We start from the raw sequence: 47,694 nt of genomic DNA, 5'->3' as shown, positions 1-47,694 counted from the left end.
CTCGTTCTGTGACCTGTTTGACTGCTTCAATCTTGAATTCTTCTGTATATCGCTTTGCACTCATAACACCTCCGTTAACCTATAAATTTATAGGCTCAGATGTGTCTAGTAAAGCCGGGGCGATTCAGCTTTAGTGGAATTCAATTGTTGACCGGAATACGCGATCACGACGAATGCGCTTCATGTTTTCGCGGTTCTGATCGTGGCCGGGATTGTTGCCCGCCCTGCTTGGTGGAGGTGCTCTTGGGTATCTCCCCGCTCATGCTGTCCAGGATTGGGCAGGAAGGCCGGTGGTTCCCCGCACAATGTCGCATCAGGTCTGTCAACGTATCGCGCATGACGACAAGTCCCGCGATCCGTTCATTCAGGTCTTCGATATGTTTTGCACTAATCGATTTGACCTGGGCACTGGTACGTCTCCTGTCTTGCCATAGCGCGAGCAGTTCACGGATTTGTTCAATTTGAAAGCCAAGTATCCTCGCCTGTCGTATAAAGCGCAGCGTGTGGATGTCGTTTTCGCCATAGGTCCGATAGTTGCCTTCGCTTCGAACGGCAGACTCCGCCAAGCCAATACTTTCATAATAGCGAATCATTTTGGCTGAAACCCCTGAAGTTCTGGCTGCTTGTCCGATATTCATGACGTCCTCTCTCTTTTCTGTGCCCACCGACGGTCCTCATCATTCCAATCTGCTACACACGTTGTCGTAACTTCACAATAGACCTTTCCTCTGTGGGAAGATCAAGCAGCGGAATCGTTTTTTTTCAACACAGACAATTCGATCAAAAATCATCGTCAAGACCATTGCGACAACATTACGAATTGTGTCTCGCTCACCCGATTCAGGCACTGGCCAGGTGGTCGCTAGCATTTAACGGTGCCCCTCCCAAAAAATGTGAGGCCACTTCAAATACATCTTGACCTTCCCACGTGGGAAGGCTAACAATGTGCTATCGGGGTTGCTTTTCCGATTCGCCTCTAAAAATTTATCATTGCTTGACAACAAATATCGTTTCTGCTGAGTACAAATTAAGCAAAAACTTGATAATGAAACTCGCCCGCCCATCCCGTCTATTTGCGGCACTCATCGTGCTGGTCAGCATGCTGTTCATGCAGCTTGCCGTAGCGGGATACACATGCCCTAGTTTTAATGTCGGGCAGGTCAATGAGTCGGCGTCGATGGCCATGGATAGTAATCAGGCGATGGCCTGGTGCGCCGGCTCGGATAAAGCACAACCCAGCCTCTGTCACGCGAACGACCAAGCAGGCAACCAGTCTCTGGACAAACCGCCGATGCCACATGTGATGCCCTTTATGGCTGCCGCACTGACGCTGGTATTTCGCAATATTGAGATCGTCGACCATTCCACTGACCCTCAACCGAACTCTCTTCTTCTGGCACGACCTACAGCGCCGCCGCTGTCCATTCGCAACTGCTGTTTCCGCATTTAATCCCCCTGATCGCCTAGCCGCCATCGCCGTGCCTTGCGCACGCCCGATGTTGTCACTTGTTATCTGGAGGTTTCATGTCATCCCCGTTCACCGCGCGCCATCCGGTTCTTCGGTTTTCCCTAAGAATCAGCCTCGCCGCGCTGGCAGGATCGCTTAAGTTCGTTGCCAACGTCTACGCAGTCGAGGCGCCATTGACGCTGGCGGGGGCTCAACGTCGCGCCATGGATCTGTTACCTGATCCGATATTGAAGGTCGGCATCGACAACCTGCCGGCTATCGCTAAATTTGTTTCTGATATTTCAGTGATTCCAGCGGTTGCGCTGCGGCTTTTGTATTGTCGGTGGTTGAATTAACCATCGTGACGATGAAGACGATTAAAAGTCTTGCTGACGCATAAATCAAACCAATTTACCGAGGAATCTATCATGAAAAAATTACTACTTACGCTGCTCTGCATAAGCAGCCTTAGTGCAGCATTTCCGGCCTTCGCAGGCCCTGATTGGCAACTGATTGAACAAGGGCGCAAGGCCAAACAGACGCAAATGATGCAAGCGGCCAATAAAGCTTCTCAATCCGGAATGGACCACCAGATGGATCCAAAAATGCACGAAAAAATGGATCAAATGATGAAGGATTGTCAGGAAATGATGAAAAAGCATTAACGCATTTTTAATGGCTCGATGCGATTTTTTTTGGCGGCTCATGCCGTCAGGAGACATCGTCACAGTCTAGGCAGTGATCAATCTTTTTTTGTTGTACCAACCCACCCTAAGTAATGAAGGAAATTACTATGAAATTTGCCGCAACCGTATCTCTGATTCTTGCTTTGTCCGCATCCAGTCTGGCAATGGCGCAGTCTGGCGGCGCAAAAAATATGGATATGAAAGACATGGACATGAAGAACATGCCGATGGAAAAAATGAGTTCCGATTCCTCTGCCAAAACCACCACCCACAAGGCGACAGGTATGGTGAAGGCAGTCGATGCGCTGAAGGGCACGGTGACGCTGGCCCATGGCCCCGTCAAAACATTGAATTGGCCGGCAATGACGATGACATTCGTTGTGAAGGACAAGATGTTCTTCGACAAACTCGCCGTCGACAAGAAAGTGTCGATCGATTTCACTAAGCAGGATAAAGATTATGTCGTTACCGCAGTGAAGTAACTGGCGCAATGGGCGGGTTGGCTTCCGTGCTCTCAATGGCACGCTGCCAAAGAGCGTGGAGATAGCCCGCCCATTAGCCAGTAGTTTGTAAATATAAAGGAGACACAATCATGTGCAGCTTCAAGACAATGATAAAGATGGCGGTGGGAATAGGCCTGTTGCTCATCGTTGGGTATGTGGCTTTTCCTGCATTCCAGACACAGATTACGGCAATCGCGCCGTACTTACTGCTTTTGGTATGCCCGATCGTGATGGTTTTTATGATGAAGGGAATGAATAATCCCCAAAAAGAAAAGGACAAGAAGCCAGATCAAGAGGACAAATAATCGATCTCGAGGCATAAGTCGTTCGATTCCATCAGCGACGTCGGTAAGCCGCAAGGAGGTAGATCATGCATGATACAAGTGGTTTTGCCGGGCATTACGGACATTGGGGATGGGTCGCGATGATCATCGTGATCGTGTCCTGGATACTGTATCGCTACGCGGCGCCCAAGGGCTGGCGCGAATGGAGCGGTGCCGGATTGATTCAAGCCTTCATTATTGCGCTCTACGCCGAAATGTACTGCTTTCCGCTAACGATCTATCTGCTGACGGGATTTCTCGGTATCGACCTGCCGATATATACCCAGACCGGCCATCTATGGGCGTCCCTCCTTGGTTACGGTCAAGGGGCGCGATGACCGAAATGCTGATCGGCGGCACGTTCGTCATGTTGGGCGTCGTGCTGTTAATCACCGGCTGGAGCCAGGTTTACCAAGCGCATCGCGAAGGCCGTTTTGTGAAGGACGGGCTATGGCGTGATCCGTCATCCTCAGTACCTCGGCATCATGCTTGCCGTATTCGGCCAAATCGTGCACTGGCCGACACTCCTCACTTTAATACTCTTTCCCGTGATTGTGCTTGTCTATGTTCGACTCGCGCGCAAGGAAGAACGAGAAATGGTCGGGCGTTTCGGTACGGTTTATCAGGATTACATGCAGCAAGTACCAAGGTTTTTCCCGCGACAGGGCAACTGGGGCCGGTTGTTCGACAGCTTGCGGCTGTGATAGGCGGGAGTGAGTGATTGGGGATGGCAGGAGCATCCATTCAAGAAAGGAACGCATCATGGACAATCGTGAAACAGACACCCGCCGCAGAAAATTCCTGACAGCGGCGACGACGGGAGTGGGAGGCGTCGGCCTCGTTGCGGCATCGATTCCGTTTGTGCAAAGCATGTCGCCCAGCGAAGCCGCCAAGGCTGCCGGCGCACCGGTGGAAGTGGATCTCGGTCGAGTGAAACCGGGCACGCTGTTGACGGTGGAGTGGTGCGGCAAACCGGTGTGGATCGTGCATCGCACCGACCGGATGCCCGATTTGCTCGGCAGGCACGGCAACCAGCTGGTCGATCCGCAATCGAAGGAAGCGCAGCAGCCCGAATATGCGAAGAATGCCACCCGTTCGATCAGGTCGCCGTATCTAGTGGTGATTGGCATCTGTACCCATCTGGGCTGCATACCGATCTACCGTCCCGAGATGGCACCGGCCGATCTGGGGCCTGATTGGCCAGGCGGCTTCTACTGTCCGTGTCATGGCTCGAAGTTCGATCTGGCCGGGCGCGTGTTCAAGAATGTGCCGGCGCCACGCAACTTGGAGGTTCCACCGTATACCTATGTAAGCGACACGCGCCTGCTGATCGGCAAGGATGACAAGACAGTCTAAGAGAACCTATGTAAAAAAATTACGGGCACCATTTCGGTCATCCGATTCACAAGGAGAAATGAACGTGAAATATGTGATTGCCATTATTCGGCCGGACGTTTTGACGGAGCTGGAAACTAAACTCAACACTATTTCTTCTCTGAACGATGTGAAAGGCTTGAAACGAACCGGGTGACGCGACCCAGGCACACACAAACTTTCGACAGGGTGAAACGGGGCGCTGTTCATAAATGCGACAGCCCACATCACTTACGAAATGGCATGGTTTTCCAGGGTACATTTCATGTCCTTGAATGGATGCCTTTAGCCAACCATCACGTTAGGCTGGGGTGGCAACTTTGGAGTGCGAATGAGTGGCAACTTTGAAATGCGAACAGGTGGCAACTTTAGGGTGCGAATGGGTGGCAATATCCATGCGAATACTCATATGGACGTCATCCAACTCAAAACTCGAACGATTGAGTTTCGAAATAATTGAGAAATTAGCGAAGTGTTCGAACTGATTGGCTTCGTCTTTTTTTTCTATATCGTTTTGCGCAGAAAAAGTTTCGAGAAGCGATTTAGTAATTTTATCCATGTTCCCCCCTTACCAACATTGTCGCCGCAAATGCTCAAATGGACAATGCAGTAAGTGTGCGCGGGTTATAACACCATATAAAACCCTATAGCCCATATTTCTCTAACCCCTGATGTTGCGTCGCGCCTTACGTAAGGCATCAATGGCTGCCCCGACTCTCTCTTTACGAACACCTCACGGCCAAACGCTTTGATATAAACGTATGCGCCACTTGCTTCGATTCTGGCGTTACCGATTTGAATCTGCATATTTTCTCCCCAAGCTATCTTTAAGTCCGCCCGAATAGACGAATGAGAGGCAGCTTAGATTCAAACAAGCGCTGTGTAAAACCGGAGATTTTTTAGGGCACAGGAAATGTAGCGAGGAGAAGACACAATGTAAAAAAGCCCCATCGCTGGAGCTTTATTTTCACAAAAACGTGTGTGGTTTTTGTGTGTGGTTTGATGCGATTTTGAATTCGTTAACTCATTGATTCAAAATGCTTTTGTGTCTATGGCGGAGAGAGGGGGATTCGCCTACGTTCCGCAGGCCGCGGTTGCGCTTGCAAGCGCAACCCTTCGAATCCCCCGCGTAAGCCGCGCAGGCGGCTTACTTCTCTCGGCCAAAACAAAAAAGCCCGCTTGCGCGGGCTTTTGTATTTTGGCGGAGAGAGGGGGATTCGAACCCCCGGTAGGCTATGAACCTACACACGCTTTCCAGGCGTGCGACTTAAACCACTCATCCATCTCTCCTGAATCTGGTCTTCGCGGACTGCTTTTTAGCGAAGCCGCTGATTATAGCAAAATTTTCCTGAAAAATGCCCGTTTTCCTGCTTTCCCATCCCTTCCCCCATAAAAAAACCGCCGCAGCGGCTAGCTGCGACGGCTTTTTTGGCGACTACCGGTAGTCTTTTTTACCGCTGTTTTTACTGTGCCTGCTTGAGTTGCTCAAGGATGGCCGGGTTTTCCAGAGTGGAGATGTCCTGCGTGATGACTTCGTCCTTGGCCAGTACGCGCAAGAGGCGGCGCATGATTTTGCCTGAGCGGGTTTTCGGCAAGTTATCACCAAAACGGATTTCCTTGGGCTTGGCGATAGGGCCGATTTCTTTGGCTACCCAGTCACGCAATTCCTTGGCGATTTGCTTGGCTTCGTCGCCGCTAGGACGTGAGCGCTTGAGAACCACGAAAGCACAGATCGATTCACCTGTGGTTTCATCCGGTTTGCCGACCACTGCAGCTTCGGCCACGATAGGATTCGCAACCAGCGCTGATTCGATTTCCATCGTACCCATGCGGTGACCGGAGATGTTGAGCACGTCGTCGATACGACCGGTGATGGTGAAGTAACCGGTTTCTTCGTTACGAATCGCGCCGTCGCCTGCCAGGTAAGTACCGCCACCCAACTCATGCGGGAAGTAGCTTTTCTGGAAGCGTTCAGGATCGTTCCAGATGTTACGGATCATCGATGGCCATGGGCGTTTGATGACCAGCAGGCCGCCTTTGCCATTCGCCAGGTCGTGCCCTGCTTCATCCACTACTGCCGCTGCGATACCTGGCAACGGTAAGGTGCAGGAACCCGGCACCATCGGTGTTGCACCCGGCATAGGCGAGATGACGTGGCCGCCGGTTTCTGTTTGCCAGAAGGTGTCGGCGATCGGGCAGCGCTCACCACCGATGTTTTTGTAGTACCACATCCATGCTTCCGGATTGATAGGCTCACCGACCGAACCCAGCAAACGCAGGCTGGAGAGATCGTATTTGCTCGGATGCACGGCCGCATCTGCATCAGCCGCTTTGATCAGCGAACGGATGGCGGTAGGCGCGGTGTAGAAGATGGTGACTTTGTGCTTTTGCACCATGTCCCAAAAACGACCAGCGTTCGGGAACATCGGTACGCCTTCGAATACGATTTGCGTCGCGCCGCACGCTAATGGCCCATAAGTGACGTAAGTGTGGCCCGTGATCCAGCCGATGTCGGCGGTACACCAGTAGACATCGTCCGGCTTGATGTCGAAACTCCACTTCATGGTCAGCATCGCCCACAGCAGGTAACCACCGGACGAGTGCTGCACGCCTTTTGGTTTGCCGGTGGAGCCGGAGGTGTAGAGGATGAATAAGGGATGCTCGGCACCGACTGCTACCGGTGCGCATTCTGCCGCTTGCTTCTCTACCAGCTCGTGCAGCCAGATGTCGCGGCCTGCGACGAAGTTGATGTCACCGCCGGTGCGTTTGTAGACCACCACTTTACGGATGGTGTCGCAACCACCGAGCGCGAGCGCTTCGTCGACGATGGCTTTGAGTGGCAGGTTTTTACCGCCACGTACCTGGTAATCAGATGTCAGCACAGCGACTGCACCCGCATCAATGATGCGTTCCTGCAGCGATTTGGCCGAGAAGCCGCCGAATACGACCGAGTGCGTTGCGCCTATGCGGGCGCAGGCCTGCATCGCGGCGATGCCTTCGACCGACATCGGCATGTAGATAATGACGCGATCGCCCTTTTGTATGCCCAGCTCTTTCAGACCATTGGCGAATTTGCAGACGCGTTCGTACAGTTCTTTATAGGTGACACGTGTCACTTTGCCGTCGTCCGATTCAAAGATCAGCGCGACTTTGTCAGCGTTACCGTTGGTCAGGTGACGATCCAGGCAGTTGTAGGAGACGTTGAGTTCGCCGTCTTCGAACCATTTATAGAAAGGCGCATTCGACTCGTCGAGTCGTTTGGTGAAAGGTTTGCTCCAGATGACGTTCTGCTGCGCCAGGCGCGCCCAGAATCCTTCGTAGTCTTCCGCGGCTTCAGCACATAGGGCGTTATACGCATCCATGCCGCTGATAGCGGCATTGTTTACGAAATCTGCAGGCGGATTGAATACCCGCTCCTCTTGTTTGAAGCTCTCGATGCTGGACATTGTCCCCTCCAATATGGATTTTATTTGTTACTCACAATATGCTTTTACACTTACTGAAGCCTTACACGATTCTGACCTCGTGGCCAGGCTCCGACAAGCTGAAATCGGCGACCCGTACTGCACAGGAAAACGGCCTGCACGTGTAAAATGCAGACTTCCGTTTTATCCCTAGTTACTCCACCGCATCTCATGAAACCATCTGTACCTACTGACGAATTATCAACAAAACAGCCTATACCGCCGCTGGCGAGACTTATTTTCATGACGCGCTGGCTACAGTTACCATTGTATCTGGGTCTGATTTTGGCGCAATGCGTCTATGTTTTTCATTTCTGGGTTGAATTATCCGATTTGATCGGTGCGGTACTCGGCAACCCTGATTCGCTGCAGCATATCCTGGATGCAGTTGCGATCCCGGGCGCAGCCAAACCGAGCAAATTGAATGAAACGACTATCATGCTGGTGGTGCTGGGCCTGATCGACGTAGTGATGATTTCCAACCTGCTGATCATGGTCATCATCGGTGGTTACGAAACCTTTGTTTCACGCATGAACCTGGAAAGCCATCCGGATCAGCCTGAATGGTTGTCACATGTAAATGCATCCGTACTGAAAGTAAAACTGGCAACTGCGATCATCGGTATTTCATCCATCCACCTGCTGAAAACCTTTATCAACGCTGCTGCTTACGATACCAAGACCTTGCTGGCGCAAACCGGCATACATATAGTGTTCCTGTTGTCCGCCATGGCGATTGCCTACAGCGACCGCATCATGGCCCAGACTGCCGCCATCAGCGACTCCCATTAATCCTCTTTCTCTAGCCGACACTGCCATGACCATCATTAAACAAGACGATTTAATCGAATCCGTTGCAGCAGCCTTGCAGTACATCAGCTACTACCATCCGCAGGATTACATCCAGCATTTGGCACGCGCATATGAATCGGAGCAAAGCCCGGCAGCGAAGGATGCAATTGCACAGATCCTGACCAATTCGCGCATGTGCGCCGAAGGCAAGCGCCCGCTGTGCCAGGATACCGGCATCGTCAATGTGTTCCTGAAAGTGGGCATGGGCGTGCGCTTTGAAGGCTTCTCCGGCTCGGTGACCGACGCCGTCAACGAAGGCGTACGCCAGGCCTATAACCACCCGGATAACACGCTGCGTGCATCCATCGTCGCCGATCCGCATTTCGAACGTAAAAACACCAAGGACAACACCCCTGCCGTGGTGCACGTGGAGTTGGTACCGGGCAATACGGTCGATGTACAAGTCGCAGCCAAAGGCGGCGGCTCGGAAAACAAAACCAAATTCGTCATGCTGAATCCATCCGACTCGCTGGTCGACTGGGTCATGCAAACCGTGCCGCTGATGGGCGCCGGCTGGTGCCCGCCAGGCATGCTGGGTATAGGTATCGGCGGTACCGCAGAACGCGCGATGCTGATGGCGAAACAGGTGTTGATGGAAGACATCGACATGTACGAACTGAAAAAACGCGGCCCGCAAAACAAGACAGAAGAATTGCGTATCGAGTTGTGCGACAAGATCAATTCGCTCGGCATAGGCGCACAAGGCCTGGGCGGCCTGACCACCGTGCTCGACGTGAAGATCATGATGCACCCTACGCATGCAGCGTCGAAGCCAGTCGCCATGATCCCGAACTGCGCAGCGACCCGCCATGCGCATTTCGTACTCGATGGCTCCGGCCCGGTTTATCTGGATCCGCCTGCGCTGTCCGACTGGCCTAAAGTCAACTGGATGCCAGATACCGAGCAATCGAAACGCGTAGATCTGAACACCCTGACCAAGGAAGAAGTCGCGTCGTGGAAACCAGGCCAAACCCTGCTGCTGAACGGCAAGATGCTGACCGGTCGCGATGCCGCACACAAACGCATCCAGGACATGTTGGCCAAAGGCGAAAAACTGCCAGTCGACTTCACTAACCGTATCATCTACTACGTCGGCCCGGTTGATCCGGTGCGTGACGAAGTCGTTGGTCCGGCCGGTCCGACTACTGCGACCCGCATGGATAAATTCACTGAAATGATGCTGGCGCAAACCGGCCTGATCTCGATGGTCGGCAAGGCCGAACGTGGCCCGACCGCGATTGAAGCAATCAAGAAGCACAAATCGGCTTACCTGATGGCGGTCGGCGGTGCCGCTTACCTGGTATCGAAGGCAATTAAAAACGCCAAGGTACTCGGCTTCGAGGATCTGGGCATGGAAGCGATTTACGAGTTCGATGTGCAGGACATGCCTGTCACGGTCGCAGTCGATTCGACCGGTACTTCGGTGCACAACACCGGGCCTAAGGAATGGAAAGAAAAAATCGAGAAGATCCGATTGAACGAGATTCCTGTTTCTGCAGTCTGATCCGGCACATTCACATAGAGAGCAAAACGATACTGTGAGCTTTTCCGCTTATCCTGACCCAGTTGCAGCCGACGCGCCGATAGGAATCTTCGATTCGGGCGTCGGTGCCTTATCAGTATTGCGCCACATCCAGGCGCGTTTGCCATCCGAGCATTTGCTGTGTTTTGCTGATTCCGGCCATGCGCCGTACGGCGGCAAATCAGATGCCGCGATCATAGAGCGCACGCTGGATATCGCTGCCTTCCTCTCGACCAAAAACATCAAGGCGATTGTCGTCGCCTGCAACACCGCGACGGCAGCGGCGATAGAAGCACTGCGCCAACATTATCCAAAACTGATCATCGTCGGTGTCGAACCCGGCCTGAAGCCGGCCGCCGTGTTCAGCAAAAGCGGCAAAGCTGGCGTACTGGCAACCGCCAGCACCCTCGCCAGCAGCCGCTTCATCGCGCTGCGTGACCAGATCAGCACCACTACCGGTATCAGTTTCCTGACGCAAGCCTGCGTCGGCCTGGTCGAACAAATCGAAAAAGGCGAGCTGGATACGCCGGAAACTGTCGCCATGCTGGAGCGCTATGTCACGCCGCTGCTACGCGGTGGTGCCGATACACTGGCGCTGGGCTGCACACACTACCCTTTCGTCCAGCCGACTATAGAAGCCATTGCGCAGCGCGAGAGCGCTGTACCGGTCACCATCATCGATACCGGTGAAGCCGTGTCACGTCAGCTTGAGCGTCTGCTGCAACAACGTGGCCTGCAACGCTTTGAAACCGCGCCTGGCTCACTGCAAGCCTTTACCACCGGTAGCCGCGAAGCTTTGGTAAATGCCTTCGCAAATCTGCTGAACCAGCACCCGACCGTGACGGAAATGCCCGCCAAAACAGCGGCTTAAGAAAAATTCAGCTGATTTCTTGAATTGATTTGCCAGCTGCGTATGAATTTTGTATAATGCGCAGCTGTCCTGCAGAACATTGCAAGGCAGATCGTTGTAAATCAGTGGTGGCTGTAGCTCAGTTGGTAGAGTCCAGGATTGTGATTCCTGTTGTCGTGGGTTCGAGCCCCATCAGCCACCCCACTGAACCCCATACATCAGCATGTAGTTCCTCGCTGAAAACACGCTTTCCCCCAAATTCGTAAAGTAATGCACAAGGACAATGGTCTTTGTTGGATATTTCTTGCGCAAAAATCTACATCCGATCATTTGCGCAAGATGCCATCCATACACTTTTAAAAGACCCAGCGATAACTGGCCGCCAGCCAGTAAGTCGACATTTCACCTTCTGTACTCGCATTTAACATCACATTCGCGATACCGCCACCGACTTTGGCTTCCAATCCGAGCCCGGCGCGCAGCCAGTTCCGTTTCAAATCATGTCCGCGGAAAGCAAACGAGCCTCCACCCGCCCCAAGCAGCACACCACTGACTGTCGTCGCCTGGCTTTCAAAGCGATGCGCCGCTTCCAAACGGCCGAGCACGGTGACAGTGTTACTAATTGGGCGTACCACATCCATACCTATATGCGCAGTAGTCGCATTTTCAGTACGCTTGTTCCACAACACAGGGAAGCCATTACCCTGCTCCGTATAACCGTCCATCCGCGTCTTCATATACGTCAGGCTGGTGTACGGCGTCAGGCTAGTCTTGCCCACACTGATCAAATCCTTCCAGTCCAGCCGCAGTCGTATGCCTGCTGTTTCCGTATCCGGATTACCGTATGCATGTGTCAACACACCGGCATTCCGATACGCACGATCTATTCGCAAATCACCCTGACCATAGTAGGCACTGACAGTAGCCAGCATTGTGCTATTCGGCACCCACAAGATCATCTCGGGCAATAGATAAGTACTACGCGCCGTGGTATCACCACCAAATCCGGTGTTTGCACTGCTATAGGTACGACCCAATGCAATATTGAACTGCATCGCTTGTGTCGGACGATAGCCATAACCGACTTCAGCCAGACCTTGTTTGCTGCTGTAAGCATCGTGCTCCTGCCGTCCGACATCGCCGGCGGTCCATATATTGGCACGCCCTACCGGCAACAAGGAGCGCATGGGACTGCCATGGGCACCATGCAAGACATCGGCATCCCTTGCACCGAGCAAGGCTGAGTTGGCAACACTCTGCAAGCCTGCGTTGAACTCCGGCACATCGATCAGGCCGGAGGTGGCACGGGCGATAAAAGCATGGCCGTTATCAAGCTGTCCGACCACTACATCACCTGCCGCGTTAACATCGGTCGCGACACGGGTATTGAAGTGCACGACCTTGACGCCATTGGCTATCAGCCAATCCTCAATGGTCTGCATACCACCGCCCTCGGTCCAGCGAAAAGCGCGGACAGCGCCGCTGCTGATCTCGGATTCACCGACCACCACGTCGCCAATGTCATTAATGCCTCTGGCCGTGGAGTTATTGCCACCCAGCGTACCGAGATCCTGCATCTTGCCGCTGCCTTCTGTCCATAGAAAAGCATGGCGAAATCCATTGTTGACGCCCGGAACACCATTGATGCTCTCCACATAATCGGCATAACCAACAACGACATCGCCGGCAGCATTGACAGCTATCCCTTCCGAATTGCTACCACCCAAAGTGCCGAGGTCATCCATTGTTCCGCTGGCGAGCGTCCAGCGAAAAGCACGATAAGCGGCATCACCACTGAGATTCGAAGTACCGACCACCACATCGCCGACTTTGTTGACGGCAAAGGCATTGGCTTCTGTCCCACCCAATGTGCCCAGATCAGTCATTTTTTGATCGGCTGCCGTCCACCGGAAAACGTGACGCTCTTCGCTACTTGTGTTGGCACCACCGACCACCACATCGCCGGCCGCATTGACTGCATAGGCAGCAGATAAGCTGCCACCCAAAGTACCGAGATCAGTCATCTTTTGATCGGCTGCTGTCCAGCGGAAGGCACGCGTCACACCAGCACTGGTATCCGATTCTCCTACCACCACATCACCCGCGGCATTGACACCGTTAGCCAAGGAAAACACCCCGCCCAAAGTCCCGATATCATCAATCGTGCCGCTCGACGCATTCCAGCGGAAGGCGCGATAATAAGCGCCCCTGCGGACAAAACCCACTACGACATTACCGTCGGTATTGACACCGCTGACAACCGACGAACCAGCACCTATGCCCTGGTCCGCCAGATCAATCAAATCCGTTGCCGCTGCCTGCTGAGATGTGGCCAGAGCCACTAAAAACAGGCATATAACTGTCGCGAAAGGCATAACTTTAAGCCCGCTCTGCGCACCGCCACTAAAACTCATATCACTCTCTCCTATGCTCGAATGTGAAATCACCCTGATTTCATGTGCAACGATTCAACGTTGGCGCGAGCATAGAAAATGAACAAACAAAAATACTGTACGAATCTCCTAATTTTGGATAATCGTCCCAACAAAAAGCAAACAAATGCTAACAGCCGGCAGGAAGTTTGATTGCGCGCTACATAGTGTAAAAAACAGCTTTTTATAGCCCTGCATGTGCTTATTAGACCAAGGTAAGACAAATCTTGTTTTGATATAAGTCTGATGCCAGGAAGTCGAGTCTCAATGGTGCAGAATCTGCCCTTGCTTCAACAAACAAATAAAGCAAGATCACACCATCCCAAGCCTACCCCGCCACAATCAAGATTCAACTTCCCGGACACTCGCGAAAAAATCATATTGCATGGATCAAGCAGCCGTTTTCAAGGCACTACTGTAAATGGCTTGAAGACCTCTGCCCCGCTGGCACCGCGATATGCAATGGTGTAACTCGTCGCACCGGATAGTTCGAGGCGACCGCTGCCAACGTTAGCCGTTACACCCTCTTGCACCGGCAAGGACGTGAGTGTGAAATTACCGGGCGGTAAAGTCGCCATCAATTGAAACGTCTCGCGGTCACCATTACTGCCCGTGATTTGTACCGGTACCGACGCTTGTCCGGCGCGGCCACACTACCCTTATGACGGCATTGGTACACAGGTGTAATCAGACCAAGCGAACTACTGCCGACTTCGGTAGACGCGCTATGCTCTCGGAGAAAGCATAGGCAAAGAAATGCTGGAAATATTGGAAGTTGTATTATTTTTGAACCATCATCCCGATAATCTTCAGGAAGATACGAATACATGAAAAATTGAGCGCGGACATAAGAAACACGCGAGTATGCTTCATTGATCAATGAAGCACACTTGCGCAAAGCACTGTTGGATACTTACAGGCGCAAAGAAATCATGCGTAGTTGTACGCTACGATTTTCCAGCTCGAGAAAAATATAATTAAAAAATTTTGTCGCTATGCAGGTAATCGACTGCAATCGCATTGATGGCCGCGAGGCGCACTTCTGCGTTACCACCCTGTGCCGCGACGATGCGGTGCAGGTAATCCAGCATCGCGATCTTGGCTTTACGGGCGACTTCTACCGTCACTGCTTCTTCTTCGTACAGCATGACGTAGGAACGGGCGAAGTTCGCGATCAGGAAATAAGCGGCGGCGTTAGCGGAATCTTTTTCTATCAATGGCAGGCATTGCGCGCGCAACTCAACATACGCATCGGTACCGGCTTCGCCTGATTCGAACTGGCTGACTATCTCTGCTAAATTCATTTTCACTTCCAAAAAGGTCGGTTAAATTCACTTTTCAAAGCAGCAGTCGCGGAGGACTTTTTCTTTCGCCTTGAGGACATATTGTACCTAAGCTGTCAGGCTATGCACGCCCGGCGTGAATTCACGTGTTAATCGGCAGCGCGCATAAAAAAACCGTCGCAAGCGACGGCTTTTTCTTTACACGATCTGATACAGATCAGTGACCGGACAATGCAGCTTCAGCAGCAGCGTTTTGTTTGCGGATTTTTTCTTTTTCAGCTTCTTCAGCGCTCAGTGGAGCTGCTGGATCTGCGCTTGTTGTTTCTGCTGCTGGTGCTGCAGGCGCTGCAGGTGTGTGGCTTTCTGCGCCACAACCAGCCAACATCATAGCCAATGCGAATGCTGCGAATAATGCTTTAGTCATTGCTCTTCCTTCTGGATAAATGATTCTATGTATTTGCAAACGCACGCTAACACCCGCGTCTGCCACGCGTACTTACACGACGAACATTGCATACGCCACTGAAGCCTCTGATGCGAATATATGAGATGTTAAGAAAATGGTAAATTGTGGAATCCACTTAGCCTCACCTCCGCGCTACGCTAATACGGCTGCGGTTTCTACGTATATGCGTGTTGTCATATGATGTGTGTGCTGCAACAAAAAACATGTGCACTCTGGTGAACGAATCAGGAAAGAAACAAAGATGAAACCTTGCTTGCGCAAGTTATTAAAACTATCTGTACTCATCGTCAGCGTCGTACTTATCACCGTACTCGCAGTACGTGCCTATGACGTACATGGCGGACCATCACTGCAACTCTGGCATACGCATGTGCCACATGAGATGTCGCGCAAGGAGATAGCACAAGCAGATTGGGCTGCGTATATCGCTGCTGAAAACGCAGTGTTTGATGAAGTTAAAAGAGAAGTCACCGACAAGCTGGAAGCAGATGTACGCGTACCCGGCAATCGCTACTACACCGATAGTCCGATCTACCCGGGACATTTCAAGCAAGACTGGAATCGCTCCTTCCTGCTCGAACCACAAGGTGGTCCGCGCGGTGCGGTCGTGCTCTTGCATGGTTTGACCGATGCACCATACAGCCTGCGCCATATCGCCAGCTTGTATCAGCGGCGTGGCTATGTCGTCGTTGCGATACGTATGCCCGGGCACGGCACTGTGCCTGCAGGATTGACAGATGTTGAATGGCAAGACTGGCTGGCGGCGACCCATCTGGCAGTGCAGGAAGCACGACGCCGCGTGCCTGCGCCCCTGCCTTTGCAGATAGTCGGTTACTCCAATGGTGGCGCACTGGCACTCAAGTACACGCTGGAAACACTGGACGATGCAAAGTTGGCGCGCCCGGATAGAGTAGTTTTGATCGCACCCATGATAGGTGTGACGGAACTGGCACGTTTTGCGGGTGTATTCGGCTGGCCGAAGATTTTTCCGGCCTTTGCCAAAGCTGCGTGGCTGGATATCGTGCCCGAGTTCAATCCATTCAAATATAACTCTTTCCCCGTGAACGCCGCGAGCCAGTCCTCTTTGCTGACGCGCAATCTGCAAGCGCATATCGTGCGTGAAGAAGGACGCCTGCAACAACTGCCGCCGATACTCACCTTTCAATCCATCGTCGACTACACCGTCAGTACACGTTCAGTCGTCAATAGCTTGTACGCACGCTTGCCGGACAATGGCAGCGAGCTGGTGCTGTTCGATTTGAATCGCTATGCCAAGTTTGGCCCCTTGCTGCGTTCCGGTAATCATTTGCAGGCAGATCGCTTGTTGCCACCGGCACCGCGCAATTTCACATCTACCGTGATTACGAATGCAGGCAGCGATACGCGTGATGTGAAGGAACTGAGCACAGCAGCAAAGAGCAGCAATGAACAACGGCGCGCATTGGGTCTGGCATTCCCGGCCGATGTGTTTTCACTGTCGCACTTGGCCCTGCCGTTTCCGCTCAGCGATCCCTTGTATGGCACGCAACCGGATAATAGCGATGACTTCGGCGTGAATCTGGGTGCAATGGCGATACGTGGCGAGCGCGGCGCCCTTATCGTCAGTCAGGATGCGCTGACGCGCCTGATGTCGAATCCCTTCTTTCCCTACATGATGGGGCGCATAGACGAAGGTTTAAGTCTGCCGGATAAGCACTGATTGAGGACTAGCCCGGCCATTAGGCTATCATTGCGTATTGGTCCACACTGAGGATCTTCACCGAGCTGCATTATCATGACGCAAACCCTGATCGACACCAAGGCACTGGAACAGGTGCTGGAAGAATTTGCCGAAGCGCGTAACTGGCGCCAACATCATTCACCGAAGAACCTGGCGATGGCGCTGACAGGTGAAGTCGGCGAGCTGGTTGAAATTTTCCAGTGGCGCAGTGAAGAAGACTCCTGGCACGTCGCGCAAGCGCCGGAAACCGCCGAGCACGTGCGACAGGAGCTGGCCGACGTCGCCTTGTACCTGATACGCCTGGCTTCGGTATTGAAGGTAGACCTGAACGCTGCGATCCAGGACAAGCTGGTAATGAACGCACAAAAATATCCGCCGCTGTAACAGCCGTCACCTACGTTTTGAATCATCCTGATATTTCCCATGACAGATACACCTTTCAACTCCAGAAAAAATCCCGCTACGACTTTTACCGAATGGTTGCGTGAACAAAACCAGGACAACTGGGATGCCGCCATCAATCACCGTTTCATCGATGAACTGTTTGCAGGCAGTGTCGCTACCGATGTACTGCAACACTATCTGGTACAGGACTATCAATTCATTGATCGCTTTGTCGCCTTGCTGGGTGCAGCGATTGCCAGCGCTGATCGCTTTGAATCACGCGTACGACTGGCACGCTTTACCGCCATGATTACCAGCGACGAAAACACTTACTTCCTGCGCGCATTCGATGAACTCGGCCTCCCGGCTAAACATCGCAATACACCTCAACTGACGCCGCAAACCAAGGCTTTCCAGGATTTGATGACGGAAGCAGCGCAGAGTCAAATCTATCCACTGTGCTTGTCGGTGCTGGTGGTTGCCGAGTGGCTGTACCTGAGCTGGGCTGATCGTCCGGATGCCCCATTGCCACCGCGCTTCATTCACGCCGAGTGGATTACGCTGCACAACAATCCGGCTTTCGCTGACTTCATAGGCTGGTTGCGCTCCGAGCTGGATCGTACCGGCGCAGCGCTGGATGCCGACGGACAGGCACGCAGCGCCGACATGTTTGGTCGCGCCGTCAAACTGGAACGTGACTTCTTCGATCACGTCTACAGCCCACTCCAATATTCTTGAACCACCGCCCGCTGATGCGTTGCGGGCAACCCCGTTATAAGGAAGACCATGTCTTTTACTGCTGAAATCTGGAAAAAGAATGCGGCCTTGTTTGAAACAATCCGCACCATGCCATTCAATCAGGAACTCGCTGACGGCACCCTGAGCCAAGAACGTTTCCGTCATTACATGATCCAGGATGCGCACTACCTGGTCGCTTTTGGTCGCGCACTGGCGGTCGCCGCCGCCAAGGCTGACAATGCCGACGAAGTGGTGCAGTTCGCCAGCGCCGCCCACGGTGCGGTCGTGGTGGAGCGCAGCCTGCATGAGGATTTCATGGAGCAATTCGGCGTCAGCGCGGAGACCTTCGCTGCCACACCATTGTCGCCAGCCACCCACCACTACAGCAGCTTCCTGCTGGCCAATGCATGGAGCAAATCCTATCCGGTAGCGTTGGCTGGTTTGTTGCCATGCTTCTGGATTTACGCCGAAGTCGGTCGCGACATCATTGGTCGTGCCGCCAAGAACAATCCCTACGACTCCTGGATTGCCACCTACGCTGGCGATGAATTCCATACGCTGGTACGTGAAGTAATCGCCACCGTGGATCGCGTTGCTGCTGTCGCCAGCGAAGAAACACGTGAGGAAATGCATATTGCCTATACGCATGCCGCCAAGCTGGAATGGATATTCTGGGATTCGGCTTACCGTCTGGAGCAATGGCCGGTCTGAATTAGTGTAGTCTGATACTTAGCTAGTACTTAGTTTCCCATCACCTGACAGGAGATCGCCATGGACGAAGAAAATTTCAACCTCAGCATGCGCAAGTTTTTGAAAATGGTGGGCGTCAGCTCACAGCATGAAATCGAGAAGGCAGTCGCTGCCGCGATCGCTGATGGCAGCATTAAAGGCACGGAATCCTTTCCTGCCAAGGTGACGCTGGACGTTGCAGGCATCAAGCTCAACGTCAGCTTTGATGGCGAGATACGCCTGCAATAAGAGTTAGTAAGCAGCCACCATACAAAAACGGATGTGCATCACTGCACATCCGTTTTTTAATTTCTGCCTACCCTGCTGTGATACTTACCACTTGTACGGCGGGATCGCGATACTGACCAATTCATTGATTTGTGTCTGCTCTGCAAAATGCCCAGGATTGCTCTCAGCTGCGGCCTGTCGTGCATGCGTGATCATAAATAAGCCACCGATAACGGTGATTGCGCATACCAACAGCGTGTAGTGAAGTTTTCTCATAGTGGGTTCTCGATTCAAAAAATGGGTGTCACAGAATCACGGCAAGGTGCTGATAATCTGATCGCTACCTACGGTAATCTGCGGCCCGAAAGCCAAAATATTGGCATGTGCATGCCATGTCTTTTCACTACTGTCTCGGCTCATCTTTTGCTTCTTTCCCAACCATGGATTACGTTTATTCCTCTGCAGGGAATTTTCCTCACCCAATGCGTGCACGAACTCAGGCGTAAAGATGCTGGGTTCTGTTTTGTTGTATGCATAGCCTTCGTTCTGGATTTTATTTCCCAGGTAACGCAGTGCTTCCATTCGTTTTCGTTTCAGGATTTTTTCAGTGCGTTCAGCTTGATGTTCAACGATTTCATGGCGCATATTCACGTAGCCTGGCCATTCGATATCGCCCAGACGTTCGGCGATAATTTGCTTGAACATTGTCGATGTGTCGTCTGCTGTGCTTGGAAGAATGGACATGATCGCCTCTGATCTGATTTATTTAATATCTAAATCCTTATGTCATATTCAGAACACCCACATGCTGCACCGTCCCTGCCCCGCCGTTGACTTAGGTTTACAGAATCTGCAGCAGGGTATGACTATCGTAGCTGTGGGCAAGGTCAGCTCATATAGGACAGAAGCGCAAGTTCGTGTAGGAAAAGATGAAGAAATGCAAACTTCCTGCCATAAATGCGATATGTCAGATGCCATCTAAAGACAGCTGTCAACCCTGCTGTTGTCTTTTGGTAATTTCACACTCATCAAACAAATACGCGCGCAATTTCCTGTAGGCTTGTGAGTCAGGACTAACTCAACATCGCACCATGCCTAACGACGAAACAGCTGTTAAGACCACTGCGCCCATCCCCAAACTCGCTATTCCCGCCCTTTCACTGGCCGCCTTCGGCAGCGCGATTTCATTGCGTGTCACCGATCCGCTGCTGCCGCGGCTGTCGCAGGAATTTGGCATTTCACTCGGGAATGTTTCCTACGTCATTACCGCGTTTTCCATCGCCTACGGTATTTCACAACTATTCTTTGGCCCGGTCGGCGACCGCTTCGGCAAGTATTTCGTGGTCGCATGTGCCTGCGTCGCCTGCGCACTGACTTCATTGTTGTGTGCGCTGGCGCCCAACTATCCGCTGCTGCTGGTCGCGCGCTTCCTGGCTGGTGCGACGGCGGCAGCCATCATTCCGCTGTCCATGGCCTGGATAGGCGACGTCGTACCCTATGACGAGAGGCAGCCGGTACTGGCACAATTCCTGATCGGCCAGATTGTCGGGATTTCCGCCGGGGTCTTGTTCGGCGGCCTGGCAGCCGACTATCTGAGCTGGCGCGTGCCGTTTTTCAGCATTTCGTCATGTTTCGTGCTGATCAGCATTACATTGTTTTCCTACAATCGCCGCCTGCCCGCCTATGCGCTGACCACACACAAGGCAGAAGGCGCTGTGATACGCCGCATGATCAATGAATTCAAGCAGGTCTTGTCGACGCCATGGGCGCGCGTGGTTCTGTTTACGGTATTCCTCGAAGGCGGCTTCCTGTACGGTGCGTTTGCGTTTATCGCCACCCATCTGCACCACGTGCACCATCTGTCATTGACCAATGCCGCGTCGCTGGTGATGCTGTTCGGCCTCGGTGGCCTGCTGTATGCCAGCACCTCACGCAAGCTGGTACGTAACCTTGGTGAAAAAGGTCTGGCGCGCTGGGGCTGCATCGTGATTGCCGCATCCTTCCTGACCATCGGACTGGCACCGGTCTGGTGGTGGGCGATACCGGGCTGCTTCGCTGCCGGCCTGGGTTTCTACATGCTGCACAATACCTTGCAGATCAATGCCACTCAAATGGCTCCCGAACGACGAGGTGCGGCCGTATCCACCTTTGCATCCTGCTTCTATATGGGGCAATCAGTCGGTGTCGGTATTGCCGGTTTGATGGTTGGCTTGATGGGCACCACCACCGTTATTTGCATAGGCGCCATCGGCGTATTGCTGACCGGACTCAATTTCAGTCGCCTCAAGGCCGCCAAGAACTGAGGCTGCGGCCATGCGCCGCGCCAGCGATTTTCTTGCGGCAACTGTCGTTAGCGATATACTGATAATGCACACTATCGCTAATCAGGAGGCTATATGTATCGCAAAATTCTGGTCGCTTACAATGGCACACCCGAAAGCCGTTCCGCCTTGCAAGAATGTGTAAGGCTGGCACCGACTCCTGCTACTGAAGTGCATTTGCTGGTCGTCGTTAGTCCGCCGCAATCCGTCGTCATCGGCGAATATGCGATGGTTTCCATGCTCGGTGTCGAAGAGGAAATCGCGGCGGAGCGACAAAAAATGGAAGATGAGCTGAACATCGGCCTGAATTACCTGCGCGATGCCGGTTTGACCGTGCAGACTCACCTGGAAGTGGGTGAACCGGTACCGATGATTTCAGACCTGGTAGATAAGCTGGGCATAGAATTGGTGATCGTCGGTCATTCCCGTCAGCAATCACTGGCCATGCGCTGGTGGCGCGGCTCTACCGACGCCTTGCTGGTAGAAAAAATCCGCTGCAGCCTGCTGGTTGCCAGCGATCCGAATGAACCGGTAAAAGCTTAAAGCGGACGGTGACACATCTTGTTACAGTCTTTACCAAATCGCTGTGGCAGGACGCCCCGATTAGGCGTTAAATACCATCATCATCAGTGAGATAGTCATGAAAAATATAGTGAAGCTTTCCCTTGCCGGCCTGATAACAGGCGCAGCCTTGCTGGCTGCGGCACCGGCAATGGCGGGCGGCGGCCATTGGTCGGTGAATGTCGGCGTCGGCCTGGGCGGCGGCGGTTATGGTGGCTACGGCTACTATGCGCCACCACCGATGTACTATGCACCGCCGATGAATAACTACTCCAACTACTATGCACCACCAGTAGTGTATGGCAGCGCGGTACCGGTTTATCAACCGCCACCACCTGTCTACTACGCACCGCCTCCTGTGATCGTTTATCGCAGTGCACCGCGTTACTACCCATACTATGGTCCGCATTACCGTAACCCGGGTCCACGTGGTCACGGCTCGCACGGCAACCACGGTCATCGTTAATCATCGTTAGTTGGTACCGCGATTATTTGACGATAACGTGCACAAATAAAAAAATGGCTAGCTTTTCAGGCTAGCCATTTTTTATTGCGTCAGCACTTTGCTTGGGCATAGTTGGTCTGCAGCTTACCTCCAGCCACGATAACCGTGACCGTAGTAGCGTGGGCCGTGGCCGTAATAGCCGCGCGACCGGTACTGGAAACCGAGGTTAATCGACGGCGTCACATACACAGGTGCCGGTGCAGCATAAACCGGGGCGGCAACGTAACCTGGTTGCGCGTAGTAACCATCGTTATAAGGCACTACCGCACAACCACCCAGTGCGGCTAGCGCTACCAGCGAAATTGTGAGGCGTTTCGCCATGCCTGGTGTAATTGATTTCATCGTAACCACCTTTCTTCGAACCTCTTGTGTAGAGAGCATTGCAGCGTATGTGTCGCCTTTGCCCTCAGTCCGATATTTATCTCGCTCGCATGGAAGTGCTACTGAAAAGCCATCCTTGCTTTAGCTTACAGCGGCGCTATCGGGTACGCCGCTGCCTGCATTTATTTCTACGACTTAGCGACGATAGTAATCACGTCCATACGGTTCGTAGTCCACACGTCGCTCATTGCCACGGTAATACTGGCCGCGATACGCATCACGCTGGGCGTAGCCGTCGCGATAGTAAGGGCGTTGATACACCGGTGCCGGGCGATAGTAATGTTGTTGCTGCGGCTGGTAATACGCTTGTGGCTGACGACCGTAGTAACGATCATCACGATGGCCGGAAGAAGCACTCGCGCCGACTACCGCACCGAGTACACCGCCGACGATCGCTGCATCCTGTCCACCTATGCTGTTACCGATGACGGCACCGACCACAGCACCGAGTGCCGTGTTGACGCCACGATTGTCTGCAAAGGCAGTGGTCGACACTGCAGCAGTCGCTATCAGGGCAATACCGATCAGTTTCTTGTGCAACATAGCGTTTCCTTTTATCCGTCGCGGAAACCAGATTTGGTTTCAATAATCGCTTCGTCATGGAATCACTATATAGATCGCCTGCGTAAAATCCACGAGGGAAATAGTCTTTTACAATTGTAAAGATGTATGAAGACAGAGCTCTGCCGCCAGACGCTAAGGCCTGGCGTTTGCAGAGTGATACGGGGGGAAGTGTGATGACAGATGCAAGTATTGCATCTGTATTTAATTCAGCAGGACAACAAAATGAAGATCAGAGATTAACTTCGGAAACAATCTTCCATTGCGCGCCTTCTTTCGCCCAGTACTGGCGTTTGCGCGTAACGTGCTTGCCCTTGCCTATCGTCGCTTCCTGCGTGAAAGCAGCAACGATTAATTCTTTCTGGTCTTTCTGATCCGGATAACGGAACAGTGTCACATCACGCAAGTTCACGCTGATTTTGCGCGCACCCAGATTTGATTGCTGCACTTTATCCAGCCAATTGTTCAGATTCTGTCCACGCATCGCTTTAAAATTGCGCGAATAATGACGGCGCAGCAATTCAGGATTAGTGGTTTCCAGATCAGCACGCCAGCTTTCAAGCATCTTGTTGGCAGCCTGTTTATCCGCTTCCCATTTCGCCTTGCTGACGAACTTCAGGTCTTCACTAATGATGACCGGTGTATTGCCGATCTCGACCGAAGCAGACAACTCCTTCAGATCAGGATTCGTCAACACCACGCAACCATCGGATGACAGCGGTGGACGGCTGTAACTATCGGACGGTGTCCCGTGCAACCAGATCCCGGAACCGCTACGGCCATTCGCCTTATCCCATTCGTTCGGATAATTAATAGGCAATGCACCCGGACCGTAGAACTCCGGCAGACGTGCGCCCGGCAAACGTGCTGTGATGTAGTACACACCCAGCGGCGTCTTTTGGTCGCCTTCCTTGAATTTGTTAACTCCCAGCCGGCCCTGGCTAATGTAGTAGTCGCTGGTCAGTTTGAATTGACCGTTGGCACGTTGATAGACATACAGGCGCGAGCGCTTGGCATCAACCAGCAGAATATTCTTCTGGTCTTCACGCATTTGCAGGATGGCGCGCGGAATCATGTCCGGGTCCGGACGTTCGCGCAGCGACTTCAGGCGGACGATCGCTTCATCACGCAAATTATCCAGCTTGTCGGCTGGTGCATTCGGTGCGGCGCCAAAGGTTTTGATAGGACGTGTGTGCAACAACAACAGATCGCCGCGCACCAGATGGCCGAGACGGAAGGTAGGATAAGCCGCCACCAATGCATCCGCTTTGGCTTGTGCATCACGCAAACGATTTGCCGCCAATGCCTTGTAAACATCGATCAGCATGATTTCCGGATCAAGGCGCGCCGGTACGCCTGGCTTGCTGCCATTGGCCCAGGCCGGTGTCGCCATAACACTGGCGGCGACTACCAAGCCTAAAGCAGAACTACTTGCCTTATATCCGATACGACGTGCGATAAATCGCAATTGTGTGCACAAACAAACCATCAGCTACCCGAACGCTCCTGCTTGATATGCCATTTATTGCCTTGCCTGGTCATGACCAGGGTTTTGCGGCTATTGGCTTTGGTACGATCAGAATCGTAAATCTGACGGAATTTTACAGTAGCTGTGTTGCCGCTGACGGTGACTTGCGGTGTTTCTATCTTCACGCTGATGCGGCCCTTGTCTTCAATCCGGGCACGACGCTCATCTGCCCAGTCCTTGCGCGACTGGCCTGGTGGCAAAACAAAGTCGCTGGCATAGGCATTCAGATAAGCCTTCACATCACGTGCGCTCCAGGCTTTGGCCCATGCGTTCACCGCGCTCATGACTTGTTCGCGCTCAGCTTCGGCAGCCGCATTCGCTTTGGCCTTGGCTTCACGCTTGGCGTCTGCTTCTGCTTTCTGGGCGGCTTTTTGCGCGGCCAGTTGAGCTGCTTTTTGTTCTGCTAATTGCTCAGCCTTATGATCAGGCTTCACTTCCGGCTTGGCTTCTACCTTAGGTGTTTCCTTGACTACCGGCTTAGGAGCAGGCTCCGGCTTCACCGGTTCCGCACGCACTGGCGCTGGTGCCGGAGTCGGTGCTGCCGCCACTACTGCAACTTTAGGATTGGTGCCGCCTGTGGTATTACCGACCAGAGTACGCACCATCGTCAGCTTGGATTTAGCTGCGGTATTGTTGTTATCGAGTTGCAAAGCCTTGTCATATGCCTGGCTTGCCAATTTAGCATGTACGTCACCCAGGTTTTCATACGCAGTGGCGTAAGTCGGGTTGGTACGTATCGCCATATCCAGCGCGGTACGTGCCTTGTCGTATTGGCCACTGGACGCGTACAGCACCGCCAGGTTGTTATATGGCTCTGGCAACGTAGGGTAATCTTCAGTCAACTTGGTGAAAATCGTGATCGCTTCTGCCGACTTGTTTTGCTCGGTCAGGATCACGCCTTTCAGGAAGCGCATCTGCGCATCACGCGGATTCTTGCTAAGGAAGGCATCGGCCTTCGTTAACGCCTGTGCATGCTGGCCGGCGCGCAATAACTGGGACACATCCGACAACTCATCAGCAATCGCCGAAGAAGCATAAAAACCTGCAATAAAACCGATAGAGACGAGGGCACGGCTCAACGCGTGGCGTAGGCCTGAATGAGGGATGCGACGCGACGCAAAGAACATGGTTTTCCTTATTATGGTTGTGGGGTAAATGCGCACAGCCGATATAGTACGACAAACCGCTCAGCTTCCACTATCGATTGCTATAAGGAAATGTGGCTGCCTGACTACGTTAACGGGAGTTTGGACGGGATGATGCTCAATTTCGGGCTGTGTGGCGATTTAGCGCTACTAATTTACAGCTGCAAGCACGGCAGAGAATGCCGCCAGGTATGGTACTCGCCAATAAAAAAGGAGATACAGCATACGGCTGTATCTCCCCTCCTCCCCTGACTCTCCCCGTACTAGCTGTGCCGCTTTATATTCCTGCGCCTGTTTTCAAGAAATTACTTGGTCGGTGCCGCAGGCAGCGCGGTCAACGCATACGACATTTGCAGGTTGGCGACCGGTGCCGCCACTTCTGCCACCGCGTTGCTGGCCAGTGGCGCAGCTACAGTATGTGCCGCCACAGGTTTGGCACCCAGCATTTGCAAGCCATTTCCCTGTACCGCCCACACTGCGAGGCCGGCACAGAGGGCAAAGCCTGCCGCTACCGCCATCCACGCACCAGCGCGTGATTTGACCGGCAAGGCAACCATGGATTCTGCCAGTACTGCCTCGGCACGCATGCGCCATTCTTCGTTTTGCTCGCCCTGGGTGCTGATACGTTGCAGCAGTTCATGCGCCACTGCTTGTGCTTCAGTTTGTTCGCGTTCCAGGCGGGCCTGATTGATTTTCGACAGTTCCAGCGCAGCAGCAGCCGACTTTGCCTGTTCCTGTGCATAGCTGAGCGCCATGCGTTCAGCTTCCAGTTGTGCTTCCTGTGCCAGGCGCGCTTCGGTTTCTGCTGCCAGACGCTGCTGCGCCAGTTCGGCTACTTCCAGTTCTGTAATCGCTGCTTGTTCGGCTTCGGTGCAGGCACGTTGTTCGGCTTGCAGCTTTTCTTGCATCGCGGTCAGCGCGATTTCGCTGGCTTCTGCTTTTTGCAATTCCAGTTGCTGTTGTTCCTGCAGCAGTTCCAGCGCCAGTTGTTCGGCGCTGACGCGTTGTGCTTCGATTTCTGCCAGCTCATGGGCTTCTTGCGCCTTGCGTTCTGCCAGCTCGCTCAGGAGGCGTTGTGCTTCAGCTTGTTGCGTCTCCTTTTCCAGTGCTTCCTGCTCGGCCGCAATCGCGGCTTCTGTCGCAGCACGCAATGCCGCTTGTACCTGTTCACGGCTACGCAGGATGCTGGTTTGCTCCTGTTCGGCACGCGCGCGTGCTTCGGCTGCTGCCAGCGCAGCCTGCTCGGCCTGCATTTTTTCCTGTGTTGCTTGCAGCAAGGACGCAGCTGCTTGTGCCCGTTGCTGCTCGGCTTGCAATTTCTTCTCGATCGCGTTCATCGCCTGCTGCTCGAGATTGGCGCGCTCGCGTTCTGTCTTCGCCAGTTCCTGTGCCTGCTGCGCTTTTACTTCAGCAGCGGCCGCTGCCTTGCGCTGCAGCTCAGCCTGTTGCTCGGCAGCTTCCAGTGTTTGTTTTTCTGCGGCCAGGCGCACAGCGCTGGATGCACGCAATGCCTCTTCCGCTGCGCTACGTGCTTGCAAGGTATGCGCTTGCTCGTGTTCGAGCAGGATGCGTGCTTCCGCTTCTACCCGTGCTTTTTGTTCCAGCGCCAGCTTTTGCTGCATCGCTGCCAGCGCTTGCTGCTCGGCGGCGCTGCGTGCCTGCTCTTGCTGTGCCAGTTCCAGCGCCTGCGCTGCGCGCTGCTCGGATGCCATTGCGGCGGCTTGCTGGAATTCGGCGCGTGCCTTGGTTTGCTCCAGCGCGGTGCGGGTGGCAGCGCATTCCACTTCGCTGGCCTCACGAATTTTTCGCTCTTCCAGTTCACGTGCACGCAGCATTTCCATGTTCTGCAGTTCTGCTGCTGTACGTGCTTCTGCTTCCGCTTGCGCAGCGGCTTCGATCTGGCGCTTTTCTTCCAGCGCCTGCACGGCCAGTTCTTCAGCTTCGGCACGTTCGCGTTCAGCGCGTGTCAGCTCTACCATCTGACGGGTTTTTTCCAGCTCGGCACGAGCTGCCTTGCGCTGCATCTCTATTTGCGCCTTGGTTTGTGCCAATGCATGCTGTTGCGCCATTTGTTCCGCTTCATGGGCGGCGCGCAATTCCTGGTCAGCTTGCGCCTGCGCTTCCAGCAGGGCTGCGCTTTCCTGATTTGCGCGGTCGCGTGCTTCAGATGCTGCTTTTGCGACCTGTTCTTTTGCAATTCTTTGGCGATGGCTGAGCAGTTCCTGCTGTACTGCATCCGCGTGCGCACGTTCAGCTGCCAGCTTTTCCTGCATGACTTGCAGCGCTTTTTGTTCGTCCTGCAGACGTTGTTCCTGCAACTTGCTCAGTTTCACTGCTTCATGTGCTTTTGCCAGCGCAGCGTCTGCCGCTGCACGTTTGTGGTTGGCTTCGGCTACGGTTTGCTCCAGCGTCAGCTTGATGGCTGCACTTTCAGCTTCCTTGGCGGACAGGTTTTGCTGCTCCGCTTCTTCTTTCAGACGCAGCAAGGTGGCTTGTTCCTGATCCGCTTCTGCATTCGCCGCGATGCTGGCAGCAACGGCCGCTGCCGCCTGTTTCTTCGCTTGCACGGCTGCCAGCGCAACTTGCTCAGCTTCAGCACGCTCACGTTCAGCATTCGCCAAAGCCAGCGCTTCTTCCGCTTTCTGCGACGCGGTTTCTGCCAATTGTTGTTGCAGGTTCAGGCGTTCTGCGGCGCGATCAAGTGCGACCTTTTCAGACGCTGCACGCGCTGCTGCCATCGACGCTGCTGCACGTTCCATCGCGACGCGCTGCTCGGCCAGTTCACGCGCACGCAGTTCTTCTTCGGTACGTACACGAGCAGCGGCTACCGCCTGTTGCTCTGCGATTTCGCGTTGGCGTGCTTCTTCTTCACCGCGCGCTTCTACTGCGATGCGCGCACGCACCTGTTCATCTGCCTGATGCTCGGCTTCTACGCGAGCAACAGCGGAGTTCTGCAATTCTTTTTCAACCTGGATACGCGCTTCGGTCGCAACACGGATGCGTTCTTCCGCTTCACGGCGCGACTGGGCTGCCACTGCCGCCATTTTTTCGACGTGTTCACGACGTGCTGCCGCCGCTTGCATTTCGGTTTCGGCTTGCATACGCATCTGGATCGCTTCCAGTGCACGTTGCTCGGATTCGAGACGGGCTTGCGCGATGTTGTGTTGTTCCTGCTCGGTCGCCGCACGTGAGAGTGCTTCTTCACGGGCACGGACTTCTGCCGGTACGCGGCTGAGCATGGTGGCCAGCGCTTTGCTGTCGGCTTCTTCGCGTTGCTGGCTCAGAATGACCGCATCACGACGTGTGCTGAGCAGCGATTTATTGGTTTCCAGCGCCAGCTTTTCGCGGCGTGCATGTTCACGTGCCAGCTCCGCTACACGCGACTCCAGGCGGGCGCGCTCTTCCGCATCTTCCTGTGCGGCACGGGTTGCTATTTCAGTGGCGGAAATACGTTCCGCTACCTGGCGACGCATGTCTTCAGTTTCTTGCGCGAGTTTTTCAGCCGCAGCGGCTGCGCGTGCGCTCAGTTCACTTTCTTCGGCGATTTGTTCGACGGTACGCTTGCGCGCCAGTTGTTCTGCCTTGGCGCGGCCTATGGCGATGATGCCCAATTGGGTATCGGCTTCCGTGCGAGCACGCAGTTCAGCGATTTCCTTGTTGACGGCGATGGTGCGCGCTTCACTTGCGGCACGTGCCTGGCGCTCCGCTTCCAGGCGGGCGCGGCTGGCAGCGATGGCTTCCTCGGCTGCACGTGCATGTTTATTGGCTTCGGCGATGGCTGCGGCATCGGTCTGTACGCGGTCTTCGGCCAGCGAACGGGCATGCGCTTCAGCATAGGCGCGGTTTTCAGCTGTTACGGTCGCCTTGGCTTCCGCTTCCACCCGTGCAATCGCTTCACGTATCGCCTTGAGATCCATGCCGCCGACACGTGCGCCACTTTTCGGCACATCTATAGTGCTGTCTATGACGTCGTCGTTCTCTGCAGCCGTCGCTTGCAGTGAAAGATTTTTACGCAGTGCCTGGTTCATTTCCATCATGGATCCCCGTTTGTATAAGGTTTCCGGCTGTTTTCGTATGTTTACGCCGGAATTTCTTAATAAGCATTATCAAGGGATGGCTGGCAAATCAGGCTGGAAAAAGAGGGGGAAAGCCGAGCCATTTCGGCGATATGCAATGGCAAACGAGGGGAAAATCATGCGTTAACAGCCGCATAATCGATCAGAAACGGCTGCTAACTCAAACAAAACTACCTAGCGCTGTGCCATCGACAGCTCATGCAGGATGCTACTGAGGCGCTCCATGCGGAAAGGTTTCACCAGGAAGTAATTCATCCCGGCATCCATACATATTTGTATATCTGACAATGCGCCAGCAGCTGTCAACGCGACGATGGGCAAAGTCGCCGCCGGTCCCGGCATATTGCGGATGGCGCGGGTAGCCGCCAGCCCATCCATTTCCGGCATGTGCATATCCATCAGTACGACATCGAATACACCGTTTTGCACCGCCTGCACTGCTTCCAGCCCGTTTTGTGCGATTTCCACGGTATGACCAGCCTTCTTCAGCAAGGTCGCCGCGACTTTCTGGTTGATCTCATTATCTTCAGCCAGCAGGATGTGCAGTTGACGCGTGTTTTTGGCCGGGGCCACCAATACTTCTGCCACCACTTCGGTTTCGTCGCCTATGCCGAACTGCAGTTCGAACCAGAACTGACTGCCCTGGCCTTCGGTACTGTGCACACCTATGCTGCCACCTTGCATGTCGACGATTTTTTTGCAAATGGACAAACCGAGGCCGGTACCACCAAAGCGCCGTGAAATGGAATTGTCGGCTTGCGAGAAGGCCTGGAACAAACGCGCCTGCGCATCCGGCGCTATGCCTATGCCGCTATCGATCACGGTAAAGCGCACGCGCGCCTGACTCACGCTCTGGTTCAGCAACTCTACCTTCAGCGTTACCCCACCCTGCTCAGTAAATTTAAGTGCATTGTTAATCAGGTTGAGCAAAACCTGGCGCAAGCGATTTGCATCACCGACCAGCAGGCGCGGAATCTCGGCCGGGCATTCGACCACCAGCGACAGCGAAGCATCGCAGGTACGCGACGCCATCAGGTTGATCACGCTATCCATGGTTTTGTGCAAATCGAACTGCGCCGCTTCAAATTGCAAATTGCCTGACTCCAGCTTGGAAAAATCCAGGATGTCATTCAGTATGCTGAGCAAGGCTTCCGCAGAATACTGCGCGGTCTCCAGATGTTCGCGCTGCGTGCGGTCCGAGGTCTCAGCCAGCGCCAGTTGCATCATGCCCAGCATGCCATTCATAGGCGTGCGGATTTCGTGGCTCATGACGGCCAGGAATTCAGATTTCGCGCGGTTGGCAGACTCCGCCTCATCCTTGGCGATCGATAAGTCGCGTGTACGTTCCACCACTTGTTGTTCGAGGTTGCGACTCAGATTGAGCAGCGATTCGTAAAGCTGTACGTTGGCCAGGCCAGCGGCAATATTCGTGCACAGCACGTCTATCAGTTTATGCTCGATCTCGGACAGGGCACGCTGCAACGGACACCAGATGACATATTCATTGGCATCATTAAGGGTCTGGATATACAGGGCGATATGCTGGTCACTATATATATTTTTTTGTGCAGCGAGCACCGTCTGCACGGTTTCCAGTACGGCTGGCTCGGTGCGTATGATCTTGCCGACCGAGGTCACGACCACCATGCCGTCACTGCCCAACGGACGTCGCATCACAATGCCATCCAGCGGATGCTGAATCAGCAGGTTCAGCTGTTTCAGGATTTGCATCGCAAATGCCTGTTCGGACGGCGTCTGCAAGAAAGCCGAAGCCGCATTCACGACATGTTCGAGGCCGTTACGGCCTTTTTCCAGCAGCAGGATATCTTCGTAGGAACGCAGCGCCGAGATAATGCAGGTCAATAGTTTTTGTCGTGTCAGCTCAGTCTTGGCCTTGTAGTCATTGATGTCGTAATCAATTACCACATCCCGTTCCGGTGCCTGCCCCGGCTGGCCGGTGCGCAAGACTATACGCAGGCTGCGGTTGCGCATTTCTTCACGGATCTGACGCACCAGCTGCAGCCCGGCGTCCTCTTCTTCCATCACGACATCCAGCAGAATGATGGCCGTGTCGGGATGCTGCATCAATACCTGGCGTGCTTCGGCTGCCGAGTAGGCATGCAGGAATTCCAGCGGACGTCCCTTGAAGCGTACGTCTATCATGGCTACCGCCGTGACCTGATGCACTTCTTCTTCGTCGTCCGCGATCAGGATCTTCCACGGCAGGCCGCCATCAGTGCTACCGCCTTCTTTTTCCGGGGCAAATGAAAAGTCGTCAAACATCGCGCGTCCCTGCCCTGTCATTTGCGGCGTCGCCTTTTACCGTTTCGTCAGCGACTTCGACCGGATTGCGCGGAAAACGCACAATGAACGCCGTGCCCAGATCCAGTTTGCTCTCGACACTGATCTGCCCTTGCAAGGTACCGGTCACCAGGTTATGCACGATATTCAAACCGAGGCCGCTGCCACCACGTCCGCGCATGGTCGTAAAGAAGGGATCAAAGATCTTGACCAGGTTTTCCGGCGGAATGCCTTTGCCGTTATCGGACAGGCTGAGTTCGAGCATATCGGTTTCCCGTCCGTCTTCACACACGCTGCGCACGATGATCTGGATTTCGCCCTGGGCCTGTTCGGCAAACGCATGCAGCAAGGTATTCATCACCAGATTGGTAATGACTTGCGACAGCGCACCCGGATAGGTATCCACTTCTATCGTCTCATCGCAACTTACGGTCATCCTATGCTCGGAGCGCCGCAGCATAGGACTCAGGTTGGACAGGATTTCATCGATGTAAGCCTTGAGGAAGAAGGTACGTCGCTCCTCGCTGGTTTGATCCACCGCCACATCCTTGAAGCTTTGGATCAGCGTCGCCGCACGCTCCATATTCGACAACAGCAATTTGCTGATGGTGCCTGCCGTGCCGACGTAAGCATCGAGGTCAGAGCGCTTCATCGCGCCGCTCTGGAATAGCGATTGCAAGCGGCTGGTTTCTTCTGCCAGGGTAGATGCGCCGGTCACACCGACGCCTAGCGGCGTGTTGATTTCATGCGCGACCCCAGCCACCAGTTGCCCCAGCGAAGCCAGCTTGGCTGATTCCACCAATTGCTTCTGCGTACGCCGCAGGGAGTTCAGCGTGTCGTGCAGCTCGGTATTCTTCAGGCTGAGTGCTTGCGTACGTGCTTCGATTTTTTGTTCGAGGTCGTTATACAAACCGGCGTTTTCAAGTGAAATCGCAATTTGCGTCGACAGGATTTGTAATAGCTCAGTGTGTTCCGGCGTAAAGGCGTCGACCGCCAGATTATTTTCCATATACATCACACCGACCAGTTGGCCCTGCTTTTGCAGCGGCAAGCACAGTATGGATTTCGGCCGTTCGCGTTCTATATAAGGATCGCCATTGAATTGACTATCGTTCGCCGCATCGCCCAGCACGATGTTGCCGTGCGTGCGTTTCACATAGTTGATGACAGCCAGGCCCAGCGTTGTACTTTTTTCCAAAGGCAGGCCCTGTTGTACGACGATGGTGCCGTCAGCACTGACTTCAGCCTGGATAAACAAGCGCCCTTGCTCCATCAATAGCAGCGCACCTTTTTGCGCGCCCGCATTTTCGATCAGCAGACGCATGAGCTTGGAGAGCAATTTGTCGAGCTGGATTTCACCGGACAAGGTTTGCGAAGCCTTGATGACGGTTTGGATATCGACCTGCCGTTCACGTGCCACTTCCATGTCGCGGCTATTTTCCCGACGTCGTGAAATCACACGCGCCAGCAGGATCGGATACGCCTCTTCCATCTGCATCGCTTTGGCCAAAGCACCCCACTCTTCATAGCGTGCATGCGCCTGTTCCAGGTGCATGCGGGCGTTGATGTCCTTGCCCTGGCTGAGATAAAACTTGCCGGTCAATTCGTGTGCCAGAGCTTCATCGTTAATGAAGCCATATTTGCGCGCACCGGTAATCGCCAGTTCATATGCTTGTTCAGCCAGCCTGTTCTTGTCACTGACGCGATAACGCTCCGCTTCGACCAGCTGCCATTTATGGCGATAGTTCATCGGCGCATGCTCGGCCCAGTCCTTGAAACGGCGTTGCCACACCTTGACCCGTGCCAGCGTTGCCGATGAGTGCGCGTCATAAGGGCGGCACAAGGCCAGCTCCGACAATGAATACACCCACATCAGGAAGGCAGATGACGGCGTGCCGAAATGGAAGCCGGGCAATTCCATCGCTTCCGCTGCATGTATGCGCGCTTTGACGAATTCACCGAAATAATATTCGCCTATAGCCTGTATCGTACGCACATAGAAAATACTCCACGGATCAGCAGCATTCTTGCGCGACTGCACATAGTCTTCCTGGTCCCGCCCTTGCGTGATATCGGCAATCGACTCACCCACCAGGCGCGAAAACAGCAAGGCCCACGGAATCATGACGCCGAGCAAAGCGGCGTAATCCATCTTGCGATAGATATCGAGATCCTTGCGTATGGTCTGCAAGGCTTCCTGCACATTGCCGCCCGACTGGAAACGTATCGCATCGGAGAATGACAAGGCCACCATCGCACCCGGACGGTCGCCGGTTTCCATCGCCTTGACGTAGATATCCATCAAGGGTTCCAGCGACAGCCGCAGATGTTCGCGGTGATGGCGGATGATGCCGTGGAAAATCCCGGCCGCGCCCAGCGATATATTTTCCCCACCCAATTGGGCAGCTACCTTGCCGAATTTGTAGCCTTCTGCAATCTTGCCCAGCTTGCCGACCAGCGTACGGCCCCACACTGCATACGCATACGCACAGTTCGGTGAAGAACCATAATGTATGGAGCGCCTGACCATTTCCAATGCCACCCACAGCACGGTATTGGAACCAGCCAGATACGTGAAGCCATAACCGAGAAAGGCCATGGTCGCGTGCAGCTGCAGCAGATAGACCGGATCAGTCGCACGCGGCAGGTGTTCCAGCTCCAGCGGGTCACGGCCACGCAGCGCCACTTTCAACTTCATGCGCGCCAGCAGGATGTCCCGCTCGCTCAGGTTGGGCGGGATTTTGATGCCGGCGATTTCCAGCATCTCTATGCCGGTCTTCATCAGCTCTTGCGGCTTGTAGATCGCACCGTAACAACGGATCAGGTAATTCTTGGCGGCGATGATTTCGCCCGGGGTTTCACTGTGCTGGCATACGATCTGGCACAGCTTTTCCATTTCCTTGTAGTCAGCACGCGCAAACGCTGCATTGATCTTCTCCATGTATAGCTCATGCATGAAGACCTGCTTCTCACGCCAGATATGTACACTGCCGAACTCACCGGCAATATCAATGCAATCACGATGTACATCGAATGCCGCCGATTTGCGTGCTTTCTTTGCTGCCTGCAGATTCAGTTCTGCCAGCTTCTCTTTCTCGCATTGCAGCGTCAGCAAAGAGCGTCCCTGGTTCAGATGATCGACCAGTTCAAAGATGGATTCTTCTTTTTCTTCTTCGCTCAGGCTATTCAGCAGCAAACGCCCGATTTCCAGATGGATGGCATCGGCTTCGTATTTGGCTATGCCTTCATATGCGGCCTGCTGCACTTTATCGTGGCGGAATTGATAGACATATGAAACCAGCGCTGTCGCCGCCACCGTATGTTCTGCGGGTAAAACCAGGCCAGTCTGGATCGCATCGTGCAGCAGTTCACCTATCTCCTGCTTGGAACGCTGGCTGACGGTTTCCAGTGTCTGCAAATCAAAGCGACTGCCTATGCAGGCCGCGATCGTCAACAGGCGTTGCGTAGGTTCCGGCAGGCGTCGCAATTCTTTCGTCAGCAGGTCGACAACGTTATCAGTAATGTTAAGTTCTTCGATCTGCGCGATATTCCAGCGCCAGTGACCATGCTCAAAGAACAGGAAGCCATCACTGTTGAGGCTCTTGATGAATTGGCCTATGAAGAAGGGATTGCCCAGCGTCTTGCGATAAATCAGGCTCGCCAGCGAAACTGCTTCGGCCTCTTCACACTGCAAGGTGTCTGCCACCATCTCAAGGATGCTGAGATCAGTCAGGGCATTCAGCTCTATGGTGGTGACGTTCGCTTCCTTGCGGATCAGGTCCAGCGTCAGATTCAGCGGATGCGCGATATCGACTTCGTTACTGCGGTATGCACCTATCAACAGCAGGCAGGGATCGTTCAGGTTGCGCATCAGCAAACTGATGAGTTTGAGCGATGCGGCATCGGCCCATTGCAAGTCATCGAGGAATAAGACGATAGGATGCTCGACGCGCGTAAACACGCTGACGAAGTTCTGCATCACATAATTAAAGCTATTCCGCGTAGCACTTGGCAAAGGCACTTGCGGTTGCTTGCCGATGATGAATTCCAGCTCCGGAATCGCATCAATAATCAGTTGCCCGTTCGGCCCCAGCGCCTTCAATAGCTTGGCGCGCCACTCGGCAATCCGGCTTTCGCTTTCGGTCAGGATTTGCCGCATCAATTCACGGAAAGCCTGGTTGAAAGCCGAGTACGGAATGGTGCGTTTGAACTGGTCGAATTTACCCGAGATGAAGTAGCCGCCCTGCGCCACCACCGGTTTGTGGATTTCATTCACCAGCGAAGACTTGCCGACGCCGGAGTAACCGGTGACCAGCACCAGCTCGGCGGTACCGGCCGTGACGTTCTTGAACGCGCTCAGCAGGCGCGCATATTCGTACTCACGGCCATATAGCTTTTGTGAAATCTGCAGACGGTCGCAAACATCTTGCTGCGCCAATGGAAAAGACTGAATAGTCTCGCTTTCCTGCAAGGCAGTACGGCATCGCTCTATATCGCTGAGCAAGCCTTCCAGGCTTTGATAGCGGTCTTCGGCATTCTTGGCCAGCAGCTTGAGCACGATATTGCCGACCGCATCCGGAATCGCCGGATTGAAGCGACTCGGTGGTAGCGGCTTCTTCGCGATATGGCTATACACCAGCTCCATCACACTATCCGACTCGAACGGCAAATGCCCACTCAAGAGTTCGTACAGCACGATGCCAAGTGAGTAGTAATCGCTGCGGTAATCAACCTGGCGATTCATGCGCCCGGTTTGTTCCGGCGAGCTATACGCCAGCGGTACTGTGGCGTCGTTGCGGAACTCCACCGAACCATCCTGCAGCAAGCGCAGATTGGCCAGACACACTGCCTGATGCAGATCGACGCGTTTATGCACCTCGCTCAAACCCTTGATCAGGGCGACGAATAAGTGCAAGGCAGCATTCAGGTCATAGGCCGGAAGCTCGCCATGTTCGGCGCCGGGCTCACCCGCAATCGGCAACGCACGGAAAAACATCGTGCGGTGCAAACCGACTTGCGTCTGGCTTGCGCGCTTCGGTAAAGGTGACCAGGCAGATTGCTGTGGGAATTTAATTTGATGCTCCGGTTTCATCGCAATTTGGCGACAAAGGGTGCCACTTCGTCTTGCAAAAATATTAATTACAGTTAATGATAGGCAACTGTACTTTGCTCAACCGCCCCGCGTAATATAGCTGAAACCTATAGTGCGCGGCCATGATGTGGTATCAAATCTACAATTAATTTATGTCAGACAACACGCTCGCGCAAGAAACCATACCGGCCGGGGAAGCCCAATACACCGCCGACCTCGCCGCCCGCCTCAAAGCCAAAATCATTCGCGACAATCCCACCGGCATCATGCGCCGCGATGCGCACCCCAAAATGCACGGCGTGGTCAAAGCTGAATTCACTGTCGAAGCCGACCTGCCGGCCGAATTGCGTGTCGGCATATTTGCCGAAGCGCGCACCTATCAGGCATGGATCCGTTACTCCAATCAGGACGGCACGATACAGGCCGACAAGGCACGCGATATCCGCGGCATGGCGATCAAACTGATGGGCGTCCCCGGCGACAAATTGCTGGAGAGCGAACGTCACGAACAAACCCAGGATTTCATCGTCATCAGCACCAATGTCTTCGTAACCAAGAATGTCGAGGAATTCGACGCGCTGATCAAAGCGATGACCGGCAGCATCCTTTCCAAGATTTTTTTCTTCGCCACGCATTGGCGCGTGATCTGGAATCTGGTGACTTCACTGAAGAAGTTCGCCAATCCACTGCAAATGCGCTACTGGAGCACCACGCCTTATTTATTCGGCAATACCGCCGTCAAGTATTCAGCCATTCCGCACGTGCGCAATCCTGATCCGCTGCCGTCTGATCCGGGACCGGACTATCTGCGCCAGGCCATGGTGCGCCAGCTGGCACAAGGTGAAGCACTGTTTGACTTCACCGTACAGCTGCAAACCAATGCCGACAATATGCCGATCGAGGATCCGGGCAAGGAATGGAAGGAAAGCGAGTCGCCATTCCGCAAGGTCGCGACGATACGCATACTGCAACAGGAATTCGACAGCGAAGCACAGCGCGTCTTTGGCGAGAACCTGTCCTACACACCGTGGCATAGCCTGCCCGCGCACCGTCCGCTAGGCGGCATCAACCGTGCACGCAAAATTGTCTATGACGCGATTTCCACCTTCCGCCACGAGTACAACAAAGTAGCACGCAAGGAACCGGCCAGCTGGGACATTTGAGCCAGCACGTCATCGCCGAAATAAAAAAGGGAAGCCGGCAGGCTTCCCTTTTGCTTGCATGCGTCTGTATCAAGTCGGATCGACGATACCTTTCGCGATCATGCGCAATGCCGTCATGCTCGGGATGAAGAAGTAATCGCCGCCACGCGTTTCCACCAGGCGTGGAATCTTGGACAGGAAGTACGGTGCTTCGTCACTATCTGCCGGAACCTGCAATACCGCCTTGCTCGGCTGCTCATCATCATGGTTGCCGAGGATGATTTCCTTGTCATTGGCTGCGCGGAAATCATTGCCATAGTTAATCCACTGCTGCTGCACGAATTCAAACTGGCGGTTGATGCTGGCATTAATCATCATGATGACGATGCCGTGGTTGCCATCATCACGTGCCGGATCCTTCACCTCACCATACGGCAAGCCACGTCGTATCACGCGACGGCGATTCGCCAGCGCACCCGGTGTATCAAATGCATTCGGCGTCAGCTCCAGTGATGCACGTGGATTGATGCGTCGCAAATGCGAACTGAACGGGCATTTAGCCCCATCCATATCGTCATCGAAAGTAAAGCCGCTCAGCATACGATCACGCTCGGCCGGGGTCGCCGCTGCAAACCTGGTATCCCATTGCGCCTTGCTGGCTGCATCCGGAGCCGATACGATAGGCGCACCGTTATCGCGCCAGCGTCCGACGAACTTCGCTGCCAACAACTCCTTGCCGCCCGGGTACTTCGCGCCTTCCTGCTCCAGATAGGAATTAAAGGTACCGACGTTTTCATGCAGCTTGCGATACACCATGAAAGTACCGTTGCGCGATAACAGTTGCGGTGCCGGTGCGATCGGATACTCTTCCGCTTCATCGCGATGACCGAGGATGAACTCACCGGTTGCCAGTGGCGCCCACTTGCCACCCTTGAGTTGTTTGCCGCGGCCGACCACACGCTCCGGCTTGCCCGGCAAACCTTCAAAGACCGGATCGCCAATGCCGTCGGTGTACCCGAAGTGTTCCTTGCTGGTCGGTTTGCCGTCTTCAAATACGGCATGCACATCCTGGAACGACAAATGTTCAGCACCATCATCACCACGATGACCGGACAGGATGGCCACGCCACCGGCGCTGTCATGCACTATCTTTTGCAACCATTCATATTTTTCCTGCATGGCGGCACGAGACTGGCCGTTAATCGAGATCCAGACATGCACGTCTTTATGACGATCACGCTCACGGCTCTCTTTCCAGATCGGGTCCCAATGTTCGGGCGCGCTGCGTTTGTCATCGCCCAATATGTCGACGCGCTTCTTCATGCCCATCACGAATTCCATAGGGAAGCCGATCAACGAAGCACGTGGTAATTCCAGCGTCTTCAGCCCGGGATAAGTGAAGGCGACATTCACAGTCGACATCGGTTTTTCGATAGGGTTCGGTCCCTGCCCCCAATTCACGGCTGTCGTGACCTGTTCGGTCACCAGGCGCACGAATTCACGTCCGCGTGCACCGTCGCGGATATTCAGGAAGACATAACGTGCATAGGGAAAGTTATAACGTCCATAGGCACGTATCACGTTGCCCTGGATATCCATCAAGTCCAAAACTTTGCTCACAAGAAGATCCTTCTACGATTGTGTTTGTAAAGTAGATTGTCCGGGCAGCCAGGTTGGCTCCTGCAAATTCGTCGGATTAACCCGCTGGATAAATGCCTGGTATGCCTGCTGTAATTCTGCCGCTGGCAAGCCCTGGTGCTCAGTCACGAAGCGCGAGAACTCCTGCTTCAGATAGAGTCCCTTCAATTGCTCCGGCAGCGGCTCGTCGTTGGAGCCGACGAAGAACAGGGAGGCCGTCAGTTGACACTTCTTGATATAGGCAATAAAGCTATCGGCATCCGATACATGCTCGAAGCCATAGCAGAAACCCCACAGGTGACGGATGTCATCACTGATGGCATTCCACATGCCGCGCAGGTAGGTATCCGGGTCGCCATGGATATTGCAGCACCAGACCAGGTACTTGGATTGCAGATGATCTTCTTCCGGCAGTGCAGCGCGGCGGAAGCGATCAGAGAAGATGGACAGGAAGTCGTACCAGGTACCGCCGAAGTCAGTGCCGGGCAAGGATTCGTAGTACACATCATCGAGCACAAAGTAGCGGCACAAATAAGTTTGCGGCACCTTGGCCATCGGGCTCATTTCATTCAGGCCCCAGTCTTGCAGGCGACGGCGCACTTCATCGCTGTACGCGGTGCCACCGATATGGCCTTTCTGGATCGGGCACAAGCAGGTGATCGCATACGCGTTATTGCTGACATTACCCATGCTTATTCCCCCTTCGCCTGATCTGCCAGGCTGACAATCGGCGTCGGTTGCATATCGCCGAGGTCGTGCTGCAGGCTGCGCAACAAGGCCTTGTATTGCTTCAGGAATTGTTCTGGTTCTGCCTTGCCGTAGCTGGCGTCGAAAGCGATCAGTTCGGCCTTCAGTGTTTTCGCGGCCTTGACGTCATTCGCAGCTGCCATCGGATAGGCGTTGTAGTAATGGTCGGTCTGGACCTGGTTGAATTGAATGTAGGAGTGGAACGGCGTCAGCGGGACAGACTTCGGATAGCGGATATTCCATTTCCAGAACAGATCCAGTCCGCTCGGAATGGCAAACGTGAAGGAGTCGACGTATTGCGCCCAGCTACCGTTGAAATTACTGAAGAACAGCATATACGCATAGTTCAGCTTCTCTTTCGGCTGCCGCTCGTCCAGATGCGGAAACTGATTCTTGCCGATAATGACCCAGCGTGCGTAATGTATCAGTGACAGCGTGATCAAACCCTTGAGGGTGGCTGGCTTTCTCAGTGCCACCCAGAAAATCACCTTATTAATCCAAGTCATATACCAACGGATCGGCGTGATCACGTTCATGGCATATGCCTTTCCAGCAATGTTGGACATGCATTTCCCCTATTTGCAGCAGCTAAATAAAAAGCGCACAGGTATGCCACCGCATACCAAATGCGCTCGCTTTACCAAACATGTCTGTGCATCCGCCGGTTGTGGGCTACTTAGTCCCTATGCTCGGCACGCCAGTGGCGTCCCGGCCCCGATCCGGCACAGACAATTGCATCTTTTCCTTCGATAGCATTTCCGCACGGAAAATAACTTTCGCAAGACTACATGAGAAAATGCGTTTTTTGCAATTCAAAGTACGGAGCAACACAGGGGATGCGCGGCTTTTTACTTAGGTTTATGCTTGAGATCGCGCTTTGATATATTCTTGCCTGGAGCCAGCTTTGGCCGGCCCAGCTAACGATGCAGGACTACCCGTCGGGAAACCATGTCTTCATATCTGCCGTTCACAACAACAAAAATCAGTCCGGCGCAACGCCAGCGTATCGCGCGCCGCCGGGAACACCAGAACAGCACACTGACTAATACGCAGTTGGACGAGCGTTTGCTCGACGACTTGCAACGCACGGTCAACAGCCAGATGAACGGTATCATCGGTGCGCTCGAAATGATCCGGCAAAACGACCTCGCGCCGGATCAGCGCGACATGATCCGTCTGGCGCAAAGCAGCGCCGACCGCCTGCTGCTGAATGTAGGGCAGCTCCTCGAATCAAATACCGATCTCGGCATAGACCAGTCAGCGTCCCAGACACTGGGCTCGCTCGGCGACATACGCATGCTGTTTATAGACGCCCATACCGAAACACGCACCCACGTAGTACGTGAGCTACAGCAGCGCGGTGCACGCGTCGAAGGTTTTGAAGTACCCAAAGTGGCACTGGCAGCCCTGGAAAGCGCAGCGCTGGCAGGCGATCCGTATCGCATCGCGCTATTCGATCAAAATCTCCCCGGCATTGATGGCGAAACACTGGGCACCGCGATCGGCAGCTCTCCCTTGTACCGCGACACACTGGTCGTACTCGTCAGTGATGAACATACAAGACATGACGCCGACCGCCTGGCGCAAGCCGGCTTCTCCGCCTGGCTGCCCAAGCCGCTGCAGCAAACCATGTTGCTCGATACCCTGAGCCTGCTGTGCAGCTGCATCGCCAAGAAAGATGCACCGCGCTTCGTCTGCGCAGGCGTGCATCTGAATACCGAATACATAGTCTCCGATAACGCCCATGCATATACCCATACCCGGGTACTGGCAGTCGACGACAATCCGGTCAACCTGCAAATTGCCGAGCGCATGCTGGCGCGTTTCGGTTGCCAGGTCGATACCGCAGGTGACGGGCAACAGGCGCTGCGCATGGTGCACATCCGCAACTACGACCTGATCCTGATGGATTGCCAGATGCCAAATATGGATGGTTACCAGACTACTGCCCTGTTGCGCGCAGCGGAAACCGGCGACGAGCATGTACCCATCATAGGCTGGTCATCAGGCGTCAACCGCAGCGAGCGCGATACCTGCCTGGCGATCGGCATGGATGACTTTATTTTTAAACCGATACGCATGCGCCCACTGAGCGACATGCTGAGCCGCTGGCTGAAGCCAGCCTCCACGGAGCGTTCCATGGTACGTAATGATGATGAACTGGAAGCCACGCAGGAAATGTTTGGCGCTGACTTTGCCGAACTGGTGGATCTGTTCCTGACCGATAGCCCCAAGCGTTTTGTCTTCCTGCATGAAGCGATACTCGCCAACGATGCGCCGACTGTGGCCAAGTTCGCGCATGTCCTGTGCGGCAGTACGTCGTCGATAGGGGCGACCACCCTGGCGGCCCTGTGTCGTGAACTGGAAATCCGGGCAAAGAACAATATCCTTGGCGATGCCAGCTTGCGCCTGACTGAGATCGAGCTGGAATATGCGCGCATAGACAAAAAATTGCGTGAGATGCTGGCCCGCACTGCACCGCATGTAGAGCTGCCACCGGGAGCGCACAACAAGCTCTGACAGCGACACACTATCCGCCCGAAATCTGATTTTTTGCTGACAGGTGTGTATTTCTATTCCTGTCCGCGGCTACATATCACTACAATAGCCGCACTACACTGACCTTACGATGAAACAAGCCGGAGCAAGTACGCACATGAGTCCTATCCCTGAATCAAAAAAGAATCACCTCTGGCGCAAGACCATCTGGTACACCGATCCGGAAAAGTATCCACTCGGTCCGCATCATTCAGCCGAGGTCTATTGCTGCGAAGAGTCGAATGGTTATGCCGTCTGGTATGCGCGCCGCCTGGCCAAGGACGACAGCCGCAATGTATCCAAGACAGAAAATGGTGATTACCTGCTCGGCTATTTCGCCAGCACCAAACGGGATGATGCGATAGAGCATGCAGTGCTGATCGCCAACAGCGATAGCGATGTGGATCAGGTTATTGCCAAGCTGGATGCATTGACGAAGAACGCGCAAAAAATCTAAAGCAAGGACGGCGATATCAATTGATATCAGGCCGTCATTTTGCGGAATTGCTTTTTCCCGCTTGCTTTCGCTTCATACATGAGGCGATCTGCTGCCTTCAGTATCTCGTCATAGGTCTGCAAATCGGGATGTGGCAACACGCATATCCCTATGCTGGCGCCCAGCCGCAAATCACTGCGCGGCGCACTCACCTCGGCGATCGCCGCCAATATCTTCTCTGCCACCAGATCAACGTCCTGCGGCTGGCTGACATGTCGTAGCAGGACACCAAACTCATCCCCGCCCAGGCGCGCCACGCGGTCCGAGGCACGTACACAGCCAGTCAGCGCAACCGCCACCTTTTGCAAGGTTTCATCGCCGGCTGCATGGCCGCAACCGTCATTGATCGCCTTGAAGCCGTCGAGGTCCAGCAGCAAGACTGCGCTGACTTCCTTGCCGTCGATACGCGACTTGAGCGACCTGAATAAATCATCGAATACATCAGCAAACCCGGCACGGTTCAATAAGCCGGTCAGGTGATCATGCTTGGTCGCTTCTTCGAAATGCGCGGCGCGTTGTTCAAACTCCTGCTTGTCCTGCTCCAGCCGCTTGACCAGTACCACCACATACAAGGGCACCAATACATTGATCAACACGATACCCGTCGCAACGCCCGGAATGGAACGCCAGTCTGTTGAAAAATAAAACGCAATACTCAACAACGAGCCGCCGACCACCGACGACAACCAGGTGTAGCGTGTGCCAAAGCGTAAACCGTTGCCTATGGAACCCAGCGCAGGTACCCATGCCACCAGCCCCGCCAGGAAACCAGCCAGATACATACCCAGCGCCGGTAAAGCCTGGTCGAGTACGGTGGCCAGTGTGCGACGTACATTGGCATTGAAGAGCGAGAAACGTACGACGGCTATCCAGATCAGGGCATAAGCGATGTACCCGGCGGCACCGATGACGACGCTGGCCGGTACAGCCTGCCATTCAAAATGGGCGGCCAGGATGAGATACAAACAAAAGGGCGTGACGTTCAGGACGCGAAACCTGGCCTGGCCCAGTTCGGTACCTATTGCAGACGGCTGAGGGGCAAAACTGGATAACCAACGAAAGCTGCGCATAGATCAGACCATCTTCTTTATGGTGGTTTTTATTAAGGCCGGCTTCTAGGCTAACAGCTTGGGCAAGGACGAACTCAGTAATGCGATACCGGACAAGGTGAGCAGGCTCAGGACCAGGCGGCGGAATGCGACATCAGATATCCGATGATACAGCCTGGCTCCGAGCAAGGACGGTATCAGCATCGCCGGCACCAGCACCGCGAAGTAAGGCAGCATGCTGGCCGTGATAATGCCCTTATACAGATACGCCAGCATCGTGAATATCAAAGCGCCCAGATTGAAGTTTTGAATAATCACGCGTTGCTTATCCTTGGCCATGCCCTGCAGCGTGCACCACAAGGTCGGCACGATTCCGGCAAAACCGCCAAAGCCGCTCATCACACCACCGATCAAACCGATAGTGCCATCCGCGACCGGCCCTTGCGGTTTGAGCTTGGGAAAACGGGACACAAACAGCATGGATGGGCACCAGACGATCAATATGCCGCCCAGCATGGCCTTGAACATATCCATATTCAACTGCGGCAACAGCAACACGCCTATCGGGATGCCGATAGCGCCACCAACAAAGAAAGGCAGTAATAGCCGCCAGTCGAAGCCGCGCTTTACGGTAAATGCCGCAATGATTTGCCCGGTCAGCGCACCGAATACGGCCAGCGATGCGGCAATCACCGGATCCATGCCCCAGGCCCAGAATGACATGGCCGTCATGCCGAAGGCAAAACCCGACAAGCCCTGCACGAAACCCGCGGCGATACCGCCCACAATGATAAAAATATAGATGGAATCCATCAGGCGTCTAATTGGTCCACAACGGCGCTTCATCCATCAGCGCGACCTGCTCACGCAATTCCAGTATCCGGTCTTGCCAGTACCGCTGCGTGTTAAACCAGGGGAAAGCAACCGGGAACGCCGGATCATCCCAGCGCCGCGCCAGCCATGCGGCGTAATGGATCAGGCGCAAGGTGCGCAAGGCTTCGATCAAATGCAGTTCGCGTGTATCAAACTCGGCAAAGTCTTCGTACCCTGCCAGCAAATCAGACAACTGCCGCACCATATCGCGCCGCTCGCCAGATAGCAGCATCCACAAATCCTGGATCGCTGGTCCGCTACGACTATCGTCGAAGTCAACAAAGTGCGGCCCGGCATCGGTCCACAACACATTGCCGGATTGTTATATGATGTCAACTTACAATAGTTTTAAGGATTGATAGGTAATTTGGTTATTTAAAACTATTGTATACAATAGTTTTAATGTGCATTTCGCCGCCTAAATATTTAAGCAACTGTAGAAGTGAAACAATATGAACAGCGACACTCCGTTTGTCACTCTAACACCCGAGTGTTTGCTTAGCGCGATTGAAAGTCTTGGATTCCGCTGCGACGGCAGGCTATTACAGTTAAACAGTTTCGAAAATCGTGTTTACCAAATTTGGCTAGAAGATGGCAGCCAAAAAATAGCTAAGTTTTATCGCCCTGGTAACTGGAGCGATGACGCTATCCTCGAAGACCATGCATTTACACTTGAGCTCACTGAGCAAGAAATTCCAGTGGTACCTCCCATAATATTCAATGGAAAAACGCTGCATCATTGGGCGGGTCATCGTTTCGCATTATTTGAAAAACAGGGCGGAAGAACGCCTGAACTCGAGCGGATAGAGACGTTGGAATGGGTAGGGCGTTTCTTAGGGCGAATTCACGTAATTGGCGCATGTTGCGAATACAAGGTTCGCCCCTCTCTCGACATTCAGAGTTTCGGCATTCAGTCGCGCGACTTGATTGTTGCCGGCAACTGGTTGCCAGATGACGTGCGGTCCGCTTGGATCAGTGTCGCCGACCAAGCGCTTGATTGTGTGAGCCATGCCTATCAACGCGCCGGCGATGTCCAAACATTGAGATTGCATGGCGATTGTCACCCTGGAAATCTTCTTTGGACAGACGAAGGTCCTCATTTCGTCGACTTTGATGATAGCCGTACCGGGCCAGCCATTCAGGATATTTGGATGCTCCTATCAGGCAATGAGTTAGACGCTCGTAACCAACTTGCTGCGGTGCTGCGAGGTTATGAGATGTTCTGCGAGTTTGATGACCGTGAGCTGCATCTCATTGAGGCGCTACGTACTTTACGCCTTATTCATTACAGTGCGTGGATCGCTCGACGGTGGAATGACCCCGCGTTTATCATCGCCTTTCCTTGGTTCGGCACTAACAGATATTGGCAAGACAGAATCCTTGAACTACGCGAGCAAGTAGCACTGATGCAGGAACCTCCGCTCATTTGATCTTTGTAACCAGCAGCCAAGCACTTGAGTATTCGCATGAACATAGCCAAGTAATCGCATTCCAAGTAACTAGTAATTCGCAATCAAGTTGCCAACTCATAGAGCGCTTGATTAATATTCTTCGTAGTTTGCAGATTTTCCGCAAAGCTTATTCCACTGAGAGGTGGATTTATATGCTTTACTGAAGCGCCCCGGGATTTGTGGAGGCTCCAACATCTGAGAAAATGGAGCCATGAAGAAGCAAAACAAATTTTCCCCCGAAGTGCGTGAACGCGCTGTACGTATGGTGCTCGAGCATCGTGGAGAGTA

The 47,694-nt window shown here is 53.8% G+C and carries 44 protein-coding genes, 2 tRNA genes and 1 pseudogene; 25 read left to right on the top strand and 22 right to left on the bottom strand.

Going from position 1 to position 47,694, the window contains the following annotated elements; translation table 11 throughout:
• Positions 1-164 precede the first annotated feature (164 nt).
• Positions 165-638: a Cu(I)-responsive transcriptional regulator gene (cueR, locus tag IXC47_RS18330; RefSeq protein ID WP_195876625.1), complete on the bottom strand. Its 474-nt coding sequence runs from the start codon at positions 636-638 to the stop codon at positions 165-167.
• 407 nt (positions 639-1,045) lie between these two features.
• Here cueR and IXC47_RS18325 point away from each other — a divergent pair, with 407 nt between their 5' ends.
• From IXC47_RS18325 to petA, 8 genes are all read left to right on the top strand, one after another.
• Positions 1,046-1,450, top strand: coding sequence for a hypothetical protein (locus tag IXC47_RS18325; RefSeq protein ID WP_195876624.1), 405 nt, complete (start codon positions 1,046-1,048; stop codon positions 1,448-1,450).
• Positions 1,451-1,524: 74 nt separating this feature from the next.
• Entirely contained in the window at positions 1,525-1,803 is a 279-nt protein-coding gene (locus IXC47_RS18320; protein WP_195876623.1) for a hypothetical protein, read from the top strand.
• Positions 1,804-1,875: 72 nt separating this feature from the next.
• Positions 1,876-2,112 (top strand): hypothetical protein, encoded by a 237-nt coding sequence (locus tag IXC47_RS18315; protein ID WP_195876622.1) that lies wholly within the window; start codon positions 1,876-1,878, stop codon positions 2,110-2,112.
• Between the two features lie 128 nt (positions 2,113-2,240).
• Positions 2,241-2,615, top strand: a complete 375-nt coding sequence (locus tag IXC47_RS18310) for a copper-binding protein (RefSeq protein WP_195876621.1) — start codon at positions 2,241-2,243, stop codon at positions 2,613-2,615.
• 110 nt (positions 2,616-2,725) lie between these two features.
• Positions 2,726-2,941: a DUF2933 domain-containing protein gene (locus IXC47_RS18305; protein ID WP_195876620.1), complete on the top strand. Its 216-nt coding sequence runs from the start codon at positions 2,726-2,728 to the stop codon at positions 2,939-2,941.
• Positions 2,942-3,006: 65 nt separating this feature from the next.
• A complete protein-coding gene (locus IXC47_RS19450) occupies positions 3,007-3,297 on the top strand; it encodes a hypothetical protein (protein ID WP_230089651.1) in 291 nt (96 codons plus the stop codon).
• 117 nt (positions 3,298-3,414) lie between these two features.
• Complete coding sequence (locus IXC47_RS19445) at positions 3,415-3,663, top strand: methyltransferase family protein (protein ID WP_326838428.1); 249 nt, start codon at positions 3,415-3,417, stop codon at positions 3,661-3,663.
• 58 nt (positions 3,664-3,721) lie between these two features.
• Positions 3,722-4,315, top strand: a complete 594-nt coding sequence (gene petA / locus IXC47_RS18295) for a ubiquinol-cytochrome c reductase iron-sulfur subunit (protein ID WP_195876619.1) — start codon at positions 3,722-3,724, stop codon at positions 4,313-4,315.
• A gap of 319 nt (positions 4,316-4,634) precedes the next feature.
• Here petA and IXC47_RS18290 read toward each other — a convergent pair whose 3' ends face one another.
• From IXC47_RS18290 to acs, 3 genes are all read right to left on the bottom strand, one after another.
• Positions 4,635-4,892: a hypothetical protein gene (locus tag IXC47_RS18290; RefSeq protein WP_195876618.1), complete on the bottom strand. Its 258-nt coding sequence runs from the start codon at positions 4,890-4,892 to the stop codon at positions 4,635-4,637.
• A gap of 640 nt (positions 4,893-5,532) precedes the next feature.
• Positions 5,533-5,623 (bottom strand) — tRNA-Ser (locus IXC47_RS18285).
• Positions 5,624-5,796: 173 nt separating this feature from the next.
• Positions 5,797-7,779: an acetate--CoA ligase gene (gene acs / locus IXC47_RS18280; protein WP_195876617.1), complete on the bottom strand. Its 1,983-nt coding sequence runs from the start codon at positions 7,777-7,779 to the stop codon at positions 5,797-5,799.
• 189 nt (positions 7,780-7,968) lie between these two features.
• Between acs and IXC47_RS18275 the strand changes: the two genes are divergently transcribed.
• The 4 genes from IXC47_RS18275 (at position 7,969) to IXC47_RS18260 (ending at position 11,225) form a co-directional block, all read left to right on the top strand.
• Positions 7,969-8,589: a YqhA family protein gene (locus tag IXC47_RS18275; protein WP_195876616.1), complete on the top strand. Its 621-nt coding sequence runs from the start codon at positions 7,969-7,971 to the stop codon at positions 8,587-8,589.
• A gap of 25 nt (positions 8,590-8,614) precedes the next feature.
• Positions 8,615-10,153, top strand: coding sequence for a fumarate hydratase (locus IXC47_RS18270; protein WP_175625340.1), 1,539 nt, complete (start codon positions 8,615-8,617; stop codon positions 10,151-10,153).
• Between the two features lie 34 nt (positions 10,154-10,187).
• Positions 10,188-11,042: a glutamate racemase gene (gene murI, locus IXC47_RS18265; protein WP_195876615.1), complete on the top strand. Its 855-nt coding sequence runs from the start codon at positions 10,188-10,190 to the stop codon at positions 11,040-11,042.
• 107 nt (positions 11,043-11,149) lie between these two features.
• Positions 11,150-11,225 (top strand) — tRNA-His (locus IXC47_RS18260).
• Between the two features lie 152 nt (positions 11,226-11,377).
• Here IXC47_RS18260 and IXC47_RS18255 read toward each other — a convergent pair.
• From IXC47_RS18255 to IXC47_RS18240, 4 genes are all read right to left on the bottom strand, one after another.
• Complete coding sequence (locus IXC47_RS18255; protein ID WP_230089650.1) at positions 11,378-13,324, bottom strand: autotransporter domain-containing protein; 1,947 nt, start codon at positions 13,322-13,324, stop codon at positions 11,378-11,380.
• 533 nt (positions 13,325-13,857) lie between these two features.
• On the bottom strand, positions 13,858-14,031 hold the full coding sequence (locus IXC47_RS18250; protein ID WP_195876613.1) for a hypothetical protein: 174 nt from the start codon (positions 14,029-14,031) through the stop codon (positions 13,858-13,860).
• Positions 14,032-14,430: 399 nt separating this feature from the next.
• Positions 14,431-14,757: a hypothetical protein gene (locus tag IXC47_RS18245; RefSeq protein WP_195876612.1), complete on the bottom strand. Its 327-nt coding sequence runs from the start codon at positions 14,755-14,757 to the stop codon at positions 14,431-14,433.
• Between the two features lie 196 nt (positions 14,758-14,953).
• The gene (locus tag IXC47_RS18240) at positions 14,954-15,160 is read right to left on the bottom strand and encodes a hypothetical protein (RefSeq protein ID WP_175625336.1); all 207 of its coding nucleotides are present in this window, start codon (positions 15,158-15,160) and stop codon (positions 14,954-14,956) included.
• A gap of 283 nt (positions 15,161-15,443) precedes the next feature.
• Between IXC47_RS18240 and IXC47_RS18235 the strand changes: the two genes are divergently transcribed.
• The 5 genes from IXC47_RS18235 (at position 15,444) to IXC47_RS18215 (ending at position 19,022) form a co-directional block, all read left to right on the top strand.
• Positions 15,444-16,901 carry an alpha/beta hydrolase gene (locus IXC47_RS18235; protein ID WP_195876611.1) on the top strand — a complete coding sequence of 486 codons (1,458 nt, stop codon included), beginning with the start codon at positions 15,444-15,446 and terminating at the stop codon, positions 16,899-16,901.
• A 75-nt stretch (positions 16,902-16,976) separates the two neighbouring features.
• A complete protein-coding gene (locus IXC47_RS18230; protein ID WP_175625335.1) occupies positions 16,977-17,306 on the top strand; it encodes a nucleotide pyrophosphohydrolase in 330 nt (109 codons plus the stop codon).
• Between the two features lie 39 nt (positions 17,307-17,345).
• Positions 17,346-18,044 (top strand): TenA family protein, encoded by a 699-nt coding sequence (locus tag IXC47_RS18225; RefSeq protein ID WP_195876610.1) that lies wholly within the window; start codon positions 17,346-17,348, stop codon positions 18,042-18,044.
• 48 nt (positions 18,045-18,092) lie between these two features.
• Positions 18,093-18,755 (top strand): thiaminase II, encoded by a 663-nt coding sequence (gene tenA, locus IXC47_RS18220; protein WP_195876609.1) that lies wholly within the window; start codon positions 18,093-18,095, stop codon positions 18,753-18,755.
• 60 nt (positions 18,756-18,815) lie between these two features.
• Positions 18,816-19,022, top strand: a complete 207-nt coding sequence (locus IXC47_RS18215) for a DUF6494 family protein (protein ID WP_175625332.1) — start codon at positions 18,816-18,818, stop codon at positions 19,020-19,022.
• A gap of 291 nt (positions 19,023-19,313) precedes the next feature.
• Here the strand turns inward: IXC47_RS18215 and IXC47_RS18210 are convergent, their stop codons facing one another.
• Positions 19,314-19,745 (bottom strand): hypothetical protein, encoded by a 432-nt coding sequence (locus IXC47_RS18210; protein WP_175625331.1) that lies wholly within the window; start codon positions 19,743-19,745, stop codon positions 19,314-19,316.
• Between IXC47_RS18210 and IXC47_RS18205 the strand changes: the two genes are divergently transcribed.
• The 4 genes from IXC47_RS18205 to IXC47_RS18190 all read left to right on the top strand — a co-directional run bounded on the left by IXC47_RS18205 (position 19,744) and on the right by IXC47_RS18190 (position 22,349).
• A complete protein-coding gene (locus tag IXC47_RS18205; protein ID WP_195876608.1) occupies positions 19,744-19,983 on the top strand; it encodes a hypothetical protein in 240 nt (79 codons plus the stop codon). The genes IXC47_RS18210 and IXC47_RS18205 overlap by 2 nt on opposite strands.
• 109 nt (positions 19,984-20,092) lie before the next feature.
• Positions 20,093-21,304 (top strand): MFS transporter, encoded by a 1,212-nt coding sequence (locus tag IXC47_RS18200; protein ID WP_175625330.1) that lies wholly within the window; start codon positions 20,093-20,095, stop codon positions 21,302-21,304.
• A gap of 93 nt (positions 21,305-21,397) precedes the next feature.
• Positions 21,398-21,865, top strand: coding sequence for a universal stress protein (locus IXC47_RS18195; RefSeq protein ID WP_175625329.1), 468 nt, complete (start codon positions 21,398-21,400; stop codon positions 21,863-21,865).
• A 97-nt stretch (positions 21,866-21,962) separates the two neighbouring features.
• The gene (locus tag IXC47_RS18190; RefSeq protein WP_195876607.1) at positions 21,963-22,349 is read left to right on the top strand and encodes a hypothetical protein; all 387 of its coding nucleotides are present in this window, start codon (positions 21,963-21,965) and stop codon (positions 22,347-22,349) included.
• Positions 22,350-22,472: 123 nt separating this feature from the next.
• On the opposite strand, the gene IXC47_RS18185 is transcribed toward IXC47_RS18190, so the two are convergent.
• The 7 genes from IXC47_RS18185 to IXC47_RS18155 all read right to left on the bottom strand — a co-directional run bounded on the left by IXC47_RS18185 (position 22,473) and on the right by IXC47_RS18155 (position 37,472).
• The gene (locus IXC47_RS18185) at positions 22,473-22,730 is read right to left on the bottom strand and encodes a hypothetical protein (RefSeq protein ID WP_230089649.1); all 258 of its coding nucleotides are present in this window, start codon (positions 22,728-22,730) and stop codon (positions 22,473-22,475) included.
• Positions 22,731-22,904: 174 nt separating this feature from the next.
• Entirely contained in the window at positions 22,905-23,312 is a 408-nt protein-coding gene (locus tag IXC47_RS18180) for a glycine zipper 2TM domain-containing protein (protein ID WP_175625327.1), read from the bottom strand.
• A gap of 250 nt (positions 23,313-23,562) precedes the next feature.
• The gene (locus tag IXC47_RS18175) at positions 23,563-24,723 is read right to left on the bottom strand and encodes a L,D-transpeptidase family protein (RefSeq protein WP_230089648.1); all 1,161 of its coding nucleotides are present in this window, start codon (positions 24,721-24,723) and stop codon (positions 23,563-23,565) included.
• A 95-nt stretch (positions 24,724-24,818) separates the two neighbouring features.
• Positions 24,819-25,985 carry a nuclear transport factor 2 family protein gene (locus tag IXC47_RS18170; RefSeq protein ID WP_195876606.1) on the bottom strand — a complete coding sequence of 389 codons (1,167 nt, stop codon included), beginning with the start codon at positions 25,983-25,985 and terminating at the stop codon, positions 24,819-24,821.
• A 323-nt stretch (positions 25,986-26,308) separates the two neighbouring features.
• The gene (locus tag IXC47_RS18165; RefSeq protein ID WP_230089647.1) at positions 26,309-30,040 is read right to left on the bottom strand and encodes a hypothetical protein; all 3,732 of its coding nucleotides are present in this window, start codon (positions 30,038-30,040) and stop codon (positions 26,309-26,311) included.
• A gap of 213 nt (positions 30,041-30,253) precedes the next feature.
• Positions 30,254-32,362 (bottom strand): hybrid sensor histidine kinase/response regulator, encoded by a 2,109-nt coding sequence (locus IXC47_RS18160; protein WP_195876605.1) that lies wholly within the window; start codon positions 32,360-32,362, stop codon positions 30,254-30,256.
• Complete coding sequence (locus tag IXC47_RS18155; RefSeq protein WP_230089646.1) at positions 32,355-37,472, bottom strand: trifunctional serine/threonine-protein kinase/ATP-binding protein/sensor histidine kinase; 5,118 nt, start codon at positions 37,470-37,472, stop codon at positions 32,355-32,357. The genes IXC47_RS18160 and IXC47_RS18155 overlap by 8 nt, the downstream gene beginning before the upstream one ends.
• A gap of 152 nt (positions 37,473-37,624) precedes the next feature.
• On the opposite strand from IXC47_RS18155, the gene IXC47_RS18150 reads away from it, so the two are divergent.
• Positions 37,625-38,635, top strand: coding sequence for a catalase family protein (locus IXC47_RS18150; RefSeq protein WP_195876604.1), 1,011 nt, complete (start codon positions 37,625-37,627; stop codon positions 38,633-38,635).
• A gap of 69 nt (positions 38,636-38,704) precedes the next feature.
• Here the strand turns inward: IXC47_RS18150 and IXC47_RS18145 are convergent, their stop codons facing one another.
• From IXC47_RS18145 to IXC47_RS18135, 3 genes are read right to left on the bottom strand one after another with little or no spacing between them, the layout of a single operon-like run.
• Positions 38,705-40,234 (bottom strand): Dyp-type peroxidase, encoded by a 1,530-nt coding sequence (locus tag IXC47_RS18145; RefSeq protein WP_195876603.1) that lies wholly within the window; start codon positions 40,232-40,234, stop codon positions 38,705-38,707.
• A 12-nt stretch (positions 40,235-40,246) separates the two neighbouring features.
• Positions 40,247-40,942: a hypothetical protein gene (locus IXC47_RS18140; RefSeq protein ID WP_195876602.1), complete on the bottom strand. Its 696-nt coding sequence runs from the start codon at positions 40,940-40,942 to the stop codon at positions 40,247-40,249.
• Between the two features lie 2 nt (positions 40,943-40,944).
• The gene (locus IXC47_RS18135) at positions 40,945-41,565 is read right to left on the bottom strand and encodes a hypothetical protein (RefSeq protein ID WP_175625320.1); all 621 of its coding nucleotides are present in this window, start codon (positions 41,563-41,565) and stop codon (positions 40,945-40,947) included.
• A 382-nt stretch (positions 41,566-41,947) separates the two neighbouring features.
• Between IXC47_RS18135 and IXC47_RS18130 the strand changes: the two genes are divergently transcribed.
• Both IXC47_RS18130 and IXC47_RS18125 read left to right on the top strand, forming a co-directional pair.
• Complete coding sequence (locus IXC47_RS18130) at positions 41,948-43,519, top strand: response regulator (protein WP_230089645.1); 1,572 nt, start codon at positions 41,948-41,950, stop codon at positions 43,517-43,519.
• A gap of 136 nt (positions 43,520-43,655) precedes the next feature.
• On the top strand, positions 43,656-43,994 hold the full coding sequence (locus IXC47_RS18125; RefSeq protein WP_175626055.1) for a hypothetical protein: 339 nt from the start codon (positions 43,656-43,658) through the stop codon (positions 43,992-43,994).
• A gap of 26 nt (positions 43,995-44,020) precedes the next feature.
• Here the strand turns inward: IXC47_RS18125 and IXC47_RS18120 are convergent, their stop codons facing one another.
• The 3 genes and pseudogenes from IXC47_RS18120 to IXC47_RS18110 form a co-directional block, all read right to left on the bottom strand.
• Positions 44,021-45,103 (bottom strand): GGDEF domain-containing protein, encoded by a 1,083-nt coding sequence (locus tag IXC47_RS18120; RefSeq protein WP_175625319.1) that lies wholly within the window; start codon positions 45,101-45,103, stop codon positions 44,021-44,023.
• 45 nt (positions 45,104-45,148) lie between these two features.
• Positions 45,149-45,895, bottom strand: coding sequence for a sulfite exporter TauE/SafE family protein (locus IXC47_RS18115; protein WP_195876601.1), 747 nt, complete (start codon positions 45,893-45,895; stop codon positions 45,149-45,151).
• A gap of 7 nt (positions 45,896-45,902) precedes the next feature.
• Positions 45,903-46,271 (bottom strand): annotated as a pseudogene (locus IXC47_RS18110) (serine/threonine protein kinase); the annotation flags it as partial.
• 136 nt (positions 46,272-46,407) lie between these two features.
• Between IXC47_RS18110 and IXC47_RS18105 the strand changes: the two are divergent.
• Positions 46,408-47,385 (top strand): serine/threonine protein kinase, encoded by a 978-nt coding sequence (locus IXC47_RS18105; protein WP_195876600.1) that lies wholly within the window; start codon positions 46,408-46,410, stop codon positions 47,383-47,385.
• Positions 47,386-47,694: the final 309 nt, after the last annotated feature.

The organism is Herminiimonas contaminans, assembly GCF_015645465.1.
Taxonomy (GTDB): domain Bacteria; phylum Pseudomonadota; class Gammaproteobacteria; order Burkholderiales; family Burkholderiaceae_D; genus Oxalicibacterium; species Oxalicibacterium contaminans.
Note: the sequence above shows the minus strand (reverse complement) of the source record. Positions and strands in the feature narration are given on the sequence as shown.

What these genes read in the sequence shown, in the direction of transcription:
- cueR (WP_195876625.1), bottom strand. Translation starts at nt 638, where the DNA reads ATGAATATCGGACAAGCAGCCAGAACTTCAGGGGTTTCAGCCAAAATG.
- IXC47_RS18325 (WP_195876624.1), top strand. Translation starts at nt 1,046, where the DNA reads ATGAAACTCGCCCGCCCATCCCGTCTATTTGCGGCACTCATCGTGCTG.
- IXC47_RS18320 (WP_195876623.1), top strand. Translation starts at nt 1,525, where the DNA reads ATGTCATCCCCGTTCACCGCGCGCCATCCGGTTCTTCGGTTTTCCCTA.
- IXC47_RS18315 (WP_195876622.1), top strand. Translation starts at nt 1,876, where the DNA reads ATGAAAAAATTACTACTTACGCTGCTCTGCATAAGCAGCCTTAGTGCA.
- IXC47_RS18310 (WP_195876621.1), top strand. Translation starts at nt 2,241, where the DNA reads ATGAAATTTGCCGCAACCGTATCTCTGATTCTTGCTTTGTCCGCATCC.
- IXC47_RS18305 (WP_195876620.1), top strand. Translation starts at nt 2,726, where the DNA reads ATGTGCAGCTTCAAGACAATGATAAAGATGGCGGTGGGAATAGGCCTG.
- IXC47_RS19450 (WP_230089651.1), top strand. Translation starts at nt 3,007, where the DNA reads ATGCATGATACAAGTGGTTTTGCCGGGCATTACGGACATTGGGGATGG.
- petA (WP_195876619.1), top strand. Translation starts at nt 3,722, where the DNA reads ATGGACAATCGTGAAACAGACACCCGCCGCAGAAAATTCCTGACAGCG.
- IXC47_RS18290 (WP_195876618.1), bottom strand. Translation starts at nt 4,892, where the DNA reads ATGGATAAAATTACTAAATCGCTTCTCGAAACTTTTTCTGCGCAAAAC.
- acs (WP_195876617.1), bottom strand. Translation starts at nt 7,779, where the DNA reads ATGTCCAGCATCGAGAGCTTCAAACAAGAGGAGCGGGTATTCAATCCG.
- IXC47_RS18275 (WP_195876616.1), top strand. Translation starts at nt 7,969, where the DNA reads ATGAAACCATCTGTACCTACTGACGAATTATCAACAAAACAGCCTATA.
- IXC47_RS18270 (WP_175625340.1), top strand. Translation starts at nt 8,615, where the DNA reads ATGACCATCATTAAACAAGACGATTTAATCGAATCCGTTGCAGCAGCC.
- IXC47_RS18250 (WP_195876613.1), bottom strand. Translation starts at nt 14,031, where the DNA reads ATGGCGACTTTACCGCCCGGTAATTTCACACTCACGTCCTTGCCGGTG.
- IXC47_RS18245 (WP_195876612.1), bottom strand. Translation starts at nt 14,757, where the DNA reads ATGAATTTAGCAGAGATAGTCAGCCAGTTCGAATCAGGCGAAGCCGGT.
- IXC47_RS18240 (WP_175625336.1), bottom strand. Translation starts at nt 15,160, where the DNA reads ATGACTAAAGCATTATTCGCAGCATTCGCATTGGCTATGATGTTGGCT.
- IXC47_RS18235 (WP_195876611.1), top strand. Translation starts at nt 15,444, where the DNA reads ATGAAACCTTGCTTGCGCAAGTTATTAAAACTATCTGTACTCATCGTC.
- IXC47_RS18230 (WP_175625335.1), top strand. Translation starts at nt 16,977, where the DNA reads ATGACGCAAACCCTGATCGACACCAAGGCACTGGAACAGGTGCTGGAA.
- IXC47_RS18225 (WP_195876610.1), top strand. Translation starts at nt 17,346, where the DNA reads ATGACAGATACACCTTTCAACTCCAGAAAAAATCCCGCTACGACTTTT.
- tenA (WP_195876609.1), top strand. Translation starts at nt 18,093, where the DNA reads ATGTCTTTTACTGCTGAAATCTGGAAAAAGAATGCGGCCTTGTTTGAA.
- IXC47_RS18215 (WP_175625332.1), top strand. Translation starts at nt 18,816, where the DNA reads ATGGACGAAGAAAATTTCAACCTCAGCATGCGCAAGTTTTTGAAAATG.
- IXC47_RS18205 (WP_195876608.1), top strand. Translation starts at nt 19,744, where the DNA reads ATGATCGCCTCTGATCTGATTTATTTAATATCTAAATCCTTATGTCAT.
- IXC47_RS18210 (WP_175625331.1), bottom strand. Translation starts at nt 19,745, where the DNA reads ATGTCCATTCTTCCAAGCACAGCAGACGACACATCGACAATGTTCAAG.
- IXC47_RS18200 (WP_175625330.1), top strand. Translation starts at nt 20,093, where the DNA reads ATGCCTAACGACGAAACAGCTGTTAAGACCACTGCGCCCATCCCCAAA.
- IXC47_RS18195 (WP_175625329.1), top strand. Translation starts at nt 21,398, where the DNA reads ATGTATCGCAAAATTCTGGTCGCTTACAATGGCACACCCGAAAGCCGT.
- IXC47_RS18190 (WP_195876607.1), top strand. Translation starts at nt 21,963, where the DNA reads ATGAAAAATATAGTGAAGCTTTCCCTTGCCGGCCTGATAACAGGCGCA.
- IXC47_RS18185 (WP_230089649.1), bottom strand. Translation starts at nt 22,730, where the DNA reads ATGAAATCAATTACACCAGGCATGGCGAAACGCCTCACAATTTCGCTG.
- IXC47_RS18180 (WP_175625327.1), bottom strand. Translation starts at nt 23,312, where the DNA reads ATGTTGCACAAGAAACTGATCGGTATTGCCCTGATAGCGACTGCTGCA.
- IXC47_RS18175 (WP_230089648.1), bottom strand. Translation starts at nt 24,723, where the DNA reads ATGGCGACACCGGCCTGGGCCAATGGCAGCAAGCCAGGCGTACCGGCG.
- IXC47_RS18170 (WP_195876606.1), bottom strand. Translation starts at nt 25,985, where the DNA reads ATGTTCTTTGCGTCGCGTCGCATCCCTCATTCAGGCCTACGCCACGCG.
- IXC47_RS18165 (WP_230089647.1), bottom strand. Translation starts at nt 30,040, where the DNA reads ATGATGGAAATGAACCAGGCACTGCGTAAAAATCTTTCACTGCAAGCG.
- IXC47_RS18160 (WP_195876605.1), bottom strand. Translation starts at nt 32,362, where the DNA reads ATGTTTGACGACTTTTCATTTGCCCCGGAAAAAGAAGGCGGTAGCACT.
- IXC47_RS18155 (WP_230089646.1), bottom strand. Translation starts at nt 37,472, where the DNA reads ATGAAACCGGAGCATCAAATTAAATTCCCACAGCAATCTGCCTGGTCA.
- IXC47_RS18150 (WP_195876604.1), top strand. Translation starts at nt 37,625, where the DNA reads ATGTCAGACAACACGCTCGCGCAAGAAACCATACCGGCCGGGGAAGCC.
- IXC47_RS18140 (WP_195876602.1), bottom strand. Translation starts at nt 40,942, where the DNA reads ATGGGTAATGTCAGCAATAACGCGTATGCGATCACCTGCTTGTGCCCG.
- IXC47_RS18135 (WP_175625320.1), bottom strand. Translation starts at nt 41,565, where the DNA reads ATGTCCAACATTGCTGGAAAGGCATATGCCATGAACGTGATCACGCCG.
- IXC47_RS18130 (WP_230089645.1), top strand. Translation starts at nt 41,948, where the DNA reads ATGTCTTCATATCTGCCGTTCACAACAACAAAAATCAGTCCGGCGCAA.
- IXC47_RS18125 (WP_175626055.1), top strand. Translation starts at nt 43,656, where the DNA reads ATGAGTCCTATCCCTGAATCAAAAAAGAATCACCTCTGGCGCAAGACC.
- IXC47_RS18120 (WP_175625319.1), bottom strand. Translation starts at nt 45,103, where the DNA reads ATGCGCAGCTTTCGTTGGTTATCCAGTTTTGCCCCTCAGCCGTCTGCA.
- IXC47_RS18115 (WP_195876601.1), bottom strand. Translation starts at nt 45,895, where the DNA reads ATGGATTCCATCTATATTTTTATCATTGTGGGCGGTATCGCCGCGGGT.
- IXC47_RS18105 (WP_195876600.1), top strand. Translation starts at nt 46,408, where the DNA reads ATGAACAGCGACACTCCGTTTGTCACTCTAACACCCGAGTGTTTGCTT.